Annotated in this window: 61 protein-coding genes and 1 riboswitch (1 of these 62 only partly in view); of the genes, 52 read left to right on the plus strand and 9 right to left on the minus strand. The window is 46.5% G+C overall.

Going from position 1 to position 56,544, the window contains the following annotated elements; all coding sequences use genetic code 11:
- Positions 1-242 precede the first annotated feature (242 nt).
- The 3 genes from BLQ53_RS15735 (at position 243) to BLQ53_RS15745 (ending at position 4,028) form a co-directional block, all read left to right on the plus strand.
- Positions 243-677 carry a DUF1801 domain-containing protein gene (locus BLQ53_RS15735; RefSeq protein WP_093728266.1) on the plus strand — a complete coding sequence of 145 codons (435 nt, stop codon included), beginning with the start codon at positions 243-245 and terminating at the stop codon, positions 675-677.
- Between the two features lie 183 nt (positions 678-860).
- A riboswitch (SAM riboswitch) is annotated at positions 861-968 on the plus strand.
- Between the two features lie 54 nt (positions 969-1,022).
- Positions 1,023-2,354 carry a Na+/H+ antiporter NhaC family protein gene (locus BLQ53_RS15740; RefSeq protein WP_093728267.1) on the plus strand — a complete coding sequence of 444 codons (1,332 nt, stop codon included), beginning with the start codon at positions 1,023-1,025 and terminating at the stop codon, positions 2,352-2,354.
- 324 nt (positions 2,355-2,678) lie between these two features.
- Positions 2,679-4,028 carry an aspartate kinase gene (locus tag BLQ53_RS15745; RefSeq protein ID WP_093728268.1) on the plus strand — a complete coding sequence of 450 codons (1,350 nt, stop codon included), beginning with the start codon at positions 2,679-2,681 and terminating at the stop codon, positions 4,026-4,028.
- 16 nt (positions 4,029-4,044) lie between these two features.
- On the opposite strand, the gene BLQ53_RS15750 is transcribed toward BLQ53_RS15745, so the two are convergent.
- Together BLQ53_RS15750 and BLQ53_RS15755 are read right to left on the minus strand one after the other, a co-directional pair.
- Complete coding sequence (locus BLQ53_RS15750; RefSeq protein ID WP_170829734.1) at positions 4,045-4,791, minus strand: 3'-5' exonuclease; 747 nt, start codon at positions 4,789-4,791, stop codon at positions 4,045-4,047.
- Positions 4,791-6,704 (minus strand): DUF294 nucleotidyltransferase-like domain-containing protein, encoded by a 1,914-nt coding sequence (locus BLQ53_RS15755; RefSeq protein WP_093728270.1) that lies wholly within the window; start codon positions 6,702-6,704, stop codon positions 4,791-4,793. Before BLQ53_RS15755 ends, BLQ53_RS15750 begins: the two co-directional genes overlap by 1 nt.
- Positions 6,705-6,800: 96 nt before the next feature.
- On the opposite strand from BLQ53_RS15755, the gene BLQ53_RS15760 reads away from it, so the two are divergent.
- The 11 genes from BLQ53_RS15760 to BLQ53_RS15810 all read left to right on the plus strand — a co-directional run bounded on the left by BLQ53_RS15760 (position 6,801) and on the right by BLQ53_RS15810 (position 18,791).
- A complete protein-coding gene (locus BLQ53_RS15760) occupies positions 6,801-8,816 on the plus strand; it encodes a sigma 54-interacting transcriptional regulator (RefSeq protein ID WP_170829735.1) in 2,016 nt (671 codons plus the stop codon).
- Positions 8,817-8,834: 18 nt separating this feature from the next.
- Positions 8,835-9,737: a phosphate acyltransferase gene (locus tag BLQ53_RS15765; RefSeq protein ID WP_093728272.1), complete on the plus strand. Its 903-nt coding sequence runs from the start codon at positions 8,835-8,837 to the stop codon at positions 9,735-9,737.
- Between the two features lie 11 nt (positions 9,738-9,748).
- On the plus strand, positions 9,749-10,843 hold the full coding sequence (locus tag BLQ53_RS15770) for a Glu/Leu/Phe/Val family dehydrogenase (RefSeq protein ID WP_093728273.1): 1,095 nt from the start codon (positions 9,749-9,751) through the stop codon (positions 10,841-10,843).
- Between the two features lie 18 nt (positions 10,844-10,861).
- Positions 10,862-11,944, plus strand: a complete 1,083-nt coding sequence (buk, locus tag BLQ53_RS15775) for a butyrate kinase (RefSeq protein WP_093728274.1) — start codon at positions 10,862-10,864, stop codon at positions 11,942-11,944.
- Between the two features lie 12 nt (positions 11,945-11,956).
- A complete protein-coding gene (lpdA, locus tag BLQ53_RS15780; RefSeq protein WP_093728275.1) occupies positions 11,957-13,378 on the plus strand; it encodes a dihydrolipoyl dehydrogenase in 1,422 nt (473 codons plus the stop codon).
- Positions 13,371-14,396, plus strand: a complete 1,026-nt coding sequence (locus tag BLQ53_RS15785; protein WP_425288315.1) for a thiamine pyrophosphate-dependent dehydrogenase E1 component subunit alpha — start codon at positions 13,371-13,373, stop codon at positions 14,394-14,396. Before lpdA ends, BLQ53_RS15785 begins: the two co-directional genes overlap by 8 nt.
- A 12-nt stretch (positions 14,397-14,408) precedes the next feature.
- Entirely contained in the window at positions 14,409-15,392 is a 984-nt protein-coding gene (locus BLQ53_RS15790) for an alpha-ketoacid dehydrogenase subunit beta (RefSeq protein WP_093728277.1), read from the plus strand.
- A gap of 10 nt (positions 15,393-15,402) precedes the next feature.
- Positions 15,403-16,665, plus strand: coding sequence for a dihydrolipoamide acetyltransferase family protein (locus tag BLQ53_RS15795; protein ID WP_093728278.1), 1,263 nt, complete (start codon positions 15,403-15,405; stop codon positions 16,663-16,665).
- 66 nt (positions 16,666-16,731) lie between these two features.
- A complete protein-coding gene (locus BLQ53_RS15800; protein WP_093728279.1) occupies positions 16,732-17,166 on the plus strand; it encodes a BrxA/BrxB family bacilliredoxin in 435 nt (144 codons plus the stop codon).
- 71 nt (positions 17,167-17,237) lie between these two features.
- The gene (locus BLQ53_RS15805) at positions 17,238-18,221 is read left to right on the plus strand and encodes an aromatic acid exporter family protein (protein WP_425288312.1); all 984 of its coding nucleotides are present in this window, start codon (positions 17,238-17,240) and stop codon (positions 18,219-18,221) included.
- Between the two features lie 30 nt (positions 18,222-18,251).
- The gene (locus BLQ53_RS15810; protein WP_093728280.1) at positions 18,252-18,791 is read left to right on the plus strand and encodes a L,D-transpeptidase; all 540 of its coding nucleotides are present in this window, start codon (positions 18,252-18,254) and stop codon (positions 18,789-18,791) included.
- On the opposite strand, the gene prli42 is transcribed toward BLQ53_RS15810, so the two are convergent.
- Entirely contained in the window at positions 18,766-18,888 is a 123-nt protein-coding gene (gene prli42, locus BLQ53_RS18780) for a stressosome-associated protein Prli42 (protein ID WP_139180894.1), read from the minus strand. The genes BLQ53_RS15810 and prli42 overlap by 26 nt on opposite strands.
- Positions 18,889-18,983: 95 nt before the next feature.
- On the opposite strand from prli42, the gene BLQ53_RS15815 reads away from it, so the two are divergent.
- Both BLQ53_RS15815 and BLQ53_RS15820 read left to right on the plus strand, forming a co-directional pair.
- The gene (locus tag BLQ53_RS15815; RefSeq protein WP_093728281.1) at positions 18,984-20,111 is read left to right on the plus strand and encodes a M20/M25/M40 family metallo-hydrolase; all 1,128 of its coding nucleotides are present in this window, start codon (positions 18,984-18,986) and stop codon (positions 20,109-20,111) included.
- An 82-nt stretch (positions 20,112-20,193) separates the two neighbouring features.
- Entirely contained in the window at positions 20,194-21,423 is a 1,230-nt protein-coding gene (locus BLQ53_RS15820) for a DNA polymerase IV (protein ID WP_093728282.1), read from the plus strand.
- A 9-nt stretch (positions 21,424-21,432) separates the two neighbouring features.
- On the opposite strand, the gene rnz is transcribed toward BLQ53_RS15820, so the two are convergent.
- From rnz to BLQ53_RS15835, 3 genes are read right to left on the minus strand one after another with little or no spacing between them, the layout of a single operon-like run.
- Positions 21,433-22,368, minus strand: a complete 936-nt coding sequence (rnz, locus tag BLQ53_RS15825; protein ID WP_093728283.1) for a ribonuclease Z — start codon at positions 22,366-22,368, stop codon at positions 21,433-21,435.
- 19 nt (positions 22,369-22,387) lie between these two features.
- The gene (namA, locus tag BLQ53_RS15830) at positions 22,388-23,410 is read right to left on the minus strand and encodes an NADPH dehydrogenase NamA (RefSeq protein ID WP_093728284.1); all 1,023 of its coding nucleotides are present in this window, start codon (positions 23,408-23,410) and stop codon (positions 22,388-22,390) included.
- 22 nt (positions 23,411-23,432) lie between these two features.
- Positions 23,433-24,170 carry a glycerophosphodiester phosphodiesterase gene (locus BLQ53_RS15835; protein WP_093728285.1) on the minus strand — a complete coding sequence of 246 codons (738 nt, stop codon included), beginning with the start codon at positions 24,168-24,170 and terminating at the stop codon, positions 23,433-23,435.
- Positions 24,171-24,249: 79 nt separating this feature from the next.
- On the opposite strand from BLQ53_RS15835, the gene BLQ53_RS15840 reads away from it, so the two are divergent.
- Genes BLQ53_RS15840 through BLQ53_RS15850 form a run of 3 tightly spaced genes read left to right on the plus strand, consistent with a single transcriptional unit; the run spans position 24,250 to position 27,080 of the window.
- Positions 24,250-25,869: a M20/M25/M40 family metallo-hydrolase gene (locus BLQ53_RS15840; RefSeq protein ID WP_093728286.1), complete on the plus strand. Its 1,620-nt coding sequence runs from the start codon at positions 24,250-24,252 to the stop codon at positions 25,867-25,869.
- A gap of 39 nt (positions 25,870-25,908) precedes the next feature.
- Positions 25,909-26,697 carry an SDR family NAD(P)-dependent oxidoreductase gene (locus BLQ53_RS15845; RefSeq protein WP_170829736.1) on the plus strand — a complete coding sequence of 263 codons (789 nt, stop codon included), beginning with the start codon at positions 25,909-25,911 and terminating at the stop codon, positions 26,695-26,697.
- 14 nt (positions 26,698-26,711) lie between these two features.
- Positions 26,712-27,080, plus strand: a complete 369-nt coding sequence (locus tag BLQ53_RS15850; protein ID WP_170829737.1) for an iron-sulfur cluster biosynthesis family protein — start codon at positions 26,712-26,714, stop codon at positions 27,078-27,080.
- Positions 27,081-27,094: 14 nt separating this feature from the next.
- Here the strand turns inward: BLQ53_RS15850 and BLQ53_RS15855 are convergent, their stop codons facing one another.
- A complete protein-coding gene (locus tag BLQ53_RS15855) occupies positions 27,095-28,015 on the minus strand; it encodes an aldo/keto reductase (protein ID WP_093728289.1) in 921 nt (306 codons plus the stop codon).
- A 125-nt stretch (positions 28,016-28,140) separates the two neighbouring features.
- Here BLQ53_RS15855 and BLQ53_RS15860 point away from each other — a divergent pair, with 125 nt between their 5' ends.
- The 20 genes from BLQ53_RS15860 to lysA all read left to right on the plus strand — a co-directional run bounded on the left by BLQ53_RS15860 (position 28,141) and on the right by lysA (position 44,011).
- Positions 28,141-28,680 (plus strand): NUDIX hydrolase, encoded by a 540-nt coding sequence (locus BLQ53_RS15860; RefSeq protein ID WP_093728290.1) that lies wholly within the window; start codon positions 28,141-28,143, stop codon positions 28,678-28,680.
- Between the two features lie 74 nt (positions 28,681-28,754).
- Complete coding sequence (gene spoIIM / locus BLQ53_RS15865) at positions 28,755-29,390, plus strand: stage II sporulation protein M (protein WP_093728291.1); 636 nt, start codon at positions 28,755-28,757, stop codon at positions 29,388-29,390.
- Positions 29,391-29,497: 107 nt separating this feature from the next.
- On the plus strand, positions 29,498-29,989 hold the full coding sequence (gene fur, locus BLQ53_RS15870; protein ID WP_093728292.1) for a ferric iron uptake transcriptional regulator: 492 nt from the start codon (positions 29,498-29,500) through the stop codon (positions 29,987-29,989).
- Positions 29,990-30,149: 160 nt separating this feature from the next.
- Complete coding sequence (locus BLQ53_RS15875) at positions 30,150-30,359, plus strand: DUF4227 family protein (protein ID WP_093728293.1); 210 nt, start codon at positions 30,150-30,152, stop codon at positions 30,357-30,359.
- 5 nt (positions 30,360-30,364) lie between these two features.
- Entirely contained in the window at positions 30,365-31,249 is an 885-nt protein-coding gene (gene xerD, locus BLQ53_RS15880) for a site-specific tyrosine recombinase XerD (RefSeq protein WP_093728294.1), read from the plus strand.
- Between the two features lie 24 nt (positions 31,250-31,273).
- The gene (gene deoB / locus BLQ53_RS15885; protein ID WP_093728295.1) at positions 31,274-32,458 is read left to right on the plus strand and encodes a phosphopentomutase; all 1,185 of its coding nucleotides are present in this window, start codon (positions 31,274-31,276) and stop codon (positions 32,456-32,458) included.
- 2 nt (positions 32,459-32,460) lie between these two features.
- On the plus strand, positions 32,461-33,285 hold the full coding sequence (locus BLQ53_RS15890; protein WP_093728296.1) for a purine-nucleoside phosphorylase: 825 nt from the start codon (positions 32,461-32,463) through the stop codon (positions 33,283-33,285).
- 15 nt (positions 33,286-33,300) lie between these two features.
- A complete protein-coding gene (locus BLQ53_RS15895) occupies positions 33,301-34,602 on the plus strand; it encodes a pyrimidine-nucleoside phosphorylase (protein WP_093728297.1) in 1,302 nt (433 codons plus the stop codon).
- 108 nt (positions 34,603-34,710) lie between these two features.
- On the plus strand, positions 34,711-35,871 hold the full coding sequence (locus BLQ53_RS15900; protein WP_093728298.1) for a D-alanyl-D-alanine carboxypeptidase family protein: 1,161 nt from the start codon (positions 34,711-34,713) through the stop codon (positions 35,869-35,871).
- 99 nt (positions 35,872-35,970) lie between these two features.
- Entirely contained in the window at positions 35,971-36,327 is a 357-nt protein-coding gene (spoIIAA, locus tag BLQ53_RS15905; protein ID WP_093728299.1) for an anti-sigma F factor antagonist, read from the plus strand.
- The gene (gene spoIIAB, locus BLQ53_RS15910; protein WP_093728300.1) at positions 36,324-36,767 is read left to right on the plus strand and encodes an anti-sigma F factor; all 444 of its coding nucleotides are present in this window, start codon (positions 36,324-36,326) and stop codon (positions 36,765-36,767) included. Before spoIIAA ends, spoIIAB begins: the two co-directional genes overlap by 4 nt.
- A gap of 9 nt (positions 36,768-36,776) precedes the next feature.
- The gene (sigF, locus tag BLQ53_RS15915) at positions 36,777-37,532 is read left to right on the plus strand and encodes an RNA polymerase sporulation sigma factor SigF (RefSeq protein WP_093728301.1); all 756 of its coding nucleotides are present in this window, start codon (positions 36,777-36,779) and stop codon (positions 37,530-37,532) included.
- Between the two features lie 113 nt (positions 37,533-37,645).
- On the plus strand, positions 37,646-38,269 hold the full coding sequence (locus tag BLQ53_RS15920) for a stage V sporulation protein AA (RefSeq protein ID WP_093728302.1): 624 nt from the start codon (positions 37,646-37,648) through the stop codon (positions 38,267-38,269).
- Positions 38,250-38,666, plus strand: coding sequence for a stage V sporulation protein AB (locus tag BLQ53_RS15925; protein WP_170829738.1), 417 nt, complete (start codon positions 38,250-38,252; stop codon positions 38,664-38,666). The genes BLQ53_RS15920 and BLQ53_RS15925 overlap by 20 nt, the downstream gene beginning before the upstream one ends.
- A gap of 16 nt (positions 38,667-38,682) precedes the next feature.
- Entirely contained in the window at positions 38,683-39,144 is a 462-nt protein-coding gene (spoVAC, locus tag BLQ53_RS15930) for a stage V sporulation protein AC (RefSeq protein WP_093728304.1), read from the plus strand.
- Between the two features lie 4 nt (positions 39,145-39,148).
- Positions 39,149-40,159, plus strand: coding sequence for a stage V sporulation protein AD (spoVAD, locus tag BLQ53_RS15935; protein ID WP_093728305.1), 1,011 nt, complete (start codon positions 39,149-39,151; stop codon positions 40,157-40,159).
- A 2-nt stretch (positions 40,160-40,161) separates the two neighbouring features.
- Positions 40,162-40,512 (plus strand): stage V sporulation protein AE, encoded by a 351-nt coding sequence (gene spoVAE / locus BLQ53_RS15940; protein WP_093728306.1) that lies wholly within the window; start codon positions 40,162-40,164, stop codon positions 40,510-40,512.
- 7 nt (positions 40,513-40,519) lie between these two features.
- Positions 40,520-41,083 carry a stage V sporulation protein SpoVABEA gene (gene spoVAEA / locus BLQ53_RS15945; RefSeq protein WP_093728307.1) on the plus strand — a complete coding sequence of 188 codons (564 nt, stop codon included), beginning with the start codon at positions 40,520-40,522 and terminating at the stop codon, positions 41,081-41,083.
- Complete coding sequence (locus BLQ53_RS15950; protein ID WP_093728308.1) at positions 41,076-42,551, plus strand: spore germination protein; 1,476 nt, start codon at positions 41,076-41,078, stop codon at positions 42,549-42,551. The genes spoVAEA and BLQ53_RS15950 overlap by 8 nt, the downstream gene beginning before the upstream one ends.
- Before the next feature lie 161 nt (positions 42,552-42,712).
- A complete protein-coding gene (gene lysA / locus BLQ53_RS15955) occupies positions 42,713-44,011 on the plus strand; it encodes a diaminopimelate decarboxylase (RefSeq protein WP_093728309.1) in 1,299 nt (432 codons plus the stop codon).
- Between the two features lie 37 nt (positions 44,012-44,048).
- Here lysA and BLQ53_RS15960 read toward each other — a convergent pair whose 3' ends face one another.
- A complete protein-coding gene (locus BLQ53_RS15960) occupies positions 44,049-44,489 on the minus strand; it encodes a peptidylprolyl isomerase (RefSeq protein ID WP_093728310.1) in 441 nt (146 codons plus the stop codon).
- Between the two features lie 350 nt (positions 44,490-44,839).
- On the opposite strand from BLQ53_RS15960, the gene BLQ53_RS15965 reads away from it, so the two are divergent.
- Positions 44,840-45,193 carry a GNAT family N-acetyltransferase gene (locus BLQ53_RS15965; protein ID WP_093728311.1) on the plus strand — a complete coding sequence of 118 codons (354 nt, stop codon included), beginning with the start codon at positions 44,840-44,842 and terminating at the stop codon, positions 45,191-45,193.
- Positions 45,194-45,242: 49 nt separating this feature from the next.
- Here BLQ53_RS15965 and BLQ53_RS15970 read toward each other — a convergent pair whose 3' ends face one another.
- Positions 45,243-45,323 carry a YjcZ family sporulation protein gene (locus BLQ53_RS15970; protein ID WP_038561009.1) on the minus strand — a complete coding sequence of 27 codons (81 nt, stop codon included), beginning with the start codon at positions 45,321-45,323 and terminating at the stop codon, positions 45,243-45,245.
- 136 nt (positions 45,324-45,459) lie between these two features.
- On the opposite strand from BLQ53_RS15970, the gene BLQ53_RS15975 reads away from it, so the two are divergent.
- The 12 genes from BLQ53_RS15975 to BLQ53_RS16030 all read left to right on the plus strand — a co-directional run.
- A complete protein-coding gene (locus BLQ53_RS15975; protein WP_093728384.1) occupies positions 45,460-46,212 on the plus strand; it encodes a segregation/condensation protein A in 753 nt (250 codons plus the stop codon).
- Positions 46,196-46,768, plus strand: a complete 573-nt coding sequence (gene scpB, locus BLQ53_RS15980; protein ID WP_093728312.1) for an SMC-Scp complex subunit ScpB — start codon at positions 46,196-46,198, stop codon at positions 46,766-46,768. Before BLQ53_RS15975 ends, scpB begins: the two co-directional genes overlap by 17 nt.
- A 52-nt stretch (positions 46,769-46,820) precedes the next feature.
- A complete protein-coding gene (locus BLQ53_RS15985; RefSeq protein ID WP_244499369.1) occupies positions 46,821-47,672 on the plus strand; it encodes a superoxide dismutase in 852 nt (283 codons plus the stop codon).
- Between the two features lie 265 nt (positions 47,673-47,937).
- Positions 47,938-48,993 (plus strand): D-alanyl-D-alanine carboxypeptidase family protein, encoded by a 1,056-nt coding sequence (locus BLQ53_RS15990; RefSeq protein ID WP_093728313.1) that lies wholly within the window; start codon positions 47,938-47,940, stop codon positions 48,991-48,993.
- Entirely contained in the window at positions 48,987-49,580 is a 594-nt protein-coding gene (locus BLQ53_RS15995; RefSeq protein ID WP_093728314.1) for a nucleoside recognition domain-containing protein, read from the plus strand. The genes BLQ53_RS15990 and BLQ53_RS15995 overlap by 7 nt, the downstream gene beginning before the upstream one ends.
- Positions 49,577-50,110 carry a spore maturation protein gene (locus tag BLQ53_RS16000; protein WP_093728315.1) on the plus strand — a complete coding sequence of 178 codons (534 nt, stop codon included), beginning with the start codon at positions 49,577-49,579 and terminating at the stop codon, positions 50,108-50,110. Before BLQ53_RS15995 ends, BLQ53_RS16000 begins: the two co-directional genes overlap by 4 nt.
- Positions 50,111-50,172: 62 nt before the next feature.
- Entirely contained in the window at positions 50,173-50,913 is a 741-nt protein-coding gene (locus BLQ53_RS16005; protein WP_093728316.1) for a pseudouridine synthase, read from the plus strand.
- 56 nt (positions 50,914-50,969) lie between these two features.
- On the plus strand, positions 50,970-51,503 hold the full coding sequence (locus tag BLQ53_RS16010; RefSeq protein WP_093728317.1) for a redoxin domain-containing protein: 534 nt from the start codon (positions 50,970-50,972) through the stop codon (positions 51,501-51,503).
- 53 nt (positions 51,504-51,556) lie between these two features.
- Positions 51,557-53,071, plus strand: coding sequence for a cytochrome c biogenesis protein ResB (gene resB, locus BLQ53_RS16015; RefSeq protein ID WP_170829739.1), 1,515 nt, complete (start codon positions 51,557-51,559; stop codon positions 53,069-53,071).
- Complete coding sequence (ccsB, locus tag BLQ53_RS16020; protein ID WP_093728319.1) at positions 53,071-54,228, plus strand: c-type cytochrome biogenesis protein CcsB; 1,158 nt, start codon at positions 53,071-53,073, stop codon at positions 54,226-54,228. Before resB ends, ccsB begins: the two co-directional genes overlap by 1 nt.
- A gap of 27 nt (positions 54,229-54,255) precedes the next feature.
- Positions 54,256-54,972 carry a response regulator transcription factor gene (locus tag BLQ53_RS16025; protein WP_093728320.1) on the plus strand — a complete coding sequence of 239 codons (717 nt, stop codon included), beginning with the start codon at positions 54,256-54,258 and terminating at the stop codon, positions 54,970-54,972.
- Positions 54,933-56,544: the 5' portion of an ATP-binding protein gene (locus tag BLQ53_RS16030; RefSeq protein WP_280137079.1), read on the plus strand. It continues 188 nt past the right edge of the window; 1,612 of the gene's 1,800 nt are visible here — the first part of the coding sequence; it begins with the start codon at positions 54,933-54,935; the stop codon falls past the right edge of the window. Before BLQ53_RS16025 ends, BLQ53_RS16030 begins: the two co-directional genes overlap by 40 nt.

Here is a 56,544-nt window from a genome sequence, read left to right on the forward strand (position 1 = left end):
TCAAACGAAACTAAACAACCAATCACCGATACAATATCGGCAATTGGCTGTTTGAAGGTGTTTTGATCCCTGTCTCAATAACAGGGGTCAGTCCCAATATTCGACAGCTTTTTTTGTTGATTGATCATGTAAACTAAAAGAGTAACGTGAGTTTAAAAAGGAGATGGAGGATACTTATCGAAAGTAATGTGGAAACGGTCTATTTTCTTTCACTTAGCTTGATATTTTTAGTGCCTGGGAGGATGACTAATTTGCCATATGAACTTAAAACAAAAGAAACAGACAATAGTGTGACACAGTTTATTGAAGCGGTTGAAAATCCAAAAAAACGAGAAGATGCTTATAAGTTGCTGGACATTTTTACAGAGGTAACGGGCTATGAAGCGAAAATGTGGGGTACGAGTATTATCGGATTTGGTTCTTATCATTACCGTTATAGAAGCGGACATGAAGGAGATGCTCCGCTTGTGGGATTCTCTCCAAGAAAAGCCAATATCAGTCTTTATCTAGCTCCAGGTGAACCGGGGAGAGAAGTGCTGTTACAGAAATTTGGGAAGCACAAGACTGGAAAAGCATGTGTGTATATAAACAAAATCGCAAATATTGACGTAGTTGTCCTGAAACAATTGATTCGGGATTCTGTTGTTTTTCTTAGAAAGATGTATCCTGAATCTTAGAAAAGCAAGCACGGAAAAAAGCTGCCCAAAACTGGACAGCTTTTTTTCGTTGAAATAGAGTGATGTTCTTTTAATATATTCATCAATCCTCAAAAAGTAATAAATACCCATAAAATTTTTGTTGATATAGGAATGCAAATCCTGTATTCTCTAATTTATTGCGACAAAAAAATAGGATTTTTCTTCTTATTAAGAGAGATGGAGGGACTGGCCCGATGAGATCTCGGCAGCGGAACTTAGTGATTAAGTTGCTGTGCCAAATCCAGCAAGCCGATGCTTGGTAGATAAGAGGAGTGTTTTATAATTATAAGGCCTCTTCTTGTTCGTCAAGATGAGGTCTTTTTTATGCGGAAAAACCAACAAAAGACTTGTCGCATTTATTTTGGAGGTGGAAGAATGAAGAAAGGAAATCCATGGGCGCTGATCCCATTTGTTGTTTTTTTAATTTTGTTTATTGGTTCAGGGGTCATTACAGGTGATTTTTACGCGTTTCCTGTGATAGTAGCGATTATCATTGCAGGTGCTGTGGCTTTGGCAATGAATCGAAAAGAAACGTTTGCGCGAAAGGTTGATATTTTTTGCCAAGGTGCAGGAAACTTGAATGTCATGCTAATGGTCGTTATTTTTCTTTTGGCTGGAGCTTTTTCAGGAGTGACAAAAGGCATGGGTGCTGTAGACTCTACTGTTAACTTTGCGTTATCATTTGTGCCGCAAAACCTTCTTGTCATGGGCTTGTTTGTCATCGCCTGCTTTATCTCCCTGGCAATGGGCACATCAGTAGGTACGATTGTTGCACTGGCACCAATTGGAGTCGGGATAAGCGAACATACCGATCTTTCTATGGCTCTTGTAATGGCTGCAATCATTGGTGGCTCCATGTTTGGTGATAATTTATCCTTTATCTCAGATACGACCATTACTGCCGTTCGATCACAAGGTGTTCGAATGAAGGATAAGTTTAAGGTGAACTTTTGGATTGTCCTGCCGGCAGCTATTGTAACAAGTATCATCTTAGGTATTATCACCATGGGTGAAACGGCACAAGTGGAGCATGTAAGCTATAGTTGGATAAAAATACTTCCTTACATTTTGGTTATTGTTTTTGCTTTAGCTGGAATGAATGTTTTTCTTGTTCTGGCGTCAGGTATTGTTCTTGCTGGGGCTGTTGGTTTAGTGGATGGCAGTTATCATGTGATGGACCTTTTCCAAAAGATGGGCGAAGGAATGGCAGGAATGTATGAAATCGCCTTTCTTGCAATATTGATAGCAGGAATGGTCGAGGTTATTAAATATAATGGCGGAATTGACTATCTGCTTTACCTTTCCACACGAAGGATTAAATCGAAAAAGGGTGCTGAATTCAGCATTGCCGGCCTAGTTGGAATCACAGATTTATCGACGGCCAATAATACAATTTCTATATTGATTACAGGTCCGCTAGCTAAAAATATTGCGGATCAGTATGGGATTGAACGGCGGAAAACTGCAAGTATATTAGATATTTTCTCCTGCGCGATTCAAGGCCTTTTGCCATATGGAGGTCAAATACTGGCGGCTGCCAGCGTAGCTGGAATATCACCAGTCAGCATTTTGCAATACTCTTTCTATCCAGTACTCATTGTAGTCTGCGGAATCATCGCTATCCTGATCGGATACCCAAAAAAGAATAATGCCTGAAAAAATGAACTGCACAGACTTGTTACTGTGCAGTTTTTCAGTGAATTGAATTTTAGATCCACAGATAAAGATAGGTTTCAATCTCTATTCTGATTGGATCAGGACAATAATCGAAGAAGGAGAGAGGGCGTTATATGTTGTGTTCTATGTAACGCCCTTCATTATTAATCACCCCTTGGAAAGAGATTTTATTAACCATAATATACTTATGTAAACAATCTTTGTCGATTTTTTCTCAAAATTATGTCTTTCATCTAGCCAGCAGGAGAAACTCTATGATACTATTTTACCTATGTAAAGAAAAAGCGTAATGGAGAGAGACACATGAAGGTAGCAAAATTTGGTGGTAGTTCAGTAGCAAGTGCGGAGCAGCTCCGCAAAGTAGCGCAAATCGTGAAAGAAGATCAGGAGCGGAAGTTCATCGTTGTTTCTGCACCAGGTAAGCGGGATAAGGCAGATACTAAGGTGACGGATTTACTGATTGCCATTGGTGAGGCGCATAACAAAGGGGAAGACGTCAGTTCACAGTTAGAAAAAGTCCTGTCGCGTTTTTGTTCCATCGTCGAGGAATTAGGGCTGGATAATATTCTTATTGAGCAGATAGCAGACCATCTGAATGGTATCCTGGCTGATTCGATTCCTGCTGTGAATAAGATGGATGCATTGAAGGCGACTGGGGAAGATTCTCTTGCCAAGGTATTCAGTGCATATCTCAATAAATTAGGTGTGCAAGCGGCCTATGTGAATCCTCAAGAAGCAGGTTTGCTTGTGAGAGAAGAATTAGGCGGTGCACGCATTTTGGATGAGAGCTTCGAGCTTTTATACAAACTTCGCGACCGTGAGGGTGTGCTGGTCATTCCTGGTTTCTTCGGTTATACGAAGGAAGGGAAGCTTGCGACATTCCCAAGGGGTGGTTCGGATATTACTGGCTCCATCGTAAGCGCAGGCGTCAAAGCTTCATTGTATGAAAACTTCACCGATGTAGATAGCGTGTACAGTGTGAACCCGAATATCGTTGATCATCCAAAGGAAATCAATACATTGACTTACCGTGAAATGCGGGAATTGTCTTATGCAGGTTTTTCGGTCTTCCATGATGAAGCACTGATTCCAGCGTTCCAGGCGAAAATACCTGTGTGCGTGAAAAACACAAACAATCCTTCCGCACCGGGAACGATGATTGTTGCAAAAAGGGAAGTATCAGGTAATCCTGTCATTGGCATTGCAAGTGATACTGGCTTCCTGAGCATCTATATCAGCAAATACTTGATGAACCGGGAGCTTGGTTTCGGCCGGAAGTTATTGCAGATACTCGAGGAGGAAAACATTTCCTTCGAGCATGCACCTTCGGGTATCGATGATATGAGTGTCATCCTCAGGGAAAGTCAGCTGCCGCCGGTTAAAGAAGCGGTGGTCGTCCACCGTCTCAAAGAGGAACTGAATGCCGATCAGGTGTCCATCGACCGTGATCTTGCGATGATTATGATTGTCGGGGAAGGGATGATCGAAACAATCGGTGTCTCCAGTACAGCGACAAAGGCATTTACCGATGCGAATGTGAACATCGAAATGATCAACCAAGGCTCCTCTGAAGTATCCTTGATGTTTGGTGTCAAAGCCGATCAGATCAATGAAGCTGTACAATCATTGTATAAAGCCTTTTTCCAAAAATAAAAAATCCGGACAGCGTCTATAATAGCGTTGTCCGGATTTTCTTTTTAATTTTACTCAGCGGAAGCTGAAGCCCTGCATAATCGTTGATACCTCTCTCAGAAGCCAGCTTCAGTAAGTAAACGAATACTTCGGCTGTCATTTTCGCATCCGTCAGTGCATGATGACGAACGAGCTGCTGGATTTGGAAGCGGCTGATTAAGCTGTCCAGGCGACTTTGCCTTCTTTTGAAAAACATCCTCGCCATGATTTGGGAATCAAGCGTGTAACATGACAATGGCGGCAGTTTATACAACTTCAGCATCGTCTGGATGAACCGGATATCGAAGGAAGCTGGATGGGCGACAAGAATGGTATCTTTACTGTAATCCAGGAAACGTTCCATCACTTCCGGGAAAGACGGCGATGCTTCTAGCTTGTCAGGATCCAGTTTGGTAAGTTTGATGATTTTCTTCGGCGTCTTCAGCATCGGCTTTGCCATTTCATAGAACGCATTATTTGACTGAATGACATTTCCCCTCAGGCGAACAGCTCCGATTGAGATGACTTCATGTCCCAAGTCAGGAAATATCCCGGTCGTTTCCAAATCGAAGACAGTAAAAATTTGTTCCTCAAAAGGGACTTTCCGAAGAGAAGGGGGCGGTCGATAATCAGTGAGCTTTTCATGCAGCCGTTGATGGGTGGGCGTATTGATATGTGCTTTACTTTTTATATGCTGTGTAATCTTTCCATAGAGTATATAACGGAATAGCGGAAAATCGATCATCATCCGTTCACCTTATTTCTATTAAGTCTCAATTCAAGTCCTTGCTGCATTCCTTTGGCAGCAGCAAGGGCATTTTTAAGCGTTTGCTTCTCTGACTTGTTCAGTTTTTTGAATGAAATCTGTGTAGAAAGCGGTTGGCCTGCCTCCAGCTGCTGCAAGTTCAGCTTTAAACGGAAAATGAGTAATTCATGAAGTGCCTGTGCAGCCATGTCTGTGTCATTTTTGGACATATGATCATTCGATGTCAGGTTATGAAGCCGACGGATCGTATGGACATCTTCTATACCATAACCGACAGCATAAACGCGTACAGCGTTGACAATCTGCATCATGGCAGATTGTTTCAAATTCAAGTATCTTTCTTTCGAACTGGTGGAAACACGCCCGAATGCTTGCAAAGGAACGCGGATTTGCAATGTATCATGTATCAGCATCGGTTGTAGTCTAGCGGCATGCTGCATGCTATGTGTCAATTTCCGGCGAAGTTTAAATGCCAGATCGAAATCACCGTATACTGGCCGGAAATCAATGAAAATCGTAAAATCCCGTACTTCCTGGGCATCCAGATTTCGCAGCCAATCATCGATCATATCCGACCATTGTGACAAGGAATGCCGCCATTTCTTTTCCTTGGCCATGATTCCACCGCTGCATAGAGGGAAGCCACAGGCATCCAGCATGTGGTTGATTTTTGCTGTCAATCTTTCGAAATAACTTTCTATTTCGTCTTTGTGCTTCAATTCATCATAATCAGCAAGAATGATCCCGTTGTCTTGGTCGGTGCTGAACCCTTGTTCTTTCCGGCCTTCACTGCCCATTACGATAAAGCAGTAGTTTATTTTCGGGCGGCCATAGCCTTCTGATACCATTTCCCTTTCAGCGAGCTCGATAACCTGACGGTGCAATCGATCATTATAACTGGAAATCAGTTCGGCAATGTCATAGCCATACATGCGTTCGTCCACGAGTTGTTGAATGAACAGCTGGAATTGCTTATTGTTCATAGGGCTTAGGCTGGCCAATGTTTCGATTGAATCAGCGTTGGCAACCCTGTATGTGAGCTCGAAATAAACACTGTTCGAAACGTTCAGGAAAGAGGACTGACGAATAAATCCGACTGCCCGATTTCGGTGCAGCACTGGTATAGCGGCTGCGGGATGATGTTTCAAATACGATAGAGCATCATAAATGAAATCGTGTTCCTGCACAAAGTAATAGTCTTTGTTCATGATCTGTCCCGCTGGCGCATCCATTCTGCCATTTTTCAAGGCGTCGAATATTTGCCGATATCCGATCATTCCTTCGATATCCTGTTTGTTCCTGCTTACGGCAATTCCTTCCATTTCAGCGTTTTGGAGCAGTTCTGCCGCTGCATAGACTGTTTCTTCTGGATGTATGAAAACAGGGCGCTCCATGAAGCTGGACACCCTTTTCTTGTAAAGGGCAGGTTCCGTTTGGTCAGACAGATCGCTTGTTTTGTACTTTACTTCCTCATACAAGCTTTTCATCAATTGACTGACTCTCTCGAAAATTGCATGAGAAAAGTGGGCGTTCTGCTGCATTGCCTGCTGGAAACTTGCCTTTGGGAAAGCGATCGATTTCGTATTTTCAGCTGCTTGTACTGCAATTTGCATTTCTTCTTGAGCCAATACTGTTAAAAGCCCGGCTAAATCACCTGGATAATCATATCGGACGGCAACTTGTTTTCCGTTAGCTTGATAAATGAAATTTTTTGCAACACCTGCTACAAAATAATGCACGCTAGTATGAGCGGCGTCTTCGTTTGCAGTAATGATATATTCATTTATTTGGAATTCCTTAATTTCTGCCTGGTCAAATAAAGCAATTCTTTCTTTGACCTCTAAAAGGGAAAATGGCAGGGTCTTAGCGTATAATACAGCTAGTTCTTTCAAGTTAAAGTCACTCCTTGCATGTCAAAAATCTTATTATTGCTAATTTCTGCAGGGTAGTATACGCTATATATGTGCAAAACTTTGCAGGATGTGATCATGTTGAAACATTTACTCATTATTGGTGCCGGAGAGGAAGCAGTTCAATTAATTAAACTGTTCCAGCGATCAGAGTCTTTCCGGATAGCCGGTTTGGCCGTTAAAAGCCCGAGCCCGATTATAAAATATCAAGCAGAACGACTGAATATCCCACTTTGGAAAGACGTGACGGCAGAATCGCTTGAGCAGGTCGACTTTGTGCTGGAAACCTCAGAAAGACTGGCAGATTATCTTGATCCGACAAACTGCAAGGCAGAGATCATATCTGGACAAAGTGCACAACTGATGCTTGCATTCGCATCTAAAGAAGATACAGAGAAAATTTCTACATATAATAACCAGCAATTTCGCAGTAAAACGCTGGAGTACTTGCATGAGGGGGTCCTGTGCATCGATCGCCGGGACGAGATTATGTATGTAAACGAAGCAGCTGAAAAACTGCTTGGCAAAAAGAAACCCCAGCTAATAGGGACACCCATAGAAAATCTACTACCCGATTCAAGGCTTCCCGAAACCATCCGGACAAGAGAGCGTTTTGTGGATGAACAGCTCACGCTAGAGAACGGCAACCAGATTGTCTATACCTGTGCGCCGCTTGAAAATGATCAGGAGGCGGTGACAGGGGCTTTCATGGTGATGAAGAAAACGGCCGACATCGTTGCCCTTGCCGAAAAACTTACCGATGCCCGGGAAGTGAAATCGATGCTGGAAGCAATCATTGACGCTTCGCAGGAGGCGATCAGTGTCGTTGATGAAAATGGTATCGGTTTGATTGTCAATCCAGCCTACACAAGGCTCACTGGCTATACACCGGAGCAAATTGTCGGAAAACCGGCGGTGACGGATATCATGGAAGGGGAGAGTTTGCATATGCAGGTTCTTCGGACACGCAGACCAGCTGCAGGGGCCAGGATGCGGGTCGGGAAACATGGGAAGGAAATGATGGTCAATGCGGCTCCGATCATTGTCGATGGAAAGCTGCGGGGAAGTGTCGGCGTCCTGCATGATATTTCGGAACTGCATGAATTGCAGGATGAAGTGCAGCGCGCCCGTAAAATCATCCGAAGTCTGGAAAACAAATACACGCTGAAGGATGTCGTTTCCGATTCGGATAGCATGCAAGTGACACTTGAGCAGGTCAAATTCGCTGTCAATGCTGACGCACCTTGTCTTTTGCGCGGCGATGCCGGTGTGGGAAAAGGGATGTTTGCTGCCATCATCCATAATGAAAGCAAAAGACGCCATCGGCCGTACATTCGCATCGATTGTACAATCGGCAAAGAAGAGCTTTTGGAGAAACAACTATTCGGATCCCTGCGTGGCAGTCATGCAACCGGGATGATCGAAAAAAGTGATGGCGGGACTCTTTTCCTTGATGATGTCGATAGTATGCCGCTCCGAATACAGCAAAAGGTATCGGATTTCATGGATACAGGTGAACTGAAGCTTGCTTCCGGTAAAACGAAAACGGTGGATGTAAGGATTATTGTAAGTGCACGTCATCCTTTGGAAAGGGCAGTTTTTGAGAAACGATTTCATGAGCCGTTTTTCGAGAAATTGAAACGAATCACAATATATATTCCAAGCTTGGCTGAACGGAGGAAGGATTTCGCAGGGTTGTTATCCACAATCGTCCACAAGCAAAATCACTTGCTTCAGTCTTCAGTTCAATCGATCTCTGAACCTTCAATTGATGTATTGAAAGAAAAGAAATGGACCCATAATGTAAAAGAATTGGAAACAGCGGTAGTGCAAGCGATGACATTCATGGAGAAGACCGAACATGTCATCCTGCCAAAACATCTCCAGATTTCCCCGGGTGATAGCCCATCAAAGGCAGGAACCCTGCAGGAACAAGTGGAAATGTTGGAGAAGCAACTGATAGAATCTGCCTTGCGAGCGAATGACTACAATAAGAAAGCGACAGCGGATCAACTAGGTGTATCAATCCGGAATCTTTACTATAAGATGGATAAGTATGATTTTGATAGAAGTGGCATGCAAGATTTTTCGTAATGGGGAAGGAAGAATACGATGCATAAATTTACCGCTCTTGAAAAGATGGCAGCCACAAAGCGGGGGAGTACGATAGCAATTGCGGCAGCAGATGACCCATCCATTCTTAAAGCAGTGAAGAATGCTGTCGATCAGCAGTTGGCATCCTTTTTACTGTATGGGGATATCGACCGTTTAAAACGTTTCATGAAGGAAGAAGGACTGAGTGAAGATAGGATCACCTGTATTCACGCCTCGACTGCAGATCGGGCAGCAGATATGGCAATAGAAGCTTGGAAATCGGATAAGGCGGATTTACTGATGAAAGGTATTGTCAGTACGGATGTATTGGCAGGAAAGATATTGAAGGACAAATCGATGATCAAGTCCGGAAGTATCCTGTCACAGTTGGCTATATTCGATATTCCTTCTTATCATAAACTGCTTTTTTTGACGGATGCGGGAATCAATATCGCACCATCGATAGAGGTAAAGAAAAAAATCTTGACCAACGCTGTATCTGTTTTTTATAAGATGCTCCACTCGGCACCGAAAGTTGCTGTTCTTGCAGCCACAGAAAAGGTGAATCCGGCCATGCCGGCAACGACGGATGCTGCGCTGCTAACAGTCATGCAGCAGCGTGGTCAGCTTGAACATTGCCAAATAGATGGTCCGCTCGCATTGGATGCTGCGTTGTCTGCCCAGTCGGCTGCTACCAAGAAAATCGATTCAGCTGTTGCAGGAGATACGGATATCCTGCTAGTCCCGGAAATCGAAAGCGGAAATATGCTCTATAAATCATTTACCTATGCAGCAGGGGCAGTAAGTGCCTCTTTGCTCGTCGGAACAAAAACACCTGTCATCCTTACATCCCGTGCAGATGACAGCACGAGTAAATATTATGCAATATGCTTCGCGCTTGCGGCAGCATCCCTTGCCTAGGAGGAAATAAGATGAAAATCTTTGAAACATTGGAACAATACGATTACGAACAACTAGTCCTATGTCAGGACAAAGAATCCGGTTTGAAGGCAATCATCGCAATCCATGACACAACACTCGGCCCTGCTCTTGGCGGTACGAGAATGTGGACATATGCAACAGAAGAAGAGGCAATCATTGATGCTTTACGATTGGCAAAAGGCATGACGTATAAAAATGCTGCTGCTGGACTGAATCTAGGCGGCGGAAAAACTGTCATCATCGGTGACCCGAAAAAAGATAAAAACGAAGCGATGTTCCGTGCTTTCGGTCGTTATGTGCAATCCTTGAATGGCCGTTACATCACAGCTGAAGATGTCGGTACAACAGTCGAAGATATGGAACTGATCCATACGGAAACAGATTTCGTTACCGGTATTTCCGCTGAATCCGGATCATCAGGCAATCCGTCTCCTGTTACTGCCTATGGTGTATATAAAGGAATCAAAGCATCTGCCAAAGAAGCATTTGGCGATGATAGCTTGGAAGGAAAAACGGTTGCCGTCCAAGGTATAGGTAATGTCGCTTATGCACTGTGTGAGCACCTGCATGCAGAAGGTGCCAAACTGATCGTGACAGATATCAATAAAGAAGCAGTCCAAAAAGCAGTGGAAGCATTTGGAGCTACTGCAGTGGATCCGGATGATATCTATGGTGTCGAATGTGATATCTTTGCTCCTTGTGCGTTGGGCGCAGTGATCAATGATGATACATTGAAGGTACTGAAAGCAAAAGTAGTAGCCGGTGCTGCCAACAACCAGCTCAAGGAAGAACATCATGGACAGATTTTGTTTGAACGAGGCATCGTCTATGCACCTGACTATGTCATCAATTCCGGCGGTGTCATCAATGTCGAGGATGAATTGCATGGCTACAACAGGGAGCGTGCCCTCCGCAAAGTAGAAACTATCTACGATAGCCTGCAGCGGGTATTCGAAATCGCAAAACGTGATGAAATCCCGACAAGCCTTGCAGCTGACAGAATGGCTGAGGAAAGAATCGAAACGATGCGCAGATCAAGAAGCCAATTCCTGCGTAACGGCCATCATACTTTAAGCAGAAGATAATGACAAGGGGGAAACCGCGTGCCAACAGCAGAAAACCGTATTTTAGCGATCAATCCAGGTTCTACTTCCACGAAAATTGGTGTGTTTGATGACGAGCATAACATTTTTGAACGAGTGATCCGCCATGATTTAGAAGATATCGGCGGGTATGAGAAAATTATGGATCAGTATCAATTTCGGAAACAAATCATCTTGGATGCATTGGATTTTGAAGGCATCAATGTATCCAAGTTGACTGCAGTTTGCGCACGCGGCGGTTTGCTCCGACCACTTGAAGGTGGTACATACCGCGTGAACGAAGCGATGCTTGCCGATTTAAAAACAGGCTATAACGGCGAGCATGCCTCCAATCTTGGAGGACTCATTGCTTATGAAATCGCAAGCAGCCTTCATATCCCGGCCTTCATTACCGATCCGGTCGTAGTGGATGAACTTGCTCCACTCGCACGGCTCTCCGGCTTGCCTGGTGTAGAACGAAAAAGTATCTTTCACGCTTTAAATCATAAAGCCATCGCCCGCAAAGCTGCAGCTGCAAAGGAAAAGAGCTATGGGGAAGCAAATATCATCGTCGTGCATCTTGGCGGCGGCATTACTGTCGGTGCGCATCATCATGGTCGCGTCATCGATGTGAACAATGGTTTGAGCGGGGAAGGACCATACACTCCGGAACGTGCAGGGACGGTTCCTGCTGGTGATTTAATCGAGATGGCTGTAAGCGATGAATATACAAAAGATGAATTGATGAAAATGCTTACGACCAAGGGCGGGTTCATGGGTTATCTAGGAACAAACGACGGACGGCTTATTGCCGACCGAATCAAGAAGGGTGACCAAGAAGCAAGGTACATCTTCGAAGGTATGGTTTATCAGACCGCGAAGGAAGTCGGCGCCATGGGTGTTGTCCTGTCGGGCGATGTCGATGCGATTGCAGTGACTGGCGGGCTTGCGCATGATGATTTATTCATTTCCATGCTGAAGGACCGGGTCAGCTGGATCGCCGATGTGCTTGTGTATCCAGGTGAGAATGAGCTTCGTGCCTTGACAGAAGGTGCGCTTCGTGTCATGCGGAAAGAAGAAACGGCTAAAATTTATGCCGTATAGGAGGCAGTAACAATGGTAAGAGAATATGACATTGTCATCTTAGGAGGCGGTACCGGCGGATATGTGGCCGCCATCCGTGCTTCCCAGCTGGGCTTGAAGACGGCGATTGTAGAAAAAGCTGAGCTCGGCGGAACGTGCTTGCATAGAGGATGCATACCATCCAAGGCGTTGCTCCGATCAGCAGAAGTGTACCGGCAAACGAAGGAAGCAGCAGCTTTTGGTATACATACATCAGATCTAAGCTTGAATTTTGCAGACGTGCAACAAAGGAAAGAAGCTATCATCGATCAGCTGCACCGAGGGGTTCAGCATTTAATGAAAAAAGGAAAAATCGATGTTTTCCAAGGATACGGAAGAATCCTCGGGCCATCCATCTTCTCTCCGACGGCAGGTACCATTTCTGTTGAATTTGCCGATGGAAGTGAAAACGAAATATTGGTTCCAAAGAATGTGATTGTGGCAACAGGTTCTTCACCGCGACCTTTACCAGGCATTGAATTTGATGAAGCCAAAATCCTCAGCTCTGAAGGGGCTTTAGCTCTGTCGGAACTCCCGGAGAGCATGACGATCATCGGCGGAGGAGTCATCGGTATCGAGTGGGCATCCTTGCTTCATGATCTTGGTACAAAGGTGACGATATTGGAATACCAGGATCGCATCCTGCCGACAGAGGACGAACAAATCAGTAAAGAAATGTTTAAGCAGCTTAAAAAGCGCGGTATTTCCATCCACACGAATGTACAAGTGGAGAGTGCCGCGGCGGATGACAGCCAAGTGACGGTCAAAGCGCTAATGAATGGGGAGGAGCAGTTTTTCGTCTCTGATAAAATTCTCGTGTCTGTCGGCCGTTCGGCAAATGTTGGGGATATCGGATTGAAAAACACCGATATTCAACTGACAGAACAAGGCTACATAAAGACGAACAATTTTTATCAGACGAATGAATCCCACATGTATGCGATCGGAGACGTAATCGGCGGTATGCAGCTGGCACATGTTGCTTCCAGGGAAGGCATTATCGCCGTCGAGCACATTGCCGGCGTCCAGACCGATGCGCTGGATTACAGCATGGTTCCTGCATGTGTCTATAGCTACCCGGAAACAGCAAGCGTCGGTTTGACAGAAGCGCAAGCGAAAACGGGAGGTTATGCAGTCAAGACAGGGAAAATGAGTTTCCAGGCAATCGGAAAAGCATTGGTATATGGTGAGACGGAAGGCTTTGTGAAAATCATCGCCGACGAGAAGACGAATGACCTGCTTGGTGTTCATATGATCGGTCCGCATGTGACAGACATGATCTCAGAAGCGGCACTAGCCAAACTACTGGATGCAACGCCATGGGAAATAGGTCAGAGTATCCACCCGCATCCGACATTAGCGGAAATCATCGGGGAAGCGGCACTTGCGGTCGACGGAAATCAGATTCATGGTTGAGATATTGAAGAAAGGGGGAGCGGCGATGTCAGAAACGAGACATGCTTCTCTTGGAATATCAGACGAAAAAGTTTTGGAAATGTATAGATGGATGCTCCTGGCAAGAAGAGTGGATGAGCGGATGTGGCTGTTGAACAGGGCCGGCAAGATTCCGTTTGTCATTTCGTGTCAAGGACAGGAAGCAGCGCAAGTCGGGGCTGCCTTGGCATTGGATAAGGATATTGATTATCTTTTGCCGTACTACCGTGATTTAGGACTGGTGATGCCATTCGGTATGACAGCAAAGGATCTCATGCTATCGGCATTTGCTAAAGCAGAGGATCCCAACTCGGGCGGACGGCAGATGCCGGGTCACTTTGGGAAAAAAGCTTCCCGCATCGTCACTGGTTCTTCACCGGTAACGACGCAGGTGCCGCATGCTGTCGGTTTCGCTTTAGCGGCCAAAATGGAAAAGAAACAGCTTGTCAGTTTTGTGACTTTGGGAGAAGGTTCCTCCAACCAAGGTGATTTCCATGAAGGATTAAACTTCGCTGGTGTCCATAAACTGCCCGTGATCACTATGGTACAGAACAATAAATATGCCATCAGTGTACCGCAGGAAAAACAGCTTGGCTGCGTGAATGTATCCGATCGGGCACAAGGGTACGGTATGCCGGGCTTCACAATTGATGGTAACGACCCATTGGCCGTGTATCAAACTGTCAAAGAAGCGCGGGAACGAGCATTGAATGGGGAAGGTCCAACGCTCATCGAGACAGTCGGATACCGCCTCACACCGCATTCCAGTGATGATGACGATATGACTTACCGTGAAAAGCAAGAAGTCGAGGAAGCACGCAAGAAAGATGGTTTGCTGACATTCGGAGCATACTTGCGCGAAACAGGTGTATTGTCTGAGGAACTGGAGAACCAGATGGAAGAAGAAATCAAACAAATCGTCAATGAAGCAACAGACTATGCTGAGCATGCCAAAGATCCGGAGCCGGAATCCGCACTGCTTCATGTGTATGCCGATTAAGGGGGAGAAACGATGCCAGTAATGTCCTATATCCAGGCTATCACGCAGGCGATGCGTGAAGAAATGGAAGCAGATGAAAAAGTATTCGTATTAGGAGAAGATGTCGGAAAAAGAGGCGGAGTATTCCGGGCTACCGATGGTTTGTATGATACATTCGGAGCAGAACGCACACTGGATGCACCACTTGCGGAATCGGCGATTGCCGGAGTTGCAGTAGGTGCTGCCATGTATGGCTTGAAGCCAATTGCTGAAATGCAATTCGCTGACTTCATCATGCCGGCAGTCAACCAAATTGTCTCAGAAGCAGCAAAAATCCGATATCGTTCCAATAACGACTGGACGTGTCCGGTCACCATCCGTGCACCTTATGGCGGCGGTGTACATGGTGCTTTGTATCACTCCCAATCCGTGGAGGCAGTGTTCGCCAACCAGCCAGGCCTTAAAATCGTCATGCCTTCCACGCCTTATGATGCAAAAGGTCTCTTGAAAGCTGCCATCCAAGATCCGGATCCGGTGTTGTTCTTTGAGCATAAAAGGGCTTACCGCCTCATCAAAGGTGAAGTACCAGCTGAGGACTATACGTTGCCGATCGGAAAAGCCGATGTAAAGCGTGAAGGTTCCGATATTACGGTGATCACATACGGATTATGTGTTCATTTTGCACTGCAGGCAGCCGAAAAGCTTGCAGCAGAAGGCATCGACGCGCATATCCTCGACTTGCGCACCGTTTATCCGCTTGATAAAGAAGCAATCATCGAGGCAGCCTCGAAGACTGGTAAAGTCCTTCTTATCACAGAAGACAACAAAGAAGGCTCCATTATCGGTGAAGTGGCAGCCATCATCGGTGAAAACTGTCTCTTTGATCTGGATGCCCCGATTCAGCGACTGGCAGCACCCGATGTGCCAGCGATGCCTTATGCGCCTAGTACAGAAAAATACTTCATGGTCAATCCAGCAAAAGTGGAAGCAGCCATGCGCGAATTAGCGGAATTCTAAACGAGGTGTAATGATGATAGAGAAAATAACAATGCCAAAACTCGGCGAGAGTGTAACAGAAGGTACAATCAGCACATGGCTCGTCAAACCAGGCGATCAAGTCAGCAAATATGATGCCATTGCCGAAGTGATGACAGATAAAGTCAATGCAGAAATCCCAAGCAGTTTCACTGGCGTAATCAAAGAATTGGTTGCTGCAGAAGGGGACACAGTCGAAGTCGGAGCACTGATCTGTACCATTGAAACAGAAGAAACTGGAGAGAACCATGAAGCAGATACATCTTCTCCTGCTGTAACAGAAACAGACTCGGGATCAAACAGCCCGGCAGCAGATATAGCGATGAAGTCACGCTATTCGCCGGCAGTCATGCGCCTTGCACAGGAGCATGATCTGGATCTGACTGCAATTACAGGCAGTGGAAAAGGCGGACGAATCACGCGCAAAGATGTCGAAGCAATCATCGCATCCGGAGAAAGGCCGCAAAAACAAGCAGAATCCAAGCCAACTGCAGCTGTTACAGAATCATCTGTACCGCAAAAAGCAGAAGCGGTTGAAAAAACACAAACAATGGCTACCGGCAATGCTATACCGGTTTCCGGCGTAAGAAAAGCCATTGCCAACAATATGGTGAAAGCAGCGACAGAAATCCCGCATGCTTGGATGATGGTGGAAGTGGATGTTACCGACCTGGTTGCTTACCGCAATAAAGTAAAGGATGCATTCAAAGAAAAAGAAGGATATTCGCTGACATTCTTTGCTTTCTTCGTTAAAGCTGTCGCGCAGGCACTGAAAGAATTCCCGCAGCTGAACAGCTCTTGGGCGGGTGATAAAATCATTCAGCATGATGAAGTCAATATTTCCATTGCGGTTGCGAAAGAGCAGGAGCTATTTGTACCGGTTATCCAATCTGCAGATGATCTGAGTGTCAAAGGCATCGCAAAGCAGATTACGAACCTTGCGAAAAAGGCCCGCGCCGGCAAACTGACTGCTGCTGACATGCAAGGCGGTACATTCACCGTCAATAACACAGGTTCTTTCGGTTCGGTTCAAAGCATGGGAATCATCAATCATCCGCAAGCGGCAATCCTGCAAGTGGAATCGATCGTGAAGCGTCCAGTGATCATCAATGATATGTTCGCCGCTCGTGACATGGTGAATTTATGTCTCAGTCTTGATCACCGTGTGCTGGATGGTTTGATTTGCGGTCAGTTCATGGCGAGGGTCAAAGAAATTCTCGAGAACGTATCCGAATCGACAATGCCGATTTACTGAAGTATAGAAATTGAAAGAGTCTGGAATTGCTGATACACTTGAACTAGTGTAAAAGGAGGAATACCGATGGCAGATTTCAGAATGTTTATGAACGATATCGTAACGACTGCTAGGAAGGACCTTACCGATGCAGGGTATATGGAGTTGACAACACCGGAGGAAGTGGATTCCACGCTCAAAAAATCCGGAACGACTCTTGTCATGATCAACAGCGTCTGCGGGTGTGCCGGCGGAATTGCTCGCCCGGCAGCTGCACACAGCCTGCATTATGACAAACGTCCAGACCAGCTGGTGACGGTTTTCGCTGGGCAGGATAAAGAAGCAACCGAAAGAGCAAGGGAATATTTTACTGGCTTCCCGCCAAGCTCACCGTCATTTGCCTTTTTGAAAGACGGCGAGATCGTTACGATGATCGAACGGCATGACATCGAAGGCCATGAGCCAATGGAGGTAGTCAGCAGACTGCAATCATTGTTCGATGAGCATTGTGAAGAAGTTTAATTGAAGTGGTCCCCATCCTTTTGGATGAGGGGCTATTCTGATTGTGATCAAATTTGACGAGGAGCACCATTGTGAAAATAGGTTACCGAACGATCAAAACGGCGGTTGGGACACCGCTGGCGATATGGATAGCGGAGCTTCTGCAGCTGGATAACAGTGTGTCGGCAGGTATCCTGACGATTCTGTGCACCCAAGTGACGAGAAAGAAATCTTTTCTGGCTGCTTGGCATCGAGTGGCCGCCTGCCTACTGGCAATCATTCTGTCATTCTTGCTTTTTGAGACAATCGGCTTTCATCCAATAAGTATTGGAATATTGCTGCTCGTTTTCATTCCGATCACTGTGATGCTGCGTGTCTCGCCAGGTATTGTATCAAGTGCAGTCATCATTTTGCATTTATATAATTCCCATGAGATTACGCTCGATTTGATTGTGAATGAACTCATCCTTATTTCAGTCGGGATTGGGGTGGCACTCATCGTGAACTTGTATATGCCCAGCCTGGAAGCTACAATCCGGCGGAAGCAGGTCATACTGGAACGGAATTTTACCAAGATTCTGAAAGAAATTGCCCTGTATCTCCGGGAAGGGGATCAATCATGGGCCGGAGAAGAAATCACACAGACCGAAAAGATCCTGAAAGAAGCGAATCAACTAGTTGGCAGGGATGTGGAGAACCATGTGCTCAGATCGGAGCATCCGTACCATGATTATTTCGAGATGCGCACGAAGCAATTCGCCATCCTGAAACGGATTTTGCCTCTTGTAAGCAAGCTCCCGGAAACATCCTATTCGCAATGCGAGCAGCTAGCCCATTTCTTTTCCGGTCTGGCTGATTCGGTCCATCCCGGTAATACCGCTGTTTTATTCTTGGAGGAACTGAATGCTTTACGGGAGTCCTTCGATGAAGATCCTCTGCCGAAGACGAGGGAAGAATTCGAGACGCGTGCTCATTTGTTTCAGTTGTTGTACGAAATGGAGAATTATCTGGAGTTGAAGCAATCGTTCAAAGAAAGCGATGTGCAACATAGAATTAGACAGAAGGTGCAACAATAAGGACATCACCATGTAAAAGAGGGATGTCTAATGCGTTCGCTGCTCATTGCCTTCACCTGTCTGACCATTTTGTCTCCGTTATGGCCATTCGGTGAGAATCCCGTGCCCGGAAGCCCGCTCATCATCGTCAATAAAACGACGAATCAGCTTGCATTCGTGAATGAAGGAAAAGTGGTCAAGGTTTATCCGGTCGCGACAGGAAAGAAGCCGGAATCGACGCCGGAAGGGATATTCCTGACCCTTTTCAAGACGGAATACCCGGGTTATTCGCGGAAAGGAATCCCCGGCGGGGATAAAGACAATCCGCTCGGCAGCAGATGGATCGGCTTCAATGCCAACGATACGCAAGGGCGTACTTTCGGTATTCACGGAACGAACAGGCCTGAGTCGATCGGTACCCGTGTTTCGGCCGGCTGCATCCGTATGCGGAATAGTGATGTAGAGGAGTTATACGAACAAGTTCCATTAGGGACAAAGGTGCGTATTGTGACAGGCTGGAAGTCTTTTGAGGCAATCGGGAAAGAAGACGGAGCTATTTTGTCTATTAAAAGACAAGATAGCTCAGGCTGATTGCCAATGTGGAAATGAGCATTGTGAAAATCATCAAGTAAACCATGAATTTCATGGCGACACTTTGCTTTGATCTTTTTTTCTTTTGTTTAGCCAATGTTAAGGGGCCCCCTTATCTGTTTATGTCCATTGTACAGCGAAGCAGCTAAGGGGACAAGGAGAAACCAATAAATAGAATAGGAGTACATAATCATGATCAAAATCAATGAAGATCGTTTAGTCGAAGAGTTCCTGGAATTGGTTCAAGTCGACTCGGAAACTGGTGATGAAAAGGAAATAGCCGAAGTACTGAAAAAGAAATTCACCGACTTGGGTGTAAAAGTCCAGGAAGATGATTCGATGAAAGAAACAGGTCACGGCGCAAATAACCTTGTTTGCACTTGGCAGGGGAATATCGATTCTGCTGAAACAATCTATTTCACATCCCATATGGACACAGTCGTACCCGGCAAAGGAATCAAACCACAGATTAAAGACGGATACATCACCAGTGATGGTACGACGATTCTTGGCGCGGATGATAAGGCAGGGCTGGCAGCAATCCTTGAAACAATCAAAATTTATGATGAGCAGGAAATACCGCATGGCACAGTCCAGTTCGTCATCACAGCCGGCGAGGAATCCGGGCTTGTCGGCAGCCGGGCACTTGATGCGTCCTTGCTGACTGCTTCATTCGGATACGCGATAGATAGTGATGGCCCGGTAGGTGATATTGTTGTGGCTGCTCCCACGCGTGCGTCCGTAATTGCCAAAGTATTCGGTAAGACTGCGCATGCAGGTGTAGCACCTGAAAAAGGAGTTTCGGCAATCACGGTGGCAGCTAAAGCCATCTCCAACATGCCGCTAGGCAGAATCGATGAAGAGACAACGGCCAATATCGGCAGTTTCGCTGGTGGAAAACAGACGAATATCGTTTGCGATTACGTGGAAATCCTTGCAGAAGCAAGATCACTGGAAGCAGGAAAAATGGAAGCACAGGTACAGAAGATGAAGCAAGCATTCGAACAAACGGCTGAAAGCATGGGTGCGCGTGCCGAAGTGGAAATCAAAGTGGAATATCCCGGTTATAAACAGCAAGCGGGTGACCGTGTTGTCGAAGTAGCACGTGCTGCAGCGAAAACGATTGGACGTGACAGTAACCTGACCAGCAGCGGCGGCGGAAGCGATGCTAATGTGATTGCCGGATTCGGTATCCCGACAGTCAACTTATCTGTCGGTTATGAAGAGATCCATACAACCAATGAACGGATCCCGGTTGGTGAATTGGTCAAGACAGCTCAACTGGTTGCTGCCATCATCCATGAGGTTGCCAATGGCTGATTTATAGGAGGTGCAAGCCTCCTATTTCTTTTGCAAACATGATATAATAAGAACGACAGTTCGCATCGGAAGGAGGGACAGCATGTCAAAAGGTAGGGCGATTTTCCATGTAGATATGAATAGCTTCTATGCTTCGGTCGAGATGGCCTTTGACCCTTCACTGCGCGGAAAAGCCCTGGCCATCTGCGGAAATCCTGCCGAGCGGAAAGGCATCGTCGTAACAAGCAGCTATGAAGCGAGGAAGAAGGGTGTTCGAACGACGATGACACTTTGGGAAGCAAGACGTTTATGCCCGGAATTGCTCGTGCTGCGCCCGAACTTCGATCGTTATCGGAAGGCCTCCAGTGAAATGTTCAAGATCCTGCAGGAAGTGACACCGATCATCCAGCCAGTATCGATAGATGAAGGGTATATGGATGTGACGGATTGCGCCCATTTGGGATCTTCCCTGGAAATAGCACAGATGCTCCAAGAGCGTATTTTGAAAGAATTGGATTTGCCTTGCAGTATCGGCATCGCACCGAATAAATTCCTTGCCAAGATGGCTTCGGATATGAAGAAGCCGCTTGGCATCACTGTTTTACGTAAGCGGGATATTCCTGCATTACTTTGGCCGCTGCCGATTGAAGAGATGTACGGTGTCGGGGAAAAAACGGCAGAGAAAATGCGAACGCTTGGGATCAAGACGATTGGAGACTTGGCCCATAAAGACAGATATCAGCTGAAACGTGTTTTCGGAGTGAATGGGGAAAGGCTGGCCAATCGGGCTAATGGGATCGATGACAGACCGGTCGATCCGGAAGCGGTGAACAGCTTTAAAAGTATCGGAAGTTCACAGACGCTTCCACAGGATACTACCGATGACAAGGAATTGGATAAACTGCTCCGGGATTTATCCAAGAGCGTGGAGAAACGGATGCACCGCAAGGAAGCCATTGCCAAAGGCATTCAGTTGATGATTCGCTACCACGATCGTAAAACGATCACTCGCAGCATGAAATTGCAGCATTTCCTGGAGACGGCAGATGATGTATTCAACCATGCGCAGTCTTTGCTGCAAAAACATTGGAACGGAGATCCGATACGGCTATTAGGTATCAGTGTATTTGATGTGGCGGAGAAGAAGGAAGTAGGTAAACAGCTTGATTTGTTCACATACGAGAAAGAGGCATCGAAAGAAGGCTTGTACGAGGCAATCGATCAGCTTACATCAAAATTCGGGAAAAATCCTTTCCGCCGATTGCATTCAAGTGCATCCGATTCTGTCAGGACGAGTTTTCAGAAGGATTTTCTTGATGATTATAAAAAATAGCAGCGATTCTTAGGAATCGCTGCTATTTTTTTGTATTTCAAAAACGCGCATATCTTCTGCCAGTTCTGTTTCGGGGAAAACGTCCCGGGCTTGATCGACCAGGATGTTTGCTTCCTCCTGATGGTAGCGAGCTGAAATATGTGTCAATATTAATCTTTTCACATTCGCATCTTTCGCTAAGGTAGCGGCTTGCACAGACGTGGAATGTCCGTAGGCTTTCGCCATTTCTGGTTCATCAGCGGAAAAGGTTGCTTCGTGTACGAGGATATCCGCACTTTCAATATCGCCCTTTAGTTCCGGAAGATAGGTTGTGTCACCGAGAATGGCAATTTTTCTGCCGGCCTTGTCCGCCCCGACTACATCTGATCTTCTGATTTGCCGCCCATCCGGCAGTTCAGTAACTTCCTGGCTTTTAATTTGGCGATAAATCGGTCCTGGAGCTATGCCCATCTGCCTGAGCTTCTCCACTTTTAGTTCACCAAGCGTAGCTTTTTCTTCCACGATATAACCGAAACAAGGGATGCCATGGGATAGCTCCACCGCTTGGACCGTCCAGCCTTCATCCTCATAGATTCGTCCAGGTTCGATTTCATGGATGATGAGGGAGTTTGCCACGTGACTTCCGCTGACTCGCAGCGAAACCTCGATGTATTCCTTGATGCCGTGCGGACCGTAAACTTCCAGCTGCAATTCAGGTTGCTGAAAAGAGCGAGTGGATAGCAGGCCGGGCAAGCCATAAATATGATCTCCATGCAGGTGTGTGATGAAGATTTTTTCAATCTTGCCGGGTTTGAGCGGCGAATGAAGCAGCTGATGCTGTGTCGCTTCGCCGCAATCGAACATCCAGACCGCTTGCCGCTCCTGCGGCATCGATAGACAGATACTCGTTACGTTCCGATCTTTGGACGGCAGACCGGCACCTGTCCCAAGAAAATGTAATTCCATAATAAAAGCCTCCTGCAGTTTACCAGCCCCGCTTATACGGGACAGGCGCTTCCAATCTATAGTTCAGCTGTTCGGCTGCTTCGAGCGGCCAATATGGATTCCGCAGCATGGCACGCGCGACAAAGACAAGGTCGGCACGTTCATTTTGCAAAATCTCCTCTGCCATTTGACCATTTGTAATCAATCCCACAGCGGCAGTATCGACAAGGGCATGCTTGCGAATTCGTTCCGCATGGACAACTTGGTAGCCCGGGTAGACAGCAGACGGGCCTTGAGGTACGATACCGCCTGTACTGCAGTCAATCAAATTGACCCCTTGCCGTTTCATTTCAATGCTGTAATAGATGAAATCATTGATGTTATTGCCGCCTTCCGCATATTCTTCGGCTGAAATACGGACAAATAAAGGACCATCCCACACCTGTTTCACTGCATCGAGCACATCGCGCAGGAAACGATACCGATTTTCACGGGCACCGCCATAGTTATCGATCCGTTTGTTTGTCAGCGGGGAGAGAAACTGATTGATCAGATAACCATGAGCGGCATGAATCTCAATCACATCGAATCCTGCTTCCTTGGCGCGGCTGGCTGCCTGTCGGTAGGCGTCGACCAAATCGTTTATTTGATCTTTGGTCAAAGCTTCCGGAGCAGCAGATTCCTCATCCCAAGGCAAATTGCTCGGTGCGACAATCGGATTTTCCGCTTTTGATTTTCTGCCGGCATGTCCGAGCTGGATGCCGCTTTTGGCGCCGTGTGCTTGAATTCTGCTGCTGATAGTCCGAAGTCCTTCGATTTGTTCAACAGACCAGATGCCAAGATCCTGATCGGAAATCCTTCCTTCCGGTGTGACTGCAGTGGATTCCACGAATACAAGTCCAGCTTGTCCGATTGCTCGGCTTTCATAATGGGTGATATGGAAAGGCGTGGCTTTGCCGTCTTTTTCTTCGACGGCATACATACACATCGGGGAAACGACAATGCGATTTTTCAAGGTGCAGTCCTTGTACGTGATAGGTTGAAATAATTTAGGTGTAGCCATTGTAGGACCTCCGATTGTTTGATTAACTAGTGATATAACCTTTTTGCAATTCCAGTGCCCGGTCCGGCACATCCGAGATGATAACATCACAATTTGCCTCAAGAGCACGCAGTATATAAACTGGCTGATTGACTGTATATACCCGAATCGGCACGTGATGCTGCTCGCAGTCCTGAATAAGTTTCCTGTTCAGCAAACGATATTTCGGGTGTAAGGCTTTCGCTCCGATTGCTTCCAACAAAGAGAAAAGCTGACGGGGCCGTCTTGATGTGAGAAAGCCTGTATCAATATCACCATCCAGATCAGATATACGGCGGATGGTGTCTGCATGAAAGCTTGATATGGTCGTCCTGTCTCTCATCCCATGATTCCAAAGATGCTGTAAGACGATCTCCTCGATACCAGGGTATGGATACTTATTCGTTTTCAGTTCCAGATTGAGAAGCATCGGGGTCTTTTTTATCCATTGCAGAAACATATCTAATGAAATGATTTTCTCACCAGCATAGTCACGGGAAAACCAGGCGCCAGCATCAGCTTGGCACAATTCTTCGTATGTAAGCTTTCGAACCAATCCGCGTTTATTCGTCGTGCGATTGATGCTTTCATCATGAATGATGACAGGTACCTGGTCTTTCGTCAGCTGCACATCGGTTTCGATCCCGTCAGCCTGCATCAATTCTGCCAGCCGAAAAGCGGCCATCGTATTTTCCGGAGCATAATTGCTGGCACCGCGATGTGCAAAGATTTTGGTAGACATGGTTTCACCCCGAACTTGAACGTATAGTTGAATTGTGCGAGAAAATAAAGCAAAAGTCAATTTGAAAGGACGTGCACGCATGAAACAATGGCAAACGAAGGATGAATTGATTGCATTGCTGGCAGAGCTCGTGGAAATCGGGAGCATCACCGGTTCTCCTGAAGAAATTCGGTTTCCGGAACATATTTATGCACTCCTCGAACAAAAATCCTACTTCCAGCGCTGTCCGGATCACTTGAAGCTCCATCCGCTGAAGGATGGCCGTCAGCTTCTTACGGCATTTGTAAAGAAAACGGATAAAAAAGATACCATCATCCTGCTGAGTCATTTTGATGTCGTCGGTACGGAGGATTTCGGCACCTTCCAGCATCTTGCCACCAAGGTGCACGACCTGACTGCTGCTTATCAAAATGGCGGCGTGGAGCTGCCAGCACAGATCAAAAGCGAAATCCAGCAAGGAGAATGGCTATTCGGCAGGGGAACGATGGATATGAAAGCCGGCCTCGCAGTCCATTTATCCATGCTGGAGCGTGCGATGGATGATGCATTCGACGGCAATATCCTATTGTTGACCGTACCAGATGAAGAAGTGAACTCTGCCGGTATGCTGCGTGCGCTCGAAGTTCTGCAGCAGCTGCAGGCAAATGAGGACCTGGTATATAAATTATGCTTGAACGGCGAACCTGTGTTCAGCAAATACCCAGGTGATACCGGTAATTATCTGTACAGCGGGTCGATTGGTAAAGTGTTGCCCGGTTTTTTCTGCTATGGCAAGGAAACACATGTCGGAGAACCTTTCGGAGGTCTCAATGCCAATTTGATGATCAGCTATCTGTCACAGGAGCTGGAATTGCAGGAATCCTTCATTGAAGAAGTTGATGGGGAAGTAACACCGCCGCCGGTAAGCCTCATGCTGCGGGATTTGAAAGAGACGTATTCTGTGCAGACTCCTGTTTCGGCAGTTACCATGTACAATGTTTTATTTTTGGAACAATCAATCCAGGAAATCAACTTGAAATTGAAGCAGGCGATGGAGCGGGCGGCCCGAAACATCGAAAGCCATTATCAGCATAAAGCTTCGTTGTCTGCTGCAAAAACGAATTATTTTCATCCGACATCTTTCAAAATTAAAACGATGTCTTATGAAGAACTTTATGCGTATGCTGTCAAACGGTTCGGAAAGTCCGAGGTCGAAAGGAGACAGAATCGGCTCGTGACGACGAGGAAGGAAGGGGATCGGGATTTCTCCACAAAGCTTGTCAAGGAGCTGGTGAGCATGTGCCACGACTTGGCGCCCATCATCGTCCTGTTCTATAGTCCGCCTTTTTATCCTGCCGTCTCTTCCAAGAAAAATCCATATGTACGCCGTTTGATTGCTGACATCCAGTCAGAAGCAAAGAATAGCTTTGCAGAGGAATTGACAGAGGTTCAGTTCTTCCCAGGCCTGTCAGATTCCAGCTTCATCGGAAAGCCGACTTCCCAGACGGCGATACAGGATTTAATACAGAATATGCCGCTGCAGCAGAAAGGTTTTACGCTGCCGGCTGATTTAATGGAAGGTTTACAAACGCCAGTGTTGCATTTGGGACCGTATGGAAAAGATGCACATCAGTGGACAGAACGCCTGGAAGTTACCTATAGTTTTGGCAAGCTGCCCGACTTGATGGAAAAAGCCATCCAATTTGCATTCCGTACATAATCATTGCTGCAGATGGGTAAACAGAAAGAGGTACAGCATATGCAAGTAAACAATAAAACCATGTTGATTACCGGGGCCTCAAGCGGACTTGGACGTAAACTGGCTGCAGAAGCAGCAGCTAGCGGCTATCGCTTGCTGCTTGCGGCAAGATCCGAAGAAAAGCTGAAGCAGCTAGCTGCCGAGCTTAACGACCGTTTTCAGGTAGATGTTTTTGTATATCGTGCAGACTTGAGTGATTCGAAGGAATGGCGTGCTGCCCTGCAGCGCATCGTGTGGGAGAATCAACGTATTGATGTATTGATCAACAATGCAGGTGTCGGTTATTTCCGTCATTTTGCTGATACGGAAATAGAACAAATGGAAACGACGATGCGTGTCAATTCCTTGGCTGCTATGGAAGCAGCTGCAGCAATCATTCCAGGAATGCTGGTGCACGGAGCGGGGCATGTGATCATGATCGGATCGATGGCTGGGAAAGTAGCCACTCCGAAAGCGGCGGTCTATGGAGCGAGCAAACATGCTATCATCGGCTTCAGCAATGGTCTGCGGCAAGAACTGAAGCCGCAGGGGATCAAAGTGACAACCGTGAACTTGGGACCGATGGATACGAACTTTTTTGACACGGCAGATCCAAGCGGGCGTTATCGGCAAGCAAGTGCCAATTATATGCTGCAGCCTGAAAAAGTGGCTAGCAGAGTTATTGCCTGTATTGGAAAAAACAAGCGTGAGATCAATATGCCGGGCTGGATGGGCATTGGCAGCAAACTGTATCAGCTTGTGCCCGGATTGGCTGAGAAACTGCTAGGCAGTCAGCTGAGCAAGAAATGAAGGAGGAAGGCAATATGAAATTGACGATAACAGAAACGGCTTTGGAAAAAATACAAGCATTACAGGATGAGGCGCATCGTTATATCGTTTTATATTATGACACGGTTGGAATTGGCTGTAAATTGAATGGAATTCCGACAGTGAGGCTGGCGGAAGAACCGCGTGCGCGTGATATAAAGGTTGAAAGCGAGACGATACCAGCGTTAGTGAACGTCCAGCAAGAAGTGTTCTTTGCTGAAGAGGTGAAACTCGATTTCAGCAATAATGTATTCCGTCTTTCCAGTAAAGAAGGATTCTTGAATGCATTGATACCGCAAGCGCATTTGACACAATCTGATTTTCTCGATAAAAAAGCGGAAGCTGGCAGGGGAGATTCCTGCTGACTTCCGCTTTTCCTTTATCTGTGATTTTCATATTGAATCGGACGGGTAATTTGCTTGAGTTTTTCGTAAACCGCCTCTGAAAGATGATCACCAGAAAGCGTGGCATTTTCGTTTACCTGCTCCAAAGAACTTGCTCCCATTACGGCACTAGCCAAAGCCGGATGCTGCAGCACATAACGCACGGCCAGTGAGGTAGCGGAAGTCTGCTCCTGTTCAGCCAAGACACCAAGTTTTTCACTTACTGCCAGAAGGTCCTCATAACTGTGGGACAAATATCCTTCCGCACCTTTTCGTTTCACTTTCTCGCTTGCCTTGTGACTCAGCATACCTTTGGCAACACTTCCGCGTGCAAAAACACTGATATTGTTTTCTTCCAGCAGCGCAAGTACGTGCTCCTCAGGCCTTCTGTCCAGCAAACTGTACTGCATCATGACACTGACGATATTAGAGCGCTTTACATATTCACGGATGACATTCGGGCGAATGGAGGAGATACCATAATAGCGGATCAATCCTTCTTTTTTCAATGTTTCAAAGGCATCGATCGTTTCATCGACATTGTCTTCCATGGTGCCGCCATGGAGCTGATAGAGATCCAAATAATCTGTTTGCAACCTGCGGAGGCTTTCCTTAATTTGTGATACGATATATTCCTTGCTTGCATCCCAATGCCATGACTCTTTGCCAGGATCCAGCCTGTTACCGACTTTGCTGGCGAGAATCACCTTATCTCTGCGACCTTTAAAAGCTTTTCCGACAATTTCTTCATTTCTTCCTTGATCATATAAATCGGCTGTATCAAAGTAATTGATGCCAAGGTCTTGCGCTTCATGCAGCAGCCGGATACCATGCTGCTCATCTGTTCCGATGCTCATCGTCCCGAGTGATATTTCGGAAACATAAAGGTCGGAACTGCCTACACGTCTTTTCTGCATTGCTTAATCCCACCTTCCTAAATATTCTACCTTCTCAGTGTAAGCGTAAGCAGGTCAACAGACAACTTATGTGTCCCAGCCGACCTGTGGTAAGATGGAAGTAGCGAAATAAAGGAGTGTACATAATGAAAAAATTCGAAGAAAAAACGATAGAGACATCTTCCATTTATGATGGCAAGGTCATTTCGTTGAGGGTGGACACTGTGTCCTTGCCAGACGGGAATACTTCCAAACGGGAATTGATCAAGCACCCGGGCGCAGTGGCAATCATACCGATAACGAAGGAAGGTAAAATCATATTTGTAGAGCAATACCGGAAAGCACTGGAAAAGTCGATTATCGAAATCCCTGCAGGGAAGCTGGAACCTGGTGAAGCTCCGGAAGTGACCGCCGTGAGAGAGCTTGAGGAAGAGACAGGCTATACAACTAATAAGCTGAAGAAGCTAGGTTCGTTTTACACTTCCCCGGGTTTTGCCGACGAATTGCTTCATGTATACGAAGCGGATGACATCGAACTTTTACCTGAAAGAATTGCTGGTGATGAAGATGAATTCGTCGAACTGATGGAATTGACTTTGGAAGAAGCGGAAGCACTCGTGGCCGAAGAACGGATCCATGATGCGAAAACGATGTACGCCCTGCTTCACCTGCGATTGAAAGGATAGGAAAGTAACAGTTCTACTAGACAAGCTTCCGTCATAGATTCTAGTAACTAGACTAGAATACGGAGGAAGATACGATGAAGCAGCGGGAGTTTATTCTTATTCATCATCTGAAACAGCATGCGACAAGCTACTTGTTCATGCTTGTTTTATTCCTGATTGGAATCATTTTCGGGGCAGTCGTTGTCAACAGCATGAATTTCACGCAGAAAGAAGATCTTTTTTATTACCTAGAACGGTTTTTCGCTCAGCTTCAGCAAGGGCAAGCGATCAGCAAGCAGGAGATTCTCCAGTCGAGTTTCCTTGCTCATCTTAAGTTCCTGTTGTTTCTATATATACTCGGTCTATCCATCATCGGCATCCCGATCATATGGATGCTGCTGTTCAGCAAAGGGCTGATGATGGGATTCAGTGTCGGATTCCTCGTCAATCAGCTCGGCTGGAAGGGACTTATGCTGGCAGCAGCATCTGTAGCACCACAAAATCTTGTGATCATACCGCTTTATCTGATTGCCGGAACAAGTGCGATGCTGTTTTCTGTGACACTTTTGCGCAAACTGATCGCCAAGCGGTCCCCATTATCATTAAGGCGCTATTTTTTCCAATACAGTACCATCTTCTTGATGCTTATTGTCGGTTCAGCTGCAGCCACGTTGATTGAAACTTTTGTTGCGAACCCGCTCCTTTCCATGCTTGTGAATGATTTACTGTAAATGTTTTATTAAGAATGATTATAATTAGCTATTTATAATAATTATAATTTGACACTTTTTTCGTAATCGGTATATAATGAGTGTGGGATTACGAGGGAGGAATTCACTTGGAACACCGCATTGAACGCATAAAGAAGCAATTACATGCGCAGAGCTACAAGCTGACACCACAGCGGGAAGCAACGGTACGTGTGCTGCTGGAGCGAGAAGAGGACCATTTAAGCGCTGAAGACGTCTACCTCCTCGTAAAGGAAAAAGCACCGGAAATTGGCTTGGCTACTGTTTATCGGACACTGGAATTATTATCAGAACTGAAAATCGTTGATAAAATAAACTTTGGGGACGGCGTTTCCCGCTACGACCTTCGAAAAGAAGGTGCCACGCACTTCCATCACCATCTTGTCTGCATGGAATGCGGATCTGTCGAGGAGATTGATGAGGACTTACTGGAGGATGTCGAAAAAATCGTCCAGAGTGACTGGGGATTCAAAGTGAAGGATCACCGTCTTACCTTCCATGGTATCTGCCGTGTCTGTCAAGCCAGTGAGAAGGAAGGACAACTCGAAGCAGCTGCCGTTCAGGTGAATCGAACATCATAAGCAAACGAAGCCTTTCCAAGTAGATGGAAAAGGCTTTCTTTCGTTTCACTAACCATTTTACAAAACAACGGGAATGAGGTAACGTTATCCTGTACGTATAATTTTCCCTTTCTTTGGCATAGTCTGTTACAAAGACAAGTCAGGGAAAGGAGAAGTGTTCATGAAACGATTCATCTTCGACACCGGTAAGCTTTTGCTTGTATTTGTCGCTTGCTCTGCATTCTTTTATTTCGGTTTGCGGTTCATCCATAGTGAATACGAGAGCTATCACCGCTATGACCCGCCAGAGGGAAATGCAGTGAAAGTGGCAGCGATGGAGCAGGAAAGCTTAGTGGATAGGATGACGTTATTTTTCCGGTTAGGGGAGTAGGGTACATGCAAGAAGCATTGGATGACTTTATCCATTATTTGCAGATTGAACGGGGCCTTTCGGAGAATACACTTCAATCCTACGCCCGGGATCTGCGTACATATGCAAGATATCTCCAGGAAAACGAAGTACGTGAGTGGGCACATGTCACCCGTGCCAAACTGACTGCTTATTTACGGTGGCTGCACGATGATGGTAAGTCAGCTGCCACCATTGCACGGACATTGTCCAGCATCCGACTCTTCCATCAGTTCCTGCTGAGGGAATATGGGCTGAAGGAAGATCCGAGCATACATATTGACACACCAAAGAAAGAACGTAAGCTGCCGAAGATTCTTTCATCTGATGAAGTGGACAAGCTGCTGACTTGCCCGGGAACCGACATGCTGACGATCCGGAACCGAGCCATGCTGGAAACTCTGTACGCAACGGGATTGCGCGTATCAGAGCTCTTGGCGTTGGAACTGGATGACCTTCATTTGGAGATGGGCTTTGTTCGCTGTTTCGGAAAAGGATCGAAAGAACGCATCGTTCCGCTTGGGGATATGGCAAAGACACGGCTGGAGGACTATATGAATAGGTCCCGCAAACAGCTGATGAAGTCCAAAGCCAGTGATATTTTATTTGTCAATCACCACGGCAACCCACTGTCGCGTCAAGGTTTTTGGAAAGTACTGAAACAAATAGCCCGTGATGCCGGGATACAAAAGGAAATAACCCCACACACGCTGCGTCATTCGTTTGCGACGCATCTGTTGGAGAATGGGGCTGATTTGCGTGCTGTCCAAGAAATGCTTGGGCATGCCGATATCAGCACGACACAGATTTACACCCATGTGACCAAAACGAGGCTGAAGGATATTTACAAGACGCATCATCCTCGGGCTTAGGCAATAGATTAGGAGGCATTTAACTTGGATTTTAAACGCGTATTTCTTATAGTAATGGATTCTGTCGGCATTGGGGAAGCTCCCGATGCGGAAGCTTTTGGCGATAAAGGGGCCGATACACTGGGTCATATCGCTTCTTATCGAAAGGGACTGAAAATGCCGAATATGGCATCCCTGGGTCTTGGCAATATCAGGGAAGTAGAAGGTATTCGGGCTGCAGCTCAACCGAAAGCTTTCTACACAAAAATGCAGGAAGCATCAAACGGAAAAGATACAATGACGGGTCACTGGGAGATCATGGGCCTTCGTATCGACCAGCCTTTCCGGACGTTCCCGGATGGATTCCCCGATGCACTTCTGGATGAATTGAAACAGCGGACTGGGCGAGGAATCATCGGAAATAAACCAGCTTCCGGTACGGAAATATTGGATGAACTTGGCCAGCAGCATATGGAATCCGGTGATATGATCGTTTATACATCAGCTGATTCCGTACTTCAGATTGCAGCTCATGAAGACATCATCCCACTCGATGAGTTGTATAAAATCTGTGAAATCGCTCGTGAGCTGACATTGGATGATCCTTATATGGTGGGACGTATCATCGCTCGTCCATTCATCGGTAAGCCAGGTGCGTTCGAACGTACATCGAACCGCCATGATTATGCATTGAAACCTTTCGGCAGAACGACGATGAACAGCTTGCAGGATGCAAATTTCGATGTCATCGCATTAGGGAAGATTTCCGATATCTACGATGGTGAAGGTGTGACGAAAGCGGTTCGTACGAAGGATAATGAAGATGGCATGACGAAAATTGTGAAGAGCATGGATGAGGATTTCACTGGTATCAGTTTCCTTAACTTGGTCGATTTTGATGCGAAATACGGACACCGTCGTGATCCTGAAGGATATGCACAGGCGCTGGAGGATTATGACAAACGTCTCCCGGAAGTGTTTGATAAGCTGAAGGAAGACGATTTACTGCTGATCACAGCTGATCATGGCAACGATCCTGTAGCTCCTGGGACGGATCACACACGCGAATATGTGCCGTTGATTGCTTACCATACTGGTATCGAGCAAGGGGAAGAACTTCCATTGCGGAATACCTTTGCCGATATTGCAGCTACTATTGCCGATAATTTCGGTATCGAGAAACCAGAACACGGAACAAGCTTTTTACAAGCATTGATAAAGGGGAAATGAACATGCAGGCAGAAGCGATCAAACAGGCAGCAGACTATATCAAAGAGAAATTGACTGCCGAACCGAAAATAGGTTTGATTCTTGGATCAGGCCTGGGCGTATTGGCCGACGAGATTACAGAAACGACCATTGTACCGTATGGGGATATCCCAGGCTTCCCGGTATCGACTGTCAGTGGGCATAAAGGACAGCTGGTCATCGGGAAGCTGGAAGGAAAGCAAGTCATTGCCATGCAAGGACGTTTTCATTTTTATGAAGGATATCCGATGGAGCTTGTGACACTGCCTGTTCGAGTCATGAAAGCACTTGGCGTGCAGACACTGATTGTCACCAATGCTGCTGGCGGTATCAATGAAAGCTTCAATCCCGGCGATTTGATGCTGATAACCGACCATATCAATAATATGGGCACAAATCCGCTGATCGGACCAAATGATGAAGAATTGGGAGCTCGTTTCCCGGATATGTCTTCTGTTTACAGTAAAGAACTTCTAGGCTATGCCCGCGATGTAGCAGTAAAACTCGGCTTGGGTGTTAAGGAAGGCGTTTATGTAGGTAATACAGGTCCTTCCTATGAAACAGGTGCCGAAGTCCGGATGCTTCGAAATTGGGGAGGAGACGCTGTCGGCATGTCGACGGTTCCGGAAGTCATCGTTGCCAGTCATGCTAAAATGGACGTTCTCGGGATCTCCTGTATTTCCAACATGGCAGCCGGCATTCTTGATCAGCCGCTGACACATGATGAAGTGATGGAGACGACAAGCAAGGTAAGGGAAGATTTTCTGCGTTTCGTAAAAGAAATCGTCAAACAGCTCCCAATAAAATAAAGCAGGTGAACGGAAATGAGAATGGTTGATTTAATCACGAAGAAAAGGGATGGCGGTACGCTTTCCAAAGACGAGATTGTATTCTTCGTCCAAGGTTATACGAAAGGGGATATCCCGGATTATCAGGCATCAGCCTTCTTGATGACTATCTATTTCAATGGTATGACAGAAGAAGAGACAGCTTGGCTGACAGAGGAAATGGCCATCTCCGGGGAGACATTCGACCTCAGCAGCATCGAAGGCAAGAAAGTCGATAAACACAGCACAGGCGGTGTAGGAGATAAAATCACCCTAATCACGGGTCCGCTCGTTGCGGCAATCGGTATCCCGGTTGCGAAAATGTCCGGCCGCGGCCTCGGTCACACAGGCGGAACGTTGGATAAACTTGAATCTTTCCAAGGATTCTCGATCGACTTGAGCCGTGAGCAATTCATGGGACTGGTAAATGAAAACAAACTTGCGGTTGCAGGCCAGACTGGGAATCTTGCACCGGCAGATAAGAAACTATATGCACTGCGAGACGTAACCGGAACAGTCAACACGATTCCGCTTATTGCAAGCTCCATCATGAGCAAAAAGCTAGCTTCTGGTGCAGAGGCAATCGTACTTGATGTAAAAACAGGTTCTGGCGCTTTTATGAAATCATTGGATGAATCCAAAAAATTGGCGGAGACGATGGTCAAAATCGGTAAAAATCTTGGCCGCCAGACTGTCGCTGTCATCACAGACATGAACCAGCCGCTAGGGTTTGAGATTGGCAACAGCAACGAAGTAAAAGAAGCGATCCAAGTATTGAGCGGTGAGAAAATAACGGATCTGCGGGAAATCTCTGTTGAACTGGCAACCCATATGGCGCTATTGGCAGATAAATTCTCAAGCTACGAAGAAGCACGTGCGAACTTGGAGGAATCCTTGGATAATGGGACTGCGCTGGCAGCTTTCCGTACGTTCATTGGTGCACAGGGCGGCGATACAGCGCTTGTCGATGACCCAGAACTTCTTCCGCAGGCGGATTATCATATTGAAGTAAAAGCTCCTGCAGCAGGTTATGTGCACAGCATCGATGCAGAAGGAATCGGAACAGCGGCTATGTACTTAGGTGCAGGCCGTGCGACAAAAGATGATGATATCGATCATGCTGTCGGGATCACGTTGAAGAAAAAACAAGGAGATGCGGTAGCGCAAGGCGAAACGATTGCTATCTTGCATGCACGTGATGCACAGGCTGCAGACTCCGTGAATAAAGTCTTGGCTTCCTATACAATCGATGCCGCCCTGCCTGAAAAAATGCAGCTGATTTACGACGTCATTTCCTGAATCCAAAGCAGTCCTTTTAAGGGCTGCTTTTTTAATGTACAAATTTATTAATAAATCGACTCATTTGGGAGATTCTAACTGTATTACCGTAAACGGAGGAACCTTACAATGAGAAAAATGAGTCTAATCAGTTTGCTGATTGCTTTTGTAATCTGTCTAGGAGTGGTGCCGCCACACGCTTTTGCTGAAAAACAGGAGAAAGAGACGGCCAAATCATCGATATTGATCGAACGTGACACGGGAAAAGTTTTGGCGGGTGAGAATATGGAAGAAGAACTCCCGCCAGCCAGTATGACAAAAATCATGACCATGCTTTTAATCATGGAAGAAATCGAGGCTGGTACGCTAAAGTATGACGAGAAGGTCAGAGTAAGTGAATATGCTGCCAGTATGGGCGGGTCACAAATCTTCCTTGAGCCCGGGGAAGAAATGACAGTGAAAGACTTACTGAAAGGCATAGCTGTCGCATCCGGTAATGATGCTAGTGTGGCATTGGCTGAGAAGATTGCTGGAACAGAAGATGCATTTGTAAAAAAAATGAATGAGAAGGCAAGGGAGCTTGGACTTTCCCATACAAAATTCCAAAATGCAACCGGCTTGCCGGCAGCTGATCACTATTCCACTGCCAAGGATATGGCGCTGATGGCCAGAGCTTTGCTTGGGCATGAAGAAATCACCGAATTCACAAGCATTTATGAGGATTATTTGCGTAAGGATTCTGATGATCCATTCTGGCTGGTCAATACAAATAAGCTGGTAAAATTCTATCCTGGAGTCGATGGTTTGAAAACCGGGTTTACGAAAGAAGCCAGATATTGTCTGACGGCCACTGCCAAGAAGGATGGTATGCGGGTGGTCGCTGTCGTAATGGGTGCTGAAACGCCAAAGCAGCGCAATATCGAAGTGTCCCGGCTGCTGGATTATGGTTTTAATCAATATACGATAAAACAGCTGTATAAACAGGATCAAACTGTTGCCAAGCTTGATATGCTGAAAGCACGTAATAAAGATGTTCCAATTGTTACTGCTGAACCTGTATCGCTGCTTGTCAAAAAAGGGGAAAAGCTTGGTGAATTGTCGTCGAAAATCATCTATCAATCTGAGCTGTCCTTACCGCTCAAAGCCGGCGAACAAGTAGGTGTGCTGGAAGTGAAAGCTGATGGCAAGCTAATTTCTTCCACACCGGTAATCATGAAAGAGGATCTCCCGAAGGCCAGTTATTGGCTGCTGATCAAACGCAGCTTCGATGATATGGTGAAATTCCACTGATCTTGACTAACGCTTGCGGGTTTCTTCTATTTTTGTCACCTGAAAGGTATTCGCCTTTTTCTGCAGAAATCTATAAGCAGATAAAGGAGGAGAAAAGCTATGGGGTTGACAGTCGATTATGAATTGAAGGAATCCATCTTGCTGGCACGTCTTAATGGGGAGCTCGATCATCACACAGCGAGCGAATTGAAGGAAAGCTGGCAGCTTGCCCTGCAGCAGCCTGGCATCAAGCATATGGTCCTGAACCTGGAATCTCTTTCATTTATGGATAGTTCTGGTCTGGGTGTCATTCTTGGCAGATATAAAGAACTGAAAGCAGAAGGTCGGGAAATGGTCGTCTGCAGCCTGACACCGGCTGTGGACAGACTGTTTCAATTGTCAGGTCTTTTCAAGATCATCCGTTTTGAAGAAAATGAGCGCTATGCGCTGGAAACTTTCGGGGTGGTATTATCATGAACACGAATATGATGCGGTTTGCCTTTTCTAGCCAGAGCCGAAACGAAGCTTTTGCCCGTGTGACGGTAGCGTCCTTCGTTTCTCAACTTGATCCGACTATGGACGAGCTGACCGAAATCAAGACAGTCGTATCCGAAGCGGTGACGAATGCCATCATCCATGGTTATAATTCAGACCCGGATCAAATGATTACGATTATTTGCACGCTGTCAGATGATGAAGTGGAACTAATCATTCAGGATGAAGGCGTCGGCATTCCGGATGTGGATCAGGCAATGGAGCCGCTATTCACTTCCAAACCGGATATGGAACGATCCGGCATGGGTTTTACGATCATGGAAAATTTCATGGATCATGTGTATGTGCATTCAGCACAAGGGGAAGGCACAACCGTGACGATGAATAAGCAGTTCAATTCAAGCAAAGCCATGAGTCAGTAGGTGGGGCGGATGGATGTATATTTGAAACAGCAGAAGGCAAAGGAACAATTGACCGATAAGCAAGTGAAAACATACATCCAGTTAAGTCAGAATGGTGATAAAGAAGCAAGGGATATCCTTGTCGAGAGGAATGTAAGGCTCGTTTGGTCTGTCGTCCAGCGTTTCATAAACCGCGGCTATGAACCAGATGACCTGTTCCAGATCGGCTGTATCGGGTTGATCAAGTCGATCGATAAATTCGATTTGGCATATGACGTACGCTTCTCTACTTATGCAGTACCGATGATCATCGGCGAAATCCAGCGTTTCATCCGGGACGATGGCAGCTTGAAGGTCAGCCGGTCGCTGAAAGAGACAGCCAACAAGGTAAGAAAGAAAAAAGAGGAAATGACCAAACTGCTGAATCGTGTCCCGACTATTCAAGAGGTTGCAAAGGAACTGGAGCTGTCACCGGAGGAAATCATCCATGCGGAGGAGGCTGCCAAACTGCCGCACTCTATTCATGAGACTGTCTTCGAAAATGATGGGGATCCGATAACCTTGCTTGACCAGATTGCCGAACAGGATAATAACTGGTTCGATAAGCTTGCCTTGCAGGAAGCAATCCAGTCTCTTGGAGAAAGGGAACGGCTCATTGTGTATTTACGCTTTTATAAGGATCAGACGCAATCCGAGGTTTCCGAACGGCTCGGCATCTCTCAAGTCCAAGTGTCGCGTCTCGAGAAAAAAATATTGGCTGCCATCAAGGAGCAGCTTGAAAAATAGCTTTTGCACATCGTGCAGAGGCTTTTTTTGTTGGCTGGAATTACCAGCATGTTTTCTGGTGCTTTTCCCATACTAAGGACAGAAAGGCTTCTTCATAGGAGAGGTGTATATGCATGCCAGCTATCGTATATATCCGGTTCATTCGGAAAATAAAAACTGCCCCAATGTCCATAATCAAACTCAAGGACATCGCACATATCGCAAATGCAGGGGAGCATAAGGAGCGAATGCTCGACACCGTCATTTACAGGATCAGCGAGAAAGACAGCAATATAGTTGTCCTGGATTGCTTTTCGGTCTTTCAGCAGCTGATGAAGCTGTTCCCGGAGCATGAGCTGCAGTTGATTGGTGCCGAACAGACGATCGTTCATGTCGTGCATTCGACAAAACGAACTGTATGGCCGCTTGTCATCCTCATCTGGCTGCTTTTGTTCATTGGATCTGCCATGACGATCATGAACTTTCATTTTGATGTCAGCATGGAGCCGGTGCAGCAGCAGATTCATTTTCTATTGACAGGCGAAAGACTATTGCATCCGCTTTGGCTGCAAATCCCGTACAGTATCGGCATTGGAGTAGGCATGATCCTCTTTTTCAACCATGTATTCAAAAAACGGTTGAATGAGGAACCGAGCCCGCTGGAAGTGGAAATGCATAAATATCAGAGAGATATGGATGTGTATGTAGCTTATCACGAAAATGATTTGGAACAGCAGCATGTGGATCGCCATAGCTGAAGTGCTGATCGGACTCAGTGCGGGGCTTGCAACAGGTGCAGGTTTTGTTGCTTTTCTTACAGTACTTGGCATCATTCCGAGACTGGTGCAGCTGAGCAAGACACATCGGTTCCTTCTCTCTTATGAAGCAGGTGTCACTGCCGGCGCCTGTGCCGGAACTATTCTCTCTTTCCATTATTTCCATTTCCATGCGCCGATTTTGTGGATTGCTCTCTGGGGTCTCTTGCATGGTATATTCGTGGGCATGCTCGCTGCCGCTTTGACAGAAGTTTTGAATGTTTTCCCGATTCTGACCCGGCGGATCGGGCTGGATGGAAGTTTAATCTGGTTCTTCATGGCAATCGTCCTTGGAAAGATTACTGGATCTTTGTTCCAATGGCTTTTATTTTCCTATTAATCAAAGAGGTGACATCATGGATTCCAAGTTCAAAAAAGAAAATTATAACGACACAGCAAAAACGTATTATCCTAAAGTCCCATACGTCAAAAACTGTTTGAAAGCTTTCTTTGTCGGCGGCCTTATCTGCTTGATAGGAGAACTGCTCACCAAGTTTTATATGCAAGTTTTCGACATGACGCAGCAGGAAGCTGGAACACCGACTGTCACAACATTGATCCTGCTTTCTGCACTATTGACCGGCATAGGGGTATATGATCGCATCGCTCAATTTGCCGGAGCGGGATCGGCAGTACCAGTGACCGGATTCGCCAATGCCGTGACTAGTGCGGCTTTGGAATACAAATCGGAAGGTTATGTACTCGGGGTCGGGTCCAATATGTTCAAACTAGCTGGCAGTGTCATTGTATTCGGGGTTACGGCGGCTTATATCGTCGGCATCATCCGGTTTATATTCAACCAGCTGATCGGAGGGTAAGGAAATGGTCAAAATGGGTAAGCAGTCCTGGACATTGAATCAGCGGGTTTATATCCAGGAAACAGGTACCAGTGTCGGACCAAAGGAAGGGAAGGGCCCATTGGGGCGCTCTTTCGATAAATCCTATGACAACCTGTACTGCGGGGAAGATAACTGGGAAATGGCTGAAAGGAAACTATTGCAGGACTCGATACAAATAACATTAAAGAAAGCTGGTTTGAAGCCGCAGCATATCGATATGTTCATTGCTGGCGATCTATTGAATCAAAACGTGAGTGCCAATTATACGGCACGCGATCTGGATATGTCTTACCTAGGTATGTTCGGTGCCTGCTCCACTAGCATGGAGACATTGGCGATAGCATCCCAATTGATCGATTCCGGAGCAGCGGAGCGAGTTTTGACAGCTGTCTGCAGTCATAATGCAACAGCGGAAAGGCAATTCCGTTTCCCGACGGAATATGGCAACCAAAAGCCAGCAACAGCGACTAGTACAGCGACAGGAGCTGGATGTGCACTAATCAGCCGGGAAAAGAGTCCGATTCGGATAGAAGGTGCAACAATCGGCAAGGTAGTCGATTTCGGTGCCACAAATGCATTTGATCTTGGAAGTGCGATGGTTCCAGCAGCTTATGACACAATCAAACGGCATTTGAGCGATTTTGGCCGTACGCCTGCTGATTATGATTTGATTGTGACGGGGGATTTGTCGAGTATCGGTTCACCGATTCTCAAAGATATGCTCCGCAGTGATGGAATCAACATTGATGCCGTACATAAAGATTGCGGCAATTTGCTTTACAACCAGGATCAGGGAATGCTCGCAGGCGGCAGTGGAACAGCCTGTTCCGCTATCGTGACGTATGCCCATCTTCTGGATGAGATGCGCAAGGGGACGTATAAACGAATATTGGTTACGGCAACAGGTGCCTTGATGAACCCGACAGTGATCCGCCAGAAGGAATCCATTCCAGCTATTGCACATAGTGTCGTGCTCGTAAGGGAGGAGGGATAAGCATGGATTATTTCTGGGCATTTGTCATAGGCGGTCTGATCTGTGTTGTCGGTCAGCTGCTTCTGGATGTGGCCAAACTGGATGCAGGCCATGTCATGAGTACATTTGTCGTGGCTGGATGTGTACTTGATGGATTCGACTTGTATGATAATTTGATTTCCTTTGCAGGTGCCGGTGCTTCGGTTCCGATTACAAGCTTTGGCCATTCCTTGCTTCATGGTGCGATGGAACAAGCCGATAAGCATGGGTTTTGGGGCATTGCACTCGGGATGTTCCAGCTGACATCCGCCGGAATAGCAGCTGCTATCCTGTTTGGATTTCTAGTTTCGGTAATTTTTAAACCAAAGGGATGAACCCTTCATGAAAAAAGTAATTCTTATTACAGACGGAGACGCTTATGCCAAGCGGTCGATCGATTATCTTGCCGAAATCCTCGGCGGCACATCGCTTTCTTATTTAGCGGATAATCCAATGACCATTGACGCTCAGTCGATGAAAAATGCCATTCATACTGCAGATGATGAACCGGTATACGTTCTGCTTGACGATGGCGGTGTACCTGGCATCGGTAATGGGGAAAAGCTGCTGCTTGCCATTGCCGATGATCCGGAAATTGATGTGATAGGTGCTTTGGCAGTAGCAGCACATACACAGAACAGGGAATGGAGCCGGGTCAGTTTCTCAATCGATCAGGATGGAGAACTGCAGCCATTCGGTGTGGATAAGGAAGGCGTCATTACCGAGGAGTTCGGCCGAATTAACGGAGATACCGTTTATTTGCTGGATCAGTTGGATATCCCGCTAGTCATCGCCATTGGGGATATCGGGAAGATGCATGGGAAAGACGCAATCGAACTTGGCTCCCCGATTACTGAACAAGCGCTCCGTATCATCCTTGAAAGGGAGGGAAGCCGAAATGGCTGAAGAACAGAAAACGCCGATTCCGACAAAGATTGATGAAGTGAATGATTTCATGAAAGAAAGAGTCGGCGTCGGTGTCTCCTTCGATGTTGGTCACCGTACGCTGATCATTCTCAAGAAACGTGTGGAAATCTACTATACAACCGGTCTTGCGGATGCAGAAGTCGTCCAGCGTGTGCTGTCGAAATTAATGAGCATCAATGATGACGAGAGGAATGTAAATAAGGTCCCTGAAATCATCGAAAACCGTCTGGTGCACATGCAAGTGAGAAGGACAGAAAGCATCGATGACACAGTCGATCAATTCCTATCCGGATTGATCGTCGTTTTCATCGATGGCTGTGATTTTGCTTTTGTTGTCGATACAAGGTCTTATCCGGGCAGACAGCCCGAGGAGCCGGACACAGAGAAAGTCATTCGCGGTCCGCGTGATGGTTATACGGAAAATATCATCATAAACACAGCTCTGACGCGCCGGAGAATCCGGGATGAGCGACTTCGCCTGGAAATGATGCAAGTAGGGGAAAGATCCAAGACGGATATATGCATTGCGTATATAGAGGATGTCGCTGACCCTAATTTAGTGAAACTCATCAAAAGGGAATTAACAGAAATCGAAATCGATGGATTGCCGATGTCCGATAAATCAGTCGAGGAATTTCTGGTAAAACAAGGAATCAGGCCCTTCCCGCTTGTCAGGTATACGGAAAGACCAGATATTGGAGCCGTCCACCTTTTGGAGGGGCATGTACTGATTATTGTCGATACATCACCTAGTGTCATCATTACTCCGGCAACCTACTTTTCTCATTTGCAGCACGCTGAAGAGTATCGGGAGTCGCCGGGACCTGGGTCATTCATCCGTTTGGTTCGTCTGGTGGGCATTTTTGTATCATTATTCCTCATGCCTTTCTGGTATCTAGTCACTGTTCAGCCTGAGCTGCTGCCGGATACAATCGATTTTATTGGACCGAACAAGGGTGGGGGACATATTCCGTTATTCCTTCAGATCCTATTAGCTGATCTGGGAATTGAATTCCTCCGATTAGCTGCTATCCATACGCCTACACCGCTTTCAACGGCAATGGGTCTTATTGCTGCCATCCTGATTGGTGAAATCGCCATAAACGTTGGATTGTTCACACCTGAGGTCATCCTTTATGTGGCAGTTTCTGCTGTTGGCTCCTTTGTTACACCAAGTTTTGAGCTTAGTGTTTCGAATAAGATCACGCGGTTATTCTTTTTGATTGCGACGGCAATATTCGGTATCCCAGGGTTTGTCATAAGCATTACCCTTGCCATCCTGTTTCTTGTCGGGACGAAATCACTTAATACACCATACATGTGGCCATTCATTCCTTTCAATATGAAGGCGCTTAGGGAGACTATCTATCGTACACCAGTTCCTTTGGCTAAATATCGTCCGACTATCACTAACTCTCCAGACAAGACAAGAATGCCGAATTCTTAGTTGCTAGAAAAATAAGAATATGGTACGTTTACTCTATCTATTTTTTATGACAGTTCGGGTAGTGTAGCGTGTGATGCGAAAGCTCATCTTCTTCCTATGCGGAAAAGTTGGGCTTTTGTTTATGCCAATCCGATGAAGACGTTGTTTGGAGGTAATAGTATATGCAGCACCCTTTTGTAATAAATGATCAGCATGTTTTGGAAATCGGCGGCGTGGATGCCGTCACACTTGCTAAAAAATATGGTACGCCACTATTCGTATATGATGTCGGTATCATCCGTAAAAATGCCAAGGCATTTGTCGAAGCATTCGAGGCATTGGGAGTCAAAGCGCAGGTCGCATATGCCAGCAAGGCTTTTTCATCCGTCGCCATGCTGCAGGTGGCAAAGCAGGAAAAGTTATCCTTGGATGTTGTCTCACGAGGAGAGCTGCATACTGCATTGAAAGCGGATTTTCCGACGGAGAAGATCCATCTCCATGGCAATAACAAGAGTCAGGAAGAAATCTCCATGGCAGTGGAACATGATATCGGCTGTGTGGTTGTAGATAACTTCCATGAAATTGCTTTATTGGAAGCAGTGCTGAAAGAACAAGGGAAGCAGATGGATGTCCTTCTGCGCGTAACACCCGGCATTGAAGCACATACACATGACTATATTTTGACAGGCAATGAAGATTCCAAATTCGGCTTCGATATTGCCAACGGCCAAGCAGAAAAAGCATTCCTGCACGTGAAGGACAGCGAAGTGATCAGAATGAAAGGGCTGCACTGCCATATCGGTTCACAGATTTTCGAGACCGATGGATTCCTGATGGCGGTGGACAGACTGTTCGAGCTTATCAAATCCTGGCAGAGAGATTATGGCTTTGAACCAGCGGTGCTTAATGTAGGAGGCGGGTTTGGCATTCGTTATACGGAAAATGATGAACCGCTTCCGTTGTCAGATTATATCTATGCATTGGTAGAGCGAATCAAAGCCGAAGCAGAAAAAGCGGCAATCGAAATGCCGGAGATCTGGATTGAACCAGGCAGATCGATCGTTGGTAATGCAGCGGCCACCCTGTATACAATCGGATCTGTCAAAGAAATTCCGGGAGTACGCAAATATGTTGCTGTCGACGGTGGGATGACTGACAATCTACGTCCAGCGCTATACAAAGCTGTCTATGAAGCTAAAATCGCCAACCGCGCGGATGAAACGCCTGTTGAGACAGTATCCATCGCTGGAAAGTGCTGTGAATCCGGCGATATGCTGATTTGGGATATTGATTTGCCGAAAGTGGAGGCAGGGGACTTGCTTGCCGTATTCAGTACGGGAGCATACGGCTATGCGATGGCAAACAATTATAATCGTTTCGGCAGACCTGCTGTCGTATTCGTTGAAAACGGGAAAGACAAACTCGTCGTCAGACGGGAAGAGGCAGAGGAATTGACACGGTTAGACTTGTCCTATGAATAAAAAAATCCTGTATGCATGCTGCATACAGGATTTTTTCTTATTCTTCGTCGAATACTTTGACAGTTTCCATTGTGTCGCCGTTTCTCATATTGCGAGCAGTTTCCAAACCGGAAGTCACCTTACCGAAGACAGTATGGACGCCGTTCAAATGCGGCTGCGGCTCATGCACGATGAAGAATTGGCTGGAACCGGTATCTTTACCTGCGTGTGCCATGGATAGGCTGCCAGCTTCATGTGTATGTGGATTGCCTTCTGTTTCACATTTGATTGTTTTGCCGCTTCCTCCCATACCAGTGCCTGTTGGGTCGCCGCCTTGGCTTACGAAACCAGGAATGACACGGTGGAATACAACACCATCATAGAAACCGGAGTTTGCGAGCTCTTCAAAGTTCGCTACTGTGTTCGGTGCTTCCTCCGGATAAAGTTCAAATTCGATTTTATCGCCATCCAGCATTAGGATGTAACCTTTTTTAGCCATTAGCTTGTCCTCCTAAAAATAAAAAGAGTATGTACTCCTTGATGATAATACCACATAAACACTTATCCTCGCCATAATCTGCTTGCATCTATTGTATGGCGCATGAAATATAGGGAAACCTAGCAAGGAATTCCCTTGTGAATCGGGTAGTGAGAATATGGATGAAAGAGAAAGTAAAGTTGACAAAAAACGTAGATAGGTTTTAAATAAGACTACGTAAGCTAGGAGCTGAAACAAAGTTGCAGGATAGTGACAAACAAGAGAAAGTGCTTTTTTGGATCATGATGGGAGCGAGTGTCCTTTTTCTTCTGTCCATGATCAGAAGGTTATTTTCTTAATGAGGGGTTATTATGCTAATACGTTACAAGAAGTCAATGGAAAAAATCGCAATGGGACTTTTATCATTCATGCCCAATGTAAAAGAAGTGAAAAAACTGCAGGGAACAATTCAGGAATACAATGACAATCCAAATTGGCACTTGTTTCTTTGGAAAGATGAAGATGATATCCGCGGGGCGATTGGTGTCGCAATCGATGGAGATGACGCCATCGTGCAGCATATTTCAGTTGACCCATCCCACCGGGGGAATGGTATCGGCAAACAGATGGTTTGTGAGCTGCGGAATATGTATGCGCCGATGCACCAGGTCATGGCGACAGATGAAACAAAGAATTTCCTTGAGAAATGCGAAACAGAAGCTTAAAATAAAAACCAGCCTCCTTTTGAAGGCTGGTTTTCTTTGTACTATCGGCTTATAGCCAAGCAGCACCTACGATGATTAGAAGAATGAAAAGCACAACGATCAAAGCAAATCCTCCGCCGTAGCTACCCATGGTGGAATTCCTCCTTTGTATGAAAGACTCAGATAAATGCTGGAACTACCGAACATTTATCTTACGGTATAAGGTATGACAGGAGGAATGCATAGGGTTGGGCGGTTGTGAACTTTTTTCGGAAGGAGGAGATTCTGTGCAAGGGTACAGTGTAAAACTGGATGGATTCGAAGGACCGCTCGATCTGCTCCTGCATTTGATCAACCAATACGAAATCGATATTTATGATATACCGGTGGCAGTGATCACCGAGCAATATATGCATTATATACATACGATGCAGCAATTGGAACTCAACATTGCCAGTGAGTATCTGGTCATGGCGGCAACACTGCTTGCCATGAAAAGCCAGCTGCTTTTGCCGAATCAAGCAGTACTTGATGAAGAAGCAGTGATGGAGGAGGAAGATCCTCGGGATGAGCTGATGCATCGCTTGATTGAATACCGAAAATTCAAGGAAGCAGCAGAGGAACTGAAGGCAAAAGAACTGGCAGCCGACAAACTTTACACAAGATCGCCTGCTCCGCTGCCTGATAAACCAGAATTGAAACCGCTGGAGCCGGGTGAAGTGACTGTTTATGATATGGTGGCCGCTTTGCAGCGGGTCTTTCGCAGAAGGGAATGGAGCCAGCCGCTGGATACGAAAATACAGCGGGCTGAAATCGTCTTGGAAGATCGGATGGGTGAAGTGCTTCAAACTGTCAGGAACAGACAAAATGGAGTCGATTTCTTCGATCTGTTCCCGGAACGGACGAAGCAGCATATCGTGGTCACCTTTATGGCCATATTGGAATTAATGAAGAAACAGCAGATTTTCTGCAGACAAAAACAGCACTTTGATGAGTTAATCGTATTTGAAATGGGGATGCATGATGGAAGTACCATATAATAGTATTTTGGAAGGGCTGTTGTTTGCAGCTGGCGATGAAGGACTGACAAAAAAACAGCTCATGCATGCCTTGGAATTAGGGGAAGAGGAAATCGAGAAGGAACTGGCTGCGCTGAGGGAAGCGTATAACGCTCCGACCCGTGGATTATCCATCATGGAGCTCAAAGGTGCCTATTACCTGACAACAAAGCAAGAGCATGCAGTTTATCACCGTAAACTTCTCGAATCACCTCAAAGTAGCAAGCTATCGCAAGCAGCGCTGGAGACGCTGGCGATCATTGCTTATAAACAGCCGATAACAAGGATCGAGGTCGAGGAAGTGCGTGGCGTGAAAAGTGAGAGACCGATTCAAACGCTCGTAGCCAGAGGTTTCATTGAAGAAAGCGGGCGGAAAGAAGGCATCGGACGACCGATTCTCTATGTTACGACACTTGCATTCCTTGCTTATTTCGGTCTGCATTCTTTGGATGATTTGCCGCCGCTGCCAGAAGGTGTCGACGATCCGGAGAGTGCAGCCGAATTGTTCTTTGAAGATTTCCCTGCTGAAACCGATTGACAGGGATTCATCCCGCTGCCTCGGTACATATGCTAGGGCGAGGTGAGCAATCTTGAACAATAGAAATTATTTGGAGGCTTTGCTGGAATGGAGCAATGCCATGCTATCATATACAGGCGAGTCATATAGAGGAGAATGGGCAGCCGATCTCAGTGAGCTGCAGCACAACTTGCAGATTGCGTTAACGTCTGAAACCTTTTCACAAGAAGCAATACTTCAGCTCAAGCAGGATGCGGAAAGAATTGCAGCCAGGGCAGAGCAGGCAGCCCGTCAGAATAGCATTCGCTGGGGCCAGCACCGTCTGCCGCCGCTTCCTTATCGTTTTGATGCACTGGAGCCGTATATCAGCAGAGAGATCATGGAACTTCATTATACGAAGCATCATCAGTCCTATGTTGATGGACTGAACAAAGCCGAAGAAATGCTGTATTTGAATAGAGAGGATAAAACCAGCTCAGATTACAAGCATTACTTAAGAGAACAATCTTTCCATGGTTCAGGGCATTTTCTCCACACAATCTTTTGGTACAATATGTCGCCTAATGGAGGAGGAGAGCCGACTGGTCAGCTGGCTCAGCAAATCCGCAAAGATTTTGGCTCCTTCAGCAGATTCAAGAAGATGTTCTCCGCCGCAGCGGACAGTGTTGAAGGCGTTGGCTGGGTCGTCCTCGTTTGGGAACCGAGATCACATCATTTGGCCATTCAGACATTGGAGAAGCATCAATTCTTCAGTTTGCTTGACACGATTCCTTTACTGGTTTTGGACATGTGGGAGCATGCCTATTATCTTCAATATAAAACTGAAAAAAAGCAGTACATCGAAAACTGGTGGAACGTCGTCAACTGGGCGAATGTGGCACAAAGATTCCAGACTGCCAAACAAGTGAAATGGGCTCCGTTTTAAGATAAATGGGGCAAGTGTAATTAATTCTAAAAACCGAACGTTAGGGCAAAATCAAATGGCCCTAACGTTCGGTTTATTTATTCGGGATTTGGAATATACATTCGATAAGCGTAAGCAGAATCCGGGAAGGTGAGACCCCGGAATGCTCACCGCAGGAAAGCGAGTTATTCTGCCAGTCAGGTTTTGTCTCCGTCTCTTTTCACTTGTTCATAAGCTTGTCTCGGCTGCATACACTGTAGATAGATGATCAAGGGAGGTTCGAAACATGTTAAAGCGCATGCTGATTGTAATGACTGCCATTATGCTTTGTGTTACGCTCCTGCCGGGACAAGCAGCTGCCAAACCTGACGTGTCAGCGGATGCTGCTATCTTGATGGAGCTCTCCACAGGCAGGATTTTATATGAGAAGAATGCAACTGATCCAAAACGGATTGCCAGTATCACAAAAATCATGACGGCTATCATCGCCATCGAATCCGGAAAGATGGATGAAGAAGTCACTGTCAGCAAAAATGCTGTGTATACCGAGGGTTCTTCCATTTATCTGAAGGAAGGTGAAAAGATACAGCTGAAAGACTTGGTATATGGCCTGATGCTTCGATCAGGCAATGACGCAGCCGTCGCCATTGCGGAGCATGTTGGCGGAAGCGAAGAAGGTTTTACCCATCTGATGAATGAGAAGGCTGCTTGGCTCGGTATGCAGGATTCCCATTTTGATAATCCGCACGGGCTTGATACAAAAACACATCACAGTTCAGCCTATGACATGGCATTACTGACGAAATATGCCATGCAAAATGATACTTTCCGAAAAATCAGCGGTGCGAAACAATACAAAGCGGACTCCAAGAAGTATGCCTGGGGCAATAAGAATAAGATGCTGACACGCTATTATGAATATTCCACCGGCGGGAAGACAGGTTATACGAAAAAAGCAGGCAGGACGCTGGTGAGTACGGCGGAAAAGGACGGTATGGAACTGGTTGTCGTCACGATCAACGATCCGGATGACTGGCGGGATCATATGAATCTGTTTGATTGGGGCTTTGAGGAATATAAACTCACCAGGCTGAAACAGTCCGAGACGGGCACTTCGATCATCTATCCTGTATCCGAACAGGAAAAGCAGCAGGCCCAAACGAAGACGTATCTGCTGAATACGGACAAACAAGAAGACAAACAGCAGATTGGTGCGGATGTGTATTATCTGAATGATAAAAAAGTCGGCACTGTACCGATTTACTCCGTCCCGCAAAAACCAACACTGGCAGGCATGACCAAGCAAGTCTTTGATGAACTGGCAGGTGTCCGTTTATGGTGAATTACATTTGGGCAGTGATGGCAATCGGGGGCATCATTTATGCCATGATAAACGGTACGATGGACGAAGTGAATAAAGCAATTTTCCAAAGTGCGGATGATGCAGTGGTACTTGCGATCAGTTTAATCAGCGTGATGGTATTTTGGCTCGGTATCACCAAAATAGCAGAAGCAGCAGGACTTTTGAATGGACTGGTCAAGCTGGCAAAACCATTCATCGCCAGATTGTTTCCAGATATCCCGAAAGATCATCCTGCCATGGGGTATATTTTATCCAATTTGACCGCCAACTTCTTCGGACTAGGCAATGCTGCGACACCAATGGGTATCAAAGCAATGGAAGAGATGAAAAAATTAAGCAACAGTCCCAAGGCGAGCCGTTCGATGATCACCTTCCTTGCCGTCAACACTTCCAGTTTGACGCTCATTCCGACTACTGTACTGGCTGTCCGAATGAAATATGAATCCCAGTCACCAACCGAAATTGTCAGCGCTACCTTGCTGGCTTCCATCATTTCATTCATCGGGGCGATCCTAATCGATCGGATTTTCTATGAAATCCGGAGGCGGAAGGAGCGGCATATATGAGCCTTCTCACTACAGCCAGCATTTGGATCATCCCTTGTCTGATCCTCGTAGTATTGGCTATCGCGACAGCCAAACGGCTGCCGACATATGAGCTGTTTGTGGATGGCGGGAAGGAAGGCATCAGTCTGGCAATCTCCATTCTGCCTTTTTTGCTTGGCATGCTCGTCTCCATTTCCATCCTTCGGGCATCCGGAGCATTGGATGCGCTCATCGGTTTGATTACACCTGTTTTAAGCTTTATCGGGATGCCCGCAGATATCGTTCCGCTAGCACTTGTCCGACCGATCAGTGGGACAGCTGCCCTGGGCATGACCACAGAGCTGATAGCGACCCACGGTCCCGACTCTTTCATCGGACGGCTCGCATCTGTCCTGCAAGGGAGTACGGATACGACCTTCTATGTGCTGACTGTATATTTCGGTGCTGTTGGTATCCGGAAAATGGGAGATGCATTAAAAGTTGGACTGTTGGCAGATGTTATTGGTATAATGGCTTCAATCATTGTAGTAACGATTATATTCGGAGCATGAGAAGCGTTGACAATCGTTAACGCTCTTTCTTTGTTCCTGATGATAAAAGTGAGGATCAGTACATGGATAAACAAGCAGAACGTTTGCAGAAAGTCATCGCACACAGCGGTATTACATCAAGAAGGAAAGCCGAGACGATGATTTTGGAAGGCAAAGTCAAGGTAAATGGCAAAGTCGTGAAGGAACTCGGCGTAAAAGTAACCGATAAGGACACCGTCGAAGTGAACGGTATACCGCTTGAGAAGGAAAAGTCGGTCTATTATATGCTGTACAAGCCGCGCGGCGTCATCTCAAGCGTGCAAGATGAGAAAGATAGAAAAGTTGTGCTGGATTTGATGCCGGAAGTGATGGAAAGGGTCTATCCGATCGGGCGGCTTGATTATGATACTTCTGGTTTGCTGCTTTTGACCAACGATGGGGAATTTGCCAATATGCTCATGCACCCAAGCCAAAAAATCGATAAAGTCTATGTAGCCAAGGTCAAAGGCATACCGAGTCCGGAAGAATTGAAACAACTGAAACGGGGCGTCATGATCGATGGGCATAAGTGCAAAGCTGTCTACACGAAGATGATGAGCGCAGATAGGAAGAAAAACACAAGTCTCATCCAGATTATCCTGCACGAAGGGCGCAATCGTCAGGTGAGGAAGATGCTGGAAAAAATTCAATTCCCTGTTCAGAAACTCAAACGGGAACGATACGGTTTCTTGACGCTCGAAGGATTGCAGCCGGGGGCCTATCGTAAACTCACACCGGAAGAAGTGCATCGATTCAAACATGAATACAAAGAAAAACGTAAATAATTTGTCAAAATTGGCAGGTGGTTGACATGCTATACTTGGCTAAGAGGTGAGTATATTTGACATCCACTCGCAAAAAGCGTTTCTACATACGACTGACCGTGCTTGCAGCCTTGGCGGGCCTGGTTTTGACAGCAGGGTGGCAGCTGCTGGTTGAGGGAAAGTCCGAAAAGGTGGAAAACGGGGAGAAAGCTCCCGATTTCATGCTCACGGATTTGCAGACTGGCGAGGCGTTCAAGCTATCCGAGATGAAAGGCAAAGGGGTCCTTGTCAACTTTTGGGCGACTTATTGCGAACCTTGCAAGCAGGAAATGCCTTTATTCGAGGAAGCATCCAATACATATGAAAACGATAATGTCATCTTTGCCGCCATCAGCGAGGATGAAAGCAAGCTCGTAATCGATCGCTTTCGGGAGCGATACAAGCTTTCTTTTCCGATCATGCGGGATAACGGTCAAGTGATGGAAGCATATGGAGTGAATGCACTGCCGGCAACCTTTTTCATTCGTGCCGACGGAACTGTCAGCAGGACAGTGTATGGTCCATTGCAGACGGATCGTTTGGAGGATTATCTGGATGAGATTGTGCCTTGAGAGAAGAGGCGATATATATGCAGCAATGCCCTTTTTGTAAGGGGGAAAACAATTTGGTTGGCGGTCCATGTCCCCGCTGCGGACGCCGCTTGACTGAAAAACTGGATATGCGCTATGAAGGGACTATCCGGCGATCGCAGCAGTATAATCGGACGTTGATCGATAAGGTATGGCGTTTTTTCTCCTCTGTACGGAACGGGATGTATATATTGCTTCTGACATTACTGGCAACAGCTGTCGGGACCATCCTGCCGCAACGGGCCTACATACCTATCGGCAGGCTGCCCGGGGAATTTTATGCAGCCGAATACGGTGTGTTCGGCAGATGGTATCATTACTTAGGTCTTGATCAGCTGTATAGCTCATGGTGGTATATGACACTGCTTGGGTTGCTGGGAGCAAGTATCCTGATTGCCAGTATCGATCGATTTTTCCCTTTGCGCCGAGCGTTGAGGATGCAGCCTGTGAAACGCAGGGAGCATTTTTTAAGAAGCCAGCTGTATGTCCGACATAGCGTAATCGATGACCGGGAACGATTGATGAAGAATTTACGAGCTAGGCGCTATCGCATTCGGCAGGACGGGGATGACTATTTGGCAGAGAAGAACAGATTTGCCAGATGGGGCCCTTATGTAAACCATGTCGGCTTGCTGCTCGTTTTGCTTGGAGCATTTTTGCGCCTGTTCCCTTTCTTCTACCAAGATGAATTCATCTGGATAAGAGACGGAGAGACTGTAGTCGTACCTGACACCAACCAATCGCTGTTCATCAAGAATGAACAGTTCATAGTGGACACATATGATACGGATGATCCGAAATTCAAAGCTGCTATCGAACAAGAAGGCAGAATGATACCGAAAAACTTCACGACGGATATTACGGTTTTTGAAGCAGAGGACCATATCGCTGGTGATACACCGGATTTAAAACCGCTGAAACAAATGCAGGTCGCGGTGAATCATCCAGTACATGCAGCCGGATTCACAATCTATCAATCGGGTTATCAGCTGCATGAGTTCTCCAGCCTGACTCTCCGCACCGAGAATCAAGACGGCAGCACAGCGGATTTCCGCGTCGATACAGAAAATCCGCAAGCGATGTATGAGCTTGATAACGGGCTGCACGCGGAATTGATCGATTATTATCCGGATTACCGATTGGAAGAAGGCAAGGTCATCACGGAAACAAAATATCCGCGCAATCCTGCTTTTGTTTTCGATATCGAAGGTAACGATGATCATAAAGAAAGACTGTTCGTCGCAATAGATGATGTTGTGTCAGAGACTGGAACGAACCGATACAGCATCCGTGCAGTCGATTACGATACCCATCATGTAAGCGGGTTATCAGTGAAACGGGATTTGACATTACCGATATTTTTGCTCGGAGGTGTCATCTTCATGATCGGCCTTATGCAAGGGCTTTATTGGCAGCATCGTCGAATTTGGCTCCGCAGGCAGGCCGATGGCTCCTATCTGATTGCCGGGCATACGAATAAACATGCATCCTCCTTTGAAAGAGAAGTGGAGCGACTGTTGGATGGCTATAAAAAAGGGGGGAGCAGCTGATGGAAAATCTATCTATCATAAGCGGTCATCTGCTTGAAGCTGCTTTTATCAGTTATTTGGTGGGGGTCATCTTGTTTACGTGGTCTGCAGCTAAAAAACGGCAACGCTACCTTGAACGGTTCGCTTTTGGAATCACTGCCGCTGGATGGCTTGCCCAGCTTGGCTTTTTCACGCTCCGATGGATATACAGCGGACATGCACCCGTCAGCAATCTATTCGAATTCATGACCTTTTTTGGCATGATGCTCATTTTAGTATTGTTGATCATGTATCGCTTTTATCGCTTTCCATTAATCGCGGTGACGGCTTTGGTGATCAGCATCCTGATCATTGGCTGTGCTGCCATGTTTCCGCGAGAAGTGGCGCCGTTAGTCCCCTCCTTGCAAAGTCATTGGCTATATATCCATGTGACGACAGCCGCACTTGGGGAAGCGGTACTTTCTGTCAGCTTTTTTGTTGGTTTTTTATATATCCTGCATGAAACGAATCAGGAGAAACAGCATAAGACAGCAAGGGTGATCGAAGGGTTCCTCGTTCTCATCCTTTCAGTGGCAGGCTATGTCCTGCTCGCATTTTTGTTCCGGATGTTCGGTTATACTGCTAATGTGACAGGAGCAGAAGCAAGCATCATCTATCAGCTTCCGCCTTTCTTTGTCCCAAGCGACACTGTCTCCTCACCGTTTCCGATCCAGATTATGGTACCCGACTGGCTCCGCGGCGAAAATGCGGCTCAAAAGTTTAATACGATGATACTCTCGTTGCTCGCAGGCTGCGTGCTTTATATGCTTATCCGTATCTTTACCAGGAAAAGGATTGGCGCAGCGTTGCAGCCACTGGTACGTAAATTGCCCAAAAATGCCCTGGATGATATAGGTTATCGTTCTGTCGCAGTAGGGTTCCCCATTTTCACGCTTGGCGCACTCATCTTCGCGATGATCTGGGCACAGCAGGCATGGGACCGTTTTTGGGGTTGGGATCCTAAGGAAGTATGGGCGCTGGTCACTTGGCTTTTCTATGCTGCTTATCTGCATATCCGCATGCAAAAAGGCTGGCAAGGTATTCGTTCTGCTTGGCTGGCTGTAATCGGCTTTTGTATCATCATGTTCAATTTGCTGGCAGTAAATTTGCTAATCGTAGGATTGCACGCGTATGCTTAACATAAAAAGAGAAAAGGGGAAGGGATCATGGAAACAGAAGCACACATTCTTGTAGTAGACGATGAAGAAAGAATCCGCAGACTCGTACGCATGTATTTGGAAAAGGAAGGTTACACGCTCGATGAAGCTGCTGACGGCGAGCAAGGACTTCAAATGGCGCTCGAGACAGACTACGACATCATCCTGCTGGATGTCATGATGCCTGGTAAGGATGGAATCGAGGTTTGCCAGGAAATACGCAAGGAAAAAGGTACGCCGATCATCATGCTCACTGCCAAAGGAGAAGAAGCCGACCGTGTGGAAGGTTTCGAAGTTGGCGCAGATGATTATATTGTGAAGCCATTCAGTCCTCGTGAAGTAGTTCTTCGTGTCAAAGCCCTGCTGAGACGCTCTTCGACGACCAAATACTTGCATACTGATGCAAAAGCGAAGGATCTGCTTGTATTCTCCCATCTGACCATTGATAAAGATGCCCACCGAGTGACAGCAGATAACGAGGAAGTGACATTGACACCAAAAGAGTATGAACTGCTCCATTTCCTTGCTTCGACACCGGATAAAGTATATGGACGGGAAGAGCTGTTGAAGCAAGTTTGGAAATATGAATTCTTCGGAGATCTGCGCACAGTGGATACACATGTCAAAAGACTACGTGAAAAACTGAGCAAAGTTTCGGAAGAGGCAGCCAGCATGATTGTGACAGTATGGGGTGTCGGTTACAAATTCGAAGCGGACAAGAACTGATGCTTTGGGGAAGTGTTGTCAATAAGCTGTGGCTGACCATCTTGGTACTGGTTTCGGTCGTCCTTGGTCTGCTTACTTTTTTGCTGCTGGAGTTCTTTGGCAACTTTCATATTGAAGAGGCGGAAGAAAGTCTGCTGCAGACTGCGACGAAGGTTTCTATCTTGATGGAAGAAATAAACAACAAAGATACGGTTTATGATACGGCAGAGCGTGTACAGGATAAGAATTCACGCATCGCCATCCTTCAAGATGACGAACTATGGTTATCCGGCACAGACAAAGAGTCGGAGCCTTTGCCCGATGTGGACAGAGAGTGGCTGTTACAGGATACCGAATTGAACAAGGCCGCTACAGAAGGTGAGGACGTTTCGAAGCAGCTTATCCTGCCCGATTCCGACAAAAGCGTCATTGTTGTCGGGACTCCGCTCCAGGACGGATCAGGCGCGGTTTATGTCTATCAGTCACTTTCTGTCGTGCGGGAGACCGGCAACCAAACGACACAAATCATCTTGCTTGGAGCAGGTATTGCCTTTGTCCTTACTACCGTATTTGCCTTTTTCCTGTCATCCAGGATCACCAAACCGTTGATCAAAATGCAGGATGCGGCACTGAATGTCGCCCGGGGTCAATTCGGGACCGAGGTGCCTGTTGTCACGCATGATGAAATAGGGATGCTGGCAACGGCTTTCAACAAGATGGGGAAACAGCTGGAATTCAATATCAATGCCCTCAGCCAGGAAAAAGAACATCTTTCACGCGTCGTCAATGCAATGGTGGATGGTGTCGTCATGATTAACCGGCAAGGTGAACTGACAGTGACGAATCCGCCAGCTGAAGCATTCATTCATGATTGGCAGTTCGAGAATGGGGAAACCTTCCACGAAGTTCCGGGTGTGTGGCTGGAAATCATGGAAAGTGTCGTCTCGACCGCTTCTGACGTAACACGGGAAGTGACGATCCAAGGCAGGGAATGGGTGATCATCGCAACACCTTTGTTCGAGGATGCCGCGATTCGAGGTGCGGTGGCAGTCGTGCGGGATATGACGCAAGAACGCAGGCTCAATAAACTGCGGGAGGATTTCATCACCAATATCACCCATGAATTACGCACACCTATCTCCTTGCTGCAAGGTTATAGTGAGGCGATCATTGATGATATAGCGGATACAGTCGAAGCAAAAAATGAACTCGCTCAAATCATCCATGATGAATCATTGCGGATCGGAAGACTTGTCAACCAGCTGCTCGACCTTGCGCGGATGGAAGCAGGCGATACCAATCTGGTCATGGAAGATGTGGAAATCAATCCGTTCCTTGAACGCATCGTGCGCAAGTTCCAAGGATTGGCTGATGAACGGGAAATCAAGCTGGGATTAATCAACACGGTAGAAAGAAGCACGTATCACTTTGCTCCTGATGCAATGGAACAAGTCTTGACCAATTTGATTGATAATGCCATTCGGCACACGGACAGTGGTGGTGCAGTACAAGTACTAGTATCCGACGAGAAAGAACGGCTTGTCATGACCGTCAAGGATACAGGTAGAGGTATACCGGAAGAAGATCTACCTT

Origin of the sequence: Terribacillus halophilus (assembly GCF_900101385.1) — a bacterium.
GTDB classification, from domain to species: Bacteria; Bacillota; Bacilli; order Bacillales; family Amphibacillaceae; genus Terribacillus; species Terribacillus halophilus.

Coding starts and splice junctions, on each gene's coding strand:
- BLQ53_RS15735 (WP_093728266.1), top strand. CDS start 243: ATGACTAATTTGCCATATGAACTTAAAACAAAAGAAACAGACAATAGT.
- BLQ53_RS15740 (WP_093728267.1), top strand. CDS start 1,023: ATGCGGAAAAACCAACAAAAGACTTGTCGCATTTATTTTGGAGGTGGA.
- BLQ53_RS15745 (WP_093728268.1), top strand. CDS start 2,679: ATGAAGGTAGCAAAATTTGGTGGTAGTTCAGTAGCAAGTGCGGAGCAG.
- BLQ53_RS15750 (WP_170829734.1), bottom strand. CDS start 4,791: ATGATCGATTTTCCGCTATTCCGTTATATACTCTATGGAAAGATTACA.
- BLQ53_RS15760 (WP_170829735.1), top strand. CDS start 6,801: ATGTTGAAACATTTACTCATTATTGGTGCCGGAGAGGAAGCAGTTCAA.
- BLQ53_RS15765 (WP_093728272.1), top strand. CDS start 8,835: ATGCATAAATTTACCGCTCTTGAAAAGATGGCAGCCACAAAGCGGGGG.
- BLQ53_RS15770 (WP_093728273.1), top strand. CDS start 9,749: ATGAAAATCTTTGAAACATTGGAACAATACGATTACGAACAACTAGTC.
- lpdA (WP_093728275.1), top strand. CDS start 11,957: ATGGTAAGAGAATATGACATTGTCATCTTAGGAGGCGGTACCGGCGGA.
- BLQ53_RS15785 (WP_425288315.1), top strand. CDS start 13,371: ATGGTTGAGATATTGAAGAAAGGGGGAGCGGCGATGTCAGAAACGAGA.
- BLQ53_RS15790 (WP_093728277.1), top strand. CDS start 14,409: ATGCCAGTAATGTCCTATATCCAGGCTATCACGCAGGCGATGCGTGAA.
- BLQ53_RS15795 (WP_093728278.1), top strand. CDS start 15,403: ATGATGATAGAGAAAATAACAATGCCAAAACTCGGCGAGAGTGTAACA.
- BLQ53_RS15800 (WP_093728279.1), top strand. CDS start 16,732: ATGGCAGATTTCAGAATGTTTATGAACGATATCGTAACGACTGCTAGG.
- BLQ53_RS15810 (WP_093728280.1), top strand. CDS start 18,252: ATGCGTTCGCTGCTCATTGCCTTCACCTGTCTGACCATTTTGTCTCCG.
- BLQ53_RS15815 (WP_093728281.1), top strand. CDS start 18,984: ATGATCAAAATCAATGAAGATCGTTTAGTCGAAGAGTTCCTGGAATTG.
- BLQ53_RS15820 (WP_093728282.1), top strand. CDS start 20,194: ATGTCAAAAGGTAGGGCGATTTTCCATGTAGATATGAATAGCTTCTAT.
- rnz (WP_093728283.1), bottom strand. CDS start 22,368: ATGGAATTACATTTTCTTGGGACAGGTGCCGGTCTGCCGTCCAAAGAT.
- namA (WP_093728284.1), bottom strand. CDS start 23,410: ATGGCTACACCTAAATTATTTCAACCTATCACGTACAAGGACTGCACC.
- BLQ53_RS15835 (WP_093728285.1), bottom strand. CDS start 24,170: ATGTCTACCAAAATCTTTGCACATCGCGGTGCCAGCAATTATGCTCCG.
- BLQ53_RS15840 (WP_093728286.1), top strand. CDS start 24,250: ATGAAACAATGGCAAACGAAGGATGAATTGATTGCATTGCTGGCAGAG.
- BLQ53_RS15845 (WP_170829736.1), top strand. CDS start 25,909: ATGCAAGTAAACAATAAAACCATGTTGATTACCGGGGCCTCAAGCGGA.
- BLQ53_RS15850 (WP_170829737.1), top strand. CDS start 26,712: ATGAAATTGACGATAACAGAAACGGCTTTGGAAAAAATACAAGCATTA.
- BLQ53_RS15855 (WP_093728289.1), bottom strand. CDS start 28,015: ATGCAGAAAAGACGTGTAGGCAGTTCCGACCTTTATGTTTCCGAAATA.
- BLQ53_RS15860 (WP_093728290.1), top strand. CDS start 28,141: ATGAAAAAATTCGAAGAAAAAACGATAGAGACATCTTCCATTTATGAT.
- spoIIM (WP_093728291.1), top strand. CDS start 28,755: ATGAAGCAGCGGGAGTTTATTCTTATTCATCATCTGAAACAGCATGCG.
- BLQ53_RS15875 (WP_093728293.1), top strand. CDS start 30,150: ATGAAACGATTCATCTTCGACACCGGTAAGCTTTTGCTTGTATTTGTC.
- xerD (WP_093728294.1), top strand. CDS start 30,365: ATGCAAGAAGCATTGGATGACTTTATCCATTATTTGCAGATTGAACGG.
- BLQ53_RS15890 (WP_093728296.1), top strand. CDS start 32,461: ATGCAGGCAGAAGCGATCAAACAGGCAGCAGACTATATCAAAGAGAAA.
- BLQ53_RS15895 (WP_093728297.1), top strand. CDS start 33,301: ATGAGAATGGTTGATTTAATCACGAAGAAAAGGGATGGCGGTACGCTT.
- BLQ53_RS15900 (WP_093728298.1), top strand. CDS start 34,711: ATGAGAAAAATGAGTCTAATCAGTTTGCTGATTGCTTTTGTAATCTGT.
- spoIIAA (WP_093728299.1), top strand. CDS start 35,971: ATGGGGTTGACAGTCGATTATGAATTGAAGGAATCCATCTTGCTGGCA.
- spoIIAB (WP_093728300.1), top strand. CDS start 36,324: ATGAACACGAATATGATGCGGTTTGCCTTTTCTAGCCAGAGCCGAAAC.
- sigF (WP_093728301.1), top strand. CDS start 36,777: ATGGATGTATATTTGAAACAGCAGAAGGCAAAGGAACAATTGACCGAT.
- BLQ53_RS15920 (WP_093728302.1), top strand. CDS start 37,646: ATGCCAGCTATCGTATATATCCGGTTCATTCGGAAAATAAAAACTGCC.
- BLQ53_RS15925 (WP_170829738.1), top strand. CDS start 38,250: ATGTGGATCGCCATAGCTGAAGTGCTGATCGGACTCAGTGCGGGGCTT.
- spoVAC (WP_093728304.1), top strand. CDS start 38,683: ATGGATTCCAAGTTCAAAAAAGAAAATTATAACGACACAGCAAAAACG.
- spoVAD (WP_093728305.1), top strand. CDS start 39,149: ATGGTCAAAATGGGTAAGCAGTCCTGGACATTGAATCAGCGGGTTTAT.
- spoVAE (WP_093728306.1), top strand. CDS start 40,162: ATGGATTATTTCTGGGCATTTGTCATAGGCGGTCTGATCTGTGTTGTC.
- spoVAEA (WP_093728307.1), top strand. CDS start 40,520: ATGAAAAAAGTAATTCTTATTACAGACGGAGACGCTTATGCCAAGCGG.
- BLQ53_RS15950 (WP_093728308.1), top strand. CDS start 41,076: ATGGCTGAAGAACAGAAAACGCCGATTCCGACAAAGATTGATGAAGTG.
- lysA (WP_093728309.1), top strand. CDS start 42,713: ATGCAGCACCCTTTTGTAATAAATGATCAGCATGTTTTGGAAATCGGC.
- BLQ53_RS15960 (WP_093728310.1), bottom strand. CDS start 44,489: ATGGCTAAAAAAGGTTACATCCTAATGCTGGATGGCGATAAAATCGAA.
- BLQ53_RS15965 (WP_093728311.1), top strand. CDS start 44,840: ATGCTAATACGTTACAAGAAGTCAATGGAAAAAATCGCAATGGGACTT.
- BLQ53_RS15970 (WP_038561009.1), bottom strand. CDS start 45,323: ATGGGTAGCTACGGCGGAGGATTTGCTTTGATCGTTGTGCTTTTCATT.
- scpB (WP_093728312.1), top strand. CDS start 46,196: ATGGAAGTACCATATAATAGTATTTTGGAAGGGCTGTTGTTTGCAGCT.
- BLQ53_RS15990 (WP_093728313.1), top strand. CDS start 47,938: ATGTTAAAGCGCATGCTGATTGTAATGACTGCCATTATGCTTTGTGTT.
- BLQ53_RS15995 (WP_093728314.1), top strand. CDS start 48,987: ATGGTGAATTACATTTGGGCAGTGATGGCAATCGGGGGCATCATTTAT.
- BLQ53_RS16000 (WP_093728315.1), top strand. CDS start 49,577: ATGAGCCTTCTCACTACAGCCAGCATTTGGATCATCCCTTGTCTGATC.
- BLQ53_RS16005 (WP_093728316.1), top strand. CDS start 50,173: ATGGATAAACAAGCAGAACGTTTGCAGAAAGTCATCGCACACAGCGGT.
- ccsB (WP_093728319.1), top strand. CDS start 53,071: ATGGAAAATCTATCTATCATAAGCGGTCATCTGCTTGAAGCTGCTTTT.
- BLQ53_RS16025 (WP_093728320.1), top strand. CDS start 54,256: ATGGAAACAGAAGCACACATTCTTGTAGTAGACGATGAAGAAAGAATC.